This is a genomic window from Streptomyces sp. NPDC058239 (assembly GCF_042882185.1).
Taxonomy (GTDB): domain Bacteria; phylum Actinomycetota; class Actinomycetes; order Streptomycetales; family Streptomycetaceae; genus Streptomyces.
This window is the reverse complement of sequence record NZ_JBHVWS010000073.1, coordinates 1-41,384: the sequence shown is the minus strand read 5'-3', so window position 1 is coordinate 41,384 and position 41,384 is coordinate 1. Positions and strand designations below refer to the sequence as shown.

The window sequence follows — 41,384 nt, the reverse complement described above, 5'->3', positions numbered from 1 at the left end:
TCGATATGAACGCAAGCCCGAGCACTTCCTCGCCTTCGTCGGCATAGCCTCAACCCTCATCTGCCACCGCCGACTCACCAAGTGAAACGACTTCTAAGGGCCGGTAAAGAATCAACACGTTGCTTCACGGCCTCCCTGTCGTTGGTGTGGTATGCGCATACCGAGCGAGGTTCGTGACCAACTCGCCCTGAGATTTGGAGTGTTGTTCCCTCATCTGAATGAGCGGCAGCAGCGGCTGGCGCTGGCCGCCGAGGCCCGGCTGCTGGGGCACAGCGGGGTCCGGGCCGTCGCGCGTGCCGCAGGGGTGAGCGAGACGACGGTGCGGAAGGGTGTCTTCGAGTGGGAGGGCGGTGAGGACCCACTGCCCGATGGCCGGGTCCGCCGGGACGGCGGCGGTCGCAAGAGCGCCGAGAAGCTTGACCGGCTGCTCGCTCCCGCGTTGCCGGCGCTGGTCGATCCGGATGAGCGGGGCGATCCGGTCGCCGCTGCGGTGGACGACCAAGTCGCTGCGGTCTTTGGCCGGGGAGCGCCCGCGGCAGGGCAATGCCGCGTCTGCCCCGACCGTGGGCAGGCTGCTGCGGGAGAACGGTTTCAGTCTGCAGGCCAATGCCAAGACCCTTGAGGGCGCTCAGCACTCCGACCGGGACGCGCAGTTCCGGTACATCAACGACCAGGTCAAGGACCATCAGGCGGAGGGCGAGCCGGTGGTCAGTGTGGACACGAAGAAGAAGGAAGTCGTCGGAGAGTTCAAGAATGCGGGACGTGAATGGCGGCCGGCAGGTGAGCCAGCGCGGGTTGACGTCCATGACTTCCCCGGTGATGCGCTGGGTAAAGCCCTGCCCTACGGCATCTACGACCTGGCGGCAAACACCGGCTGGGTGAACGTCGGTACGGATCACGACACCGCAGCCTTCGCAGTCGAATCGATCCGCCGCTGGTGGAACGGGCAAGGGCGCCTCGACTACCCGCAGGCCGGGCGGCTGCTGATCACCGCCGATGCCGGCGGCTCCAACGGATACCGCACCCGGGCCTTCAAGACCGAGCTGGCCGCGTTCGCCGCCCGGACCGGCCTGGCCGTCACGGTCTGCCACATTCCGCCGGGCGCATCGAAGTGGAACAAGGTGGAGCATCGGCTGTTCTCCGCGATCACCATGAACTGGCGCGGTAGACCGCTGAACAGCCACGAGGTCGTCGTGCACAACGTGTTGATTCTTTACGGGCCCTCAGCCGAACCCGGACCGTCTGGCAGTGCCAGCCCGTCCCGACGTTGTCAGGGCGACTTGCGGCTTACCGTCCGACTCGGCATACACCGGGCCGAACTGCCCCCAGCTTCAACCGGATTGCTGCGACAACCCGGCGGCGAAGGTCTCTCACCTCACTCGATTCCATGGCGCCTCGTAGCGCACCCACCCGCTACGAGAAGCGTGCCTGCATCTACCCCGGCACCGTCACACTCGCAGCCCTCGCTGTCTGGCTCCGAACATGATCCGAGGAACAGTTCCTAATCCGCAAGAAAGGCAAGGACGGTCTCTGCCAGTTCCGGCGCCGTGATCGCGGTCGTATGGTCTCCGGGAACCAGGGCATGTGTGCCGCGGGGCAAAGTCCGGGCCAGATCACTGGCGGAGCCGCTGCGGTCGTCGTCGTCACCCACCACCACGAGTGTGGGCACCTGGATCTGTGTCAAGGCGTCGAAGGAAGTGCCAACGACAGAGTCCAGTACGAGCGACAGCGCCAGGGGGTCACCACCTGTGGTGACCAGCCATTGCTCCGCCTTCCATTCGGGCGTACCGGGCTCGAACGTGCCGAGATGGGTGAAGACGTGCCGCAGGAACGCGGCCACTCCGCCACCTCGGCCGGTCACCTCGCGCAGACCTTGCCCCGCGACGATGGCCCGGCCGGGTGAAGCGCCCCGGACCAGCATCCTCACCACGGTACGTGCCCCTAAGGAGTATCCACCGAGGTCGTAGCCAGCGAGCCCCAGATGCGTGATCAGCGCGAAGGCATCGTCGGTCAGGATGTCGGCAGGGTAGTTCGCAGCATCGCGCGGGGCGGCGCTTTCTCCATGTCCCCGAAGATCCGGCATGAATACCTTACGGCCGCTGTCGGCCAGGGCGGCCGCGATACGGGTCCGCACCCATTGGTGACTGCCGGACGAAAAGAAGCCGTGTAAAAGGATCAACGGCCGCCCGGCGCCCAGTTCCCGATAGACAAGCCTGGCTCCGTCCTTGCCGGGGAAGTGACGCACCGGAAGATCGGCCATGTTGCTGAGCCTACTCCAGTCGGCCATGCGGAGCGGGGGCGAACGGCGTCACTCCGTCGGCCGCCAGGGCGTGTCGGATCACGGCCTGATACGCAGACATGAACTCACCGATCGTGAGCGGAAACCACTTGCCCGAGCACGCCTGCGCCGCAGTCCGGTGGTCTTCGCGCAGGCGGGGGTGATCCGACGTACGGCCGGGGGCGGCAACGTACGCGAGGGTGGTCCCCGCACTCAGTAGACGCCTTCGATGACGGTTTCGCCGTCGAAAGTGTCGAGCGGAGCCGGGGAGGATACGGAGTCACCGATCTGCCCGGGGCGACCCTGCACGCGGATCACCGTGTCGCGCTCCATGTTGTTGGGCAGGAACATGCCCTTACTGACATGGTTCATCACGATTTGCCCTCGCTCACCGTACTCAACTGGCCGGCGACTCACGGGGTCGACGACATTGAAGGTCACTACGGGACTGCGCGGGTCGTAGACGATGTCCTGGTCAGCGCTGAGTCCGGGCCGTTCCGTGGCGCTCTCCAGGATCATGAGGCTTCCGTATCTGCTGATCATGCGTACGTTCGGGAAGTGTTCGTGGCGCAGCATGAACCGTTCGTCGACGGTCATGTGCGCCCCTCCCCAGAAGATCAGCTGCGCCTTGGCGTTGATGAGTTCGACAAGGTGCGGCCGGCGGGTGCACGCGCGCAGTACTGGTGGGGTGGTCACCACCAGCCCGATCTGCTGGGTGACCAGGATGTGCTCCGCCTGCTCCAGGATGTGTTCGAGGTATGCCTCGACCTGGTCCGGCTGATTGCGTGCGACGAGCTTCTTGACCCAGCGCGGGTCCATGTCGATGGAGAATTTAATGGTGTTCTGGCGTTCGGCGATGTAGTCGTACATGCAGCCGATCTTGTGCGGTCCGGTGGGTGTGAGTACGAGGATGTTGGCCGGTGGCCGCCCTGCGAACTGAGGTCCGTCCAGCATCCGGTTCACGGCGGTAGAGATCCAGTCGGGCATCAGGATCGCCCGCTTCGGCGCGCCGGTGGTTCCTCCGCTTTCGAACACCCGTGGGGCGGGAGGGTTGGGTCCGTAGCCCCGTGGGACGAGGTCTTCGACGGGCACGGTGCGCAGTTCGTCCACCACATTCGGGAAGCGCTGCAGGTCGTCGAAGGTCTGTACTTCGACGATCGGGTCGAAGTCGAGTTGCTGCATGCGCCGTAGCCAGAACGGTGACCCGGTCTCTTCACTGAAGTGCCATCGGATCGCGGTGCGCAGGTAGGCGTGGGGGTCGTCGGGGTCAAGGGAGGGGTCCAGGATGCTCCACCACTGGTCCTCGACGGTTGCAGTCATGGGTGCTCTCCGTTCAGGACGTCGTCGGTGTGCTCGCCCAGTCTTGGGCCTGCCCAACGGATGCTGCCGGGGGTTTCGGACAGGCGGAACGCCACGTTCGGCATGCATACGGTGTCGAGTTCGCTGTCGGGTACGTGGACTGTGGCCTGGCGGGCCTGGAAGTGGGGGTCGTCGAGTACGTCATCGACTTCGTAGATCGGGGCGACGGCGGCCCCGGCCTCTTCGAAGGCGTCGATGACCTCGTCTCGTCGGAAGCGCCCGATCCACTGTCCGATTGCATTGTCCAGAAGGTCGCGGTGTGAAACTCTGCCCCGGCCGGAGGCGAACCATGGCTCGTCGGTGAGTTCGGGCCGGCCTACCAGGCGAACGACTCGCTCGGCGACGGACTGGGCCGGGGCGGAAACGGCCACCCATCGGCCGTCGGCGCATCGGTAGACGTTGCGGGGTGCGTTGTTGTCCGAACTGCTACCCACGCGCCTGGGTTTGACGCCGAGCTTTTCGTAGGCGGTTACCTGTGCGCCCATCGCTGCGATCATTGCCTCGGTGATGGCGACGTCTGCCACCTGACCCCGGCCTATGCGTCTGCGGGCATGCAGGGCGATGAGTGTGGCGCAGGCGGCCTGCATTCCTGCCAGTGCGTCTGCCAGTGGGAAGGATGGGAGCAGAGGAGGGCCGTCTCTTTCGCCGGACATGGCTGCGAGGCCGCTCATGGCTTCTGCCAGTGTTCCGAATCCGGGCCTGCGCGCGTAGGGGCCGTCCTGGCCGAAGCCGGTCACCCGTGTCACTACGAGCTGTTGGTTGGTTTCCTGCAGTTTGGTGGGAGAAAATCCCCATCGTTCCAGAGTTCCGGGACGGAAGTTCTCGATGAGTACGTCGGCGCCGGCGACCAGATCGATGAATGTGTCGTGATTTCCGGGGTCTTTCAGGTCGAGTACCACACTTTTTTTGTTGCGGTTGACGACTTTCCACAACAAAGGTACGCCGTCGTATTGGTGGCCGTATCTACGAAGTGGGTCCCCGGACGGCTGCTCGATCTTGATCACTTCCGCGCCGAAGTCTCCCAGAATCGCCGCGGCGAACGGGGCAGCCAGCAAAGTCCCCACGTCGATGACCTTCACATCGGCAAGGGGTGCCGACGATCCCTCCGGCATCATCTTCTCCTCCGGCATCGGCAGATCACTGGGCACTTCTACTTCTATCGATCATTCGCCGACGGCGTGAAGTGACCTTTGGTACACCCACAGTTCTGCACGAAGGTTCACTTCACGTCGGACAGGAAAATCGCTATATCTGATACCGCAGCATTCTGTCTGACGAACTTCAGCCAGTCCGAGCGGCGAGGGAAAACTGACGTGTCCTTCAGCACAAGGCATCTCGACCGTGCACGGGCCGAGTCGTTCGGCGCCGCAGCAGAAGACTACGATCTCTACCGCCCAGATTATCCGGCCGCCCTGTTCGACGACCTGGCGCGCCTGTGTGACTCTGACGTCCTCGACGTGGGCTGCGGCACCGGCAAGGCCGCCGCGGCCCTCTCGGCCCGGGGACTACTCGTATGCGGGATCGAGCCTGACGAGCGCATGGCCCGGGTTGCCCGAGGCAAGGGCCTCACCGTGGAGACCACGAAGTTCGAGACGTGGAGCCCGAACCGGCAATTCGGCCTGATCGTCAGCGCGGACGCGTGGCATTGGCTGCATCCGAAGGCCGGCGCGAGGAAGGCCGCGGAGATCTTGCGTGCCGGCGGGTACGTTGCCCGTTTCTGGAGTTTCCACGTGCTGGACGATGCAGTCCTCGAGGATCTTGAAGAGGTCTACAGAATGTGTGCTCCGGGGGTGCTCCCGGGCGGTGGCAGGCAGAAAAGTACGGAAGGTGTCCGTGATCCGCTTGCGGATGATGAGCGATTCGTTCCGGTGGCCCAGCGCACCTACCGCTGGGGCCTCACTATGGACGCGGACGCGTGGATCGGACTGATCGGCACGTTCAGCGACCATCTCAGAATGGCGCCCTCGGCCAGAGCCGCGCTTTTCGCCGGGGTGCGCGAGGTGATCGAGAACCGCGGAGGCACTGTCCGCACCAGCTCGGGAACCTTCCTGCAATTGGCTCGACGCTTGTGAGTCCGGCAGCAGCAAAGGAGACAGCGTGTTAGCGGTCGAGACCACCTCAGGGACGGTACGTGGATTCCTCGATCGCGGTACTCCGAACTGGCGCGGGATACCGTACGGGCGGGTACCTGGCCGGTTTCGTCCGGCGCTGCCGGAGACAGCCGGGGGCACGATCGACGCCGTCCGATGGGGTGCCGTCAGCTGGCAGGTTCCCATGTCCGTGACACCGCAGCGATGGAGCCCGCTGTACCCGGACGCCGAGCAGCACGAGGACTGTCTCAACCTCAACATCTGGTCGGCACGCCCGGACCGTCGTGACAGGCAGCCGGTGCTGGTGTGGTTCCATCCTGGCCGGCACATGGTCGGCGGCACCATGCGGACCGTGGATCCATGGGCCTATGCGGCCCGGCACGGTCTGGTCGTTGTGACTGCCAATTACCGGCTGGGACCGTGGGGATGGCTGTCGCTGGCCGGCCTCGACCCCGACTATGACTGCAGCACGAATCTCGCGGTACGCGACCAGCTGCTGATGCTGCGCTGGGTCCGTGACAACATCGCCTCCTTTGGGGGAGATCCCGACAATGTGACGATCTTCGGCCTGTCCACCGGCGGAACCGATGTAGCGACACTGCTGAGCGTCCCTTCGGCCGAGGGTCTGTTCCACAAGGCCGCGATCTACAGCGGCAACGCCGAGCTGGCGCAGTCGGCCGACGACGCGGCCGGTCTGGCGGAGCGCTTTCTGGCTGCCGCCGGCAGTCTCACGGACTGCGCGCGCGGCCTGGCGGAACTGTCGAACGTGGCGCTGCGATACACCCATTCGCAGACACTGCGCGCCGGGCAGATGCGCTACCAGGCGGTGGTCGACGGTGATGTGCTCCTTCAGCCCTTGTTGCAGGCAATCGGCGAGCGCGCGGTCCCGGTCCCTGTGCTGGTCTCGGTCACGTCGGAGGAAGCAGGGATCCTGGAGATCGTCGAGGGCGGTGCGGCCGTGGACGCCAAGTACGCCCGGCTGGTGGAGGAGGCGGGCACCGCGGACCGGGGGAAGAAGGTCAGCCTCTTGTCCGACGAACTCTATGTCCGCCCGGCCGAACGGCTGCTGTCCGCTCTGAACAGGCAAGGGTCCGGTGTCGCCGGAGCTGCGAGTACCGCCGCATGCTGGGCTCAGGTTTTTGATTACCATCCGACCACGTCGCATTTGGCCGGCTACTCCGAGATCGCCCACCGGGCCGTGCATGCTGCCGACACAGCGGCGTTGTTCTGCGATCCCGCTGGAGCGGACGGCACCGAGACCGACCGTGTGATCGGGGCCCAGGAGCAGAGCGGGCTGGTGGGTCTGGCTCGCGACGGTGATCCCGGGTGGCCGGCCTATACGTCGCACAGGCCACTCGCACGGTGGATCGGGCCGCACTCATCAGGCTTCCCGGATCTGCGGCCACTTCCGCTGTCGGCAGACACGGAGGTTCCGCTATGAGCTCCGGCACCCACAGACTTCCGTTGCTGGGCGCGTTGAACGCCCGTGACCTCGGCGGTCTGACCACCACGGCAGATGAAGTCACCCGATATGCGCGGCTGATACGGTCGGGCAGCCTGCAGGATCTGACCGCTGGCGACGTCGAGCACCTCACACTGAAGTTAGGTGTCCGGGAGGTCATCGACCTGCGCAGCACCGTCGAGGTCCGGCGCGAAGGCCCGGGGCCGTTGGCACGGGCGGCCGGCGTGACGGTCCATAACCTGTCGCTGCTCGCGGAGTCTGCGCCGGACCAGGATCGAGTGGATGTCGAGCGTGCGATGCCATGGCATCGCACGACTGAGGACGGGCGGCCCAAGGCTGCGGGGACGACCGGTCACTACCTCCGGTACTGCTCCGAGCGCCCGGACTCGGTGGTGGCCGCGCTGCGAATCATTGCTCACAGCGCGGGAGCGACTGTGGTGCACTGTGCGATGGGAAAGGACCGGACGGGTGTGGTGTGCGCGTTGGCCCTCGATGCGGTCGGGGTGAGCAGAGAAGCCATCGTCGCGGACTACATGAGGTCAGGTGAGCAGATGGCGGAGGTAGTGGAGCGCCTGCGCGACAACCCGTCGTATGCCGCGGATATCAGCGCCCGGCCGTTCGCCAGCCTCCTGCCGCGTCCTTCATTCATGCACGACCTGCTGGCCGCGTTCGACGAACGATTCGGCGGCATCCGGCAGTGGCTGGCGCTGCAGGGCTGGACAGCGGACGATCAACGGGCTCTGTCCAGCAGCCTGATCGGCTAACTTGACTCTGCCGGGGATCTTGGTGATTCCCGGTGCGCGAGCTTGATCGGCGGGCATGCTCGGGGCTGTTTCGTAGACCGATACAGCTGCCGAGGTGTCCGTTGTCGCTCCGTCCCCGTTCCGGTGAGCAGGTCCCGCCTCTGACCCGTGCAGATCGCACGGGCGAGCAATCCGGCCGGTACGACGGCGATGTGGGTCAGAGACCGGCTGGACGGGCTGTGGTGCGACGAGGACTTCGCGAGCTGGTACCCGCGCGACGGGCGTCCCGGGCTCTCGCCCGCCCAACTGGCCACCGTCTGCGTGCTGCAGTTCCTGCCCGGCCTGTCGGACCGGCAGGCAGCGGAGGCGGTCCGCTGCCGGATGATTTCCATGGTGCGCGACCTGACCCGGCTGGATCTGGTCACCGAGGCGGTCCGTGCCGCGCTTGAAGAAGTGGCCTGCACGGCCGGGTATCTGCTGGTCGGCCTGGTCGACGAGGGCTGGGGGCGCCGCTACGGCCGGCCAGTCCGTCTGGGTAAGAACCCCACCCGGCCCAAGACCAGGATCCTCGCCGCCGGCGACGACGCCTGCCGACTGCTGGAGCGGCAGCGCCCGGTCGGGGACGGAGGGAACCTCTTCACCGAGACCGCCGACCGCCTTCCAGACCTTCCTGGACCAGCAAGCGATTCCCCGATCGAAGTCCTGGCGCACCCTCGGCACCTGACCTCGACCCTCCAAGATCCCCGACAGAGTCAAGCTCAGGGCCTGTACTGCGGACCAGGGTCGGTCGAGGCGCGGCGTCCGGTGCGGTGCATCGCAAGGCGTCGGAGCGTTCTGGGTGGGGTCGGCCCTGCTCGAACGGAGTTGAGAGCTTGGGGAAGGAGCTGTTCGGACGTTTCGGCAACGCCGCGAGGTGCCGTGCCGGACGCCGCGACCCCGGCCGTGATCCGCCGGACCGGCGCCAGGCGTGCGACCGCCACACCCCGGTGGCGGTCAAGCCGCCGGCCAGCGGCCGGCTGGGCGGGGCAGTCCCAGGCGGGAGCGCAGTGTGGGACCCGATGTTCGCGGATGCTTCTGCCGTACCGCGCGGGCCGTCCGCAGCACCGTTTCGTATCCTGCGTCGACGGACGGGAGGAGGACGAACCCGTCCGCCGGACCGGCTTCGACCTCGTGGAGCAGGTCGTCCACCGCGGTGTCGGCCTCGCGTTCCAGGAGCAGCCGCACATGGTTCTTTTGTCGTCCCGCTGCCCGGCACCCGTCCTCCAGTGCGCGTGCCGTGTCCGCCACGTCGTCGGCGGACTCCGACCGCAGGATCGCCACGTCGGCGGATCTTCCGGCAGAGGCGGCGTCCTCCGCACTGGTGATGTGGCGTACGAGGACGGGATGTCCCTGGGGAGGGCGAGCGATGTTCAGGGGGCCGGTCACGGTGAAGTGCTCGCCTCGGTGATCGAGAGTGTGCAGTCGGTCGGGCACGAAGTACACACCCGATTCCTGGTCCCGGGGGAAGGCGTCGTCCTGGAAGCTGTCCCAGAGTCCGGCCATGACCAGAGCAAACTCATCGGCCCGGGCACGCTGGGAGGGGATGTCGGCGGGCGGTCCTCCGTGGTGGTTGGCGGCGTCCGCTTGTTCTGCGGGCGGCGCGATCGCCCATCCTGCGCGGCCACTGCCGAACTGGTCGATCGTGGCGAGCAGTCGTGCGACATGGTAGGGCGCCAAGTACTCGGTGGAGACGGTGAGTACGAGTCCGATGTCCTCGGTGGCCACGGTGAGCGCCGCGGCGAGGGTGCCGGCTTCGAGGCTGCCCGGTCCGTGGGGGCCGATGGACTGCCGGTCGGGGAGCATCAGTGCGTCGAGGCCGCTGTCCTGTGCGGCGCGGGTCCGGTCGCGCAGGTGGGTGAAGCCACTGCTCGTGTCGGGGCCGGTGGTCAGTGTGGTGAACAGGTGGAGTGTCATTTCGCTCCTACCCGCGATGCGGTGGTCAGGCCGAGGTTGTCTCGGAGGGTGCCGTCGGTGTAGGCCGTTCGCACCAGTCCTCGACGGCGGAGTTCGGGCACGACCTGGTCGACGAAGTCGTCCAGTGCTCCCGGCAGGTAGGGGAAGTCGACGATGAATCCGTCCGCCGCCGCCTGGGTGAACATGGTCTCCATGTGATCGGCGAGTTGCTCGGGGGTGCCGGCGACGATGTCGCCGGCCGTGCGCAGACTGAGCTGGCGCAGGGTCAGGTTCTCCCGTCTGGCCAGATCGATCCAGCGTTGCGCGGTGCTGTGCGAATGGTTGGAAACCGGCAGGTCAGGGAGAGGGCCGTCCAGCGGATAGCCCGTGAGGTCGACGTCCCCGAGCTGATCCTGCAGGGCTCGCAGCGCCACGATGTCCGGCATCAGCTCCTGCAGTTCCTGCAGCCGTTCTCTGGCGGCTGCCTCGGTACCGGCGACGATCGGTTGCAGACCCACCCAGATCTGGATCGACTCGGGGGCGCGGCCGTAGGCGGCCGCGCGGGACTTGAGATCGGCGTAGAACTCCTGCGCGTCCGCCAACCGCGTGTGCCGGGTGAAGAGCACCTCGCCGTGGCGTGCGGCGAAGTCCCGGCCGACCGGCGATGCACCCGCCTGGAAGATCACAGGACGCCCCTGGGGTGGGGAGGGCACGTCGAGCGGGCCGCGGACGGTGAAGAAACGCCCTGTGTGGTCGATCGGATCGTGCCCCCGGGTCCACAGCGCGTTCGTCACCGAGATGAACTCGTCCGCCCGGACATAGCGCAGATCGTGTTCCATGTGCTCGTCGAAGCCGAAGTTGCGCGACTCCCAGGGCGCTGCCGACGTCACCACGTTCCAGCCCGCGCGGCCGCCGCTGATGTGGTCGAGGGAGGCGAACTTACGGGCGATGTCGTAGGGATCGTTGTAGGTGGTGGTCGCCGTCGCCGCGAGTCCGATGTGGTCGGTGGCAACGGCGAACGCCGACAGCAGCGCGAGGGGCTCGAAGTGCTCGTTGCGCGCGGTCCGGCTCAGGTGTTCCACGTCAGTGCCCCACAGCGCCACGACGTCGGGGACGAACAGGCAGTCGAACACGCCACGCTCCAGCGTGCGCGCGTTACGGCAGTGGAAGCCGAAGTCGAGCTGCGCGTCGGCTCGGGCCAGCGGGTGCCGCCAGGCGGCGATGTGGCCACCCGGGCCGTCGATGATTGCTCCCAGCCGCAGCACTCTGGGCTGATGTCCCATGTTGTCTCCCGCAGGTGTTGAACGGCAGGATCACTGCGACAGGACTGCCGGCAGTGGGTTGCTCGCCGACTCCGATCCGATGCGCTCGCCGGGGGTGAATCGCACCGGCATCTGCAGGTAGCCGTGGATCTGGCCGACCGTGGGGTATCGATCGGCCGCGCCTTCGACGATGCGGTAGTCCGGCATCCGGGCCAGGACCTGGCCGACCACGACCTCGAAATCCATGCGGGCGATATGACGCCCGATACACCGGTGGATACCGATACCGAACGCCGCCTGTCTGCCGGCGTCCCGGTCCAGGTCGATGGTTTCCGGGTGCGGGAAGATCTTGGTGTCCATGTTGGCCGCGGCCCATGACAGCAGGAGCCGCTCGCCCTTGCCGACGGGGCAGCCGTCCACGGTGGTGTCAGCCATCGCCGTGCGGCCCGCCCCCATGACGGGGGTGAAGTAGCGGAGGAACTCGTCGCATGCCCCGGGAATCCGCTCGGGCGAGTCGATGAGCAGCCTCCGGGCCTCCTGGTTGCGGTCCAAGTAGGCCAGGGTCGAGGCGATCAGGGCGGTCGTGGTGTCGACCCCGCCGGGGATGACGGCACCGCAGACGTCGACGATTTCCTGGTCGGAGAGGTTCTTCCCGGCGATCTCGACCTGCGTCAGGAAACTGAGGAAGTCGTCTTGCGGGTGTGCGCGGCGCTTCGGGATCATCGCGCGCACTTCTTCGATCAGCCGGCCGAAGTCGGCCTCGACGCGGTCGAACTCGGGTGTCCCCGGGTGTGTGTAGACCAGGGCGTGCAGGACATCGGCGTAGACACGCCAGTCGTCCATCGGCAGACCCACCAGCTCCAGAGTGATCAACGCGGGCACCGGGTTCGAGACGTCCAGGACCAGGTCGATCTCGCCGCTCTCGATGAACTTGTCGATGCACCAGGTGGTGTACTGCTCGATGCGCGGACGCAGGAGCCGCGCCGCCGGCGGAGAGAAGAAGGTGTTGAGCGCCTTCCGCCACTCCGTGTATTCGGGTGGGTCGATCTCGAGTGGCAGGCCGCGGAACGACGACGCGGGAACGACGGTTCCTTGCGGTCGGCCGGGCGTGTTCGGCAGTTCGTGCGCCGAGGAGAACAGCTCGGGCTGGTGCGCGATCCGCGACACCTGCTCGAACCCGGCGATCAGCCAGAAGCCCCCGTGCTTCCGGCTGTACGACACCGGAGCGTGGGAACTCATCGCGATGTTCGCGGCCCAAGGGTCCGCGGCGTATTCCGCCGAGTGGTGATCAAAATCCGTGTCGGCCCATTCTTCGGACATCACCCATCCTCTTCATTCGGCACGCCGGGACCCTGGTTCGGTTCTACCTGATCGACACCGGCAGATGAATGAGACCTTCGTACACCAGCGGGCGCGTGTACGAAGGTCCACTTCTGGTGCTTCCACACGGGTGGGTAAATTGCGCCGGGACTGCGGTATCCGCTTGCCTATTGTGAGGAAGTGACGCCATGAAGGTCGGCTCATCCGACGTGAAAGAAGACGTCGCGAAATTCTACAACGGCAGCGGAACCGTCCGCGTGGCAGGAAAGATACGGGACCACTGGGGTGGCAACCTGCACAACGGGTACTGGCACGACGCCACCGACGACGCACCCCCGGACGTGGCGACGGACAGGCTCACGGATCTGATGATCGAGCGCCTGGCCCCCCGGCCCGGGCAGCGTGTGCTCGACATCGGCTGTGGGATCGGGAAGCCGGCGACCCGCCTGCTCCGGGCTCATCCGGTGAAGGTGGTCGGCATCACGATCAGCGAATCCCAGGTCGACCAGGCGCGGGCCGGAGCCGCCGCGAACGGCCTCGTGGACCGTGCGACGTTCGGGCACGCGGACGCGATGCGGATGCCTTTCCCGGATGCCTCCTTCGACGCCGCCTGGGCTTTGGAATCGTTGTTCCACGTACCCGACCGAGGCCGTGCGCTGGCGGAAGCGGCACGCGTGCTGCGGCCGGGCGGCCGGCTGGCGATCGCGGACTTCGTACTGCGGGCTCCCCTCAGCGACACGGCCCGGCAGGCCGTGGAGCGCATCAGCACCACATTCGGAGTGCACTCCGTCTCCACTCTGGACGACTATCTCGACCAGTTGTCCTCGCACGGGTTCACCGACATCGATGTACGCGACATCAGCGACAACGTTGCGCGCACGGGAACCCTGCTCGCAGACGCGTGGGAGTCCGTGCGCGACCAGTTGGTGGAAAACGGCAACGCCGAGAAGGTGGACGCCATGATCACGGCGACCCGTGATTTCTCCAACACCCCGGAATTCGGCTACATCCTCCTTGCCGCACGACGCGCCTGACGCCGAGCAGGGGGGCTCTGCCACATTCCTTGTGGCCGAGCCCCCCGCCCGCTTGTCAGATACCGCGACTGCGCTGCATCGCGCCGAAGCTGCCGTACGGATAGCCCGCAGGCCTAGGCGCGCTCGCTTCGGTGAGGCGCTCCATCTCGTCGTCCGACAACGTGATCGACCTCGCCTGGAGGTTGTCGGTGAGCTGCCGGGAGTTCCGTACCCCCAGGACGACACCGCTCACGCCCGGCCGCGCAGCCACCCAGGCCAGCGCCACAGCGGCAGTCGTGGTGTTCCTCGCCGCCGCGATTTCGCCGAGGATCTTCAGGAGCTGCCAGGTTCCTTCCCGGGTGGCGTGCCCGCGGTACAGAGCGTCGACGTAGGCGTCGTGCATCTTGCCGCGCTCGGCCCGGTCGGCGAACCTCGCAGGGCCTGACGGTGTCGCGTCGGGCGCGTACTTGCCGCTCAACAGCCCGCCGGACAACGGCGACCAGGCCAGCAGCCCCAGGCCGTTGGCGCGGCCTGCCTCAACGATCTCCCACTCGATCTCCCGGCACAGCAGGCTGTACTGCGCCTGATACGTGATCGGTCTGGCCAGCGCCCTGGTGTCGGCGAGGTCAACGCTCTTCTGCAGCTGCCAGCCCGTGTAGTTGGACAGGCCGGCGTAGCGGACCTTGCCCGCGCGTACCGCGTCGTCGAGGAATCGCATGGTTTCCTCGAGCGGCGTCAGCGGATCCCAGGTGTGCGCCTGGTACAGCGTGATGCAGTCGACGCCGAGGCGGCGCAGGGACGTCTCGAGCGCCCGGGTCAGATTGTGCCGGGTGTTGCCCCACCGGTTGAGGGTCGCGGTGGTCGTGTAGCCGCCGCCTTTCGTCGACAACAGCATCCGCTCGCGCACATGAGCCCTCTGGTTGTGCAACCAGCGGCCGATGATGGCCTCGGCCCTGCCGTCGGTATAGGCGTCCGCGGTGTCGATCAGCAGTCCGCCGGCTTCGACGAAGGCGTCCAGCACCTTCATCGCCTCGGCCTCGTCAGTGCTGCCACCGAATGTCGCGGTGCCCAGCGCGTAGATCGAAGTCCCCAGCCCGCTGGCGCCGAGAGGAACGTATTTCATGCGTGTGTCCTCGCTGACCTGAAGGACCGCCGATACGCCGCCCAGTGGGCGGCGGCGTCGCGAAGCTCGCCGGTCATACGGTTCGGGTGGTGCTCTGCAACGTACCGCCAGTACCTGGCCAACACTCCGGAGAATACGTCGAGTTCGTGGTCTCCCGCGGTCCGCCAGGCAAGGACGCGAGCGGCCCAGTGCTCCGCCGACCGCGGCGTGTGCCGGGCGTAGATCATCCACACGACCCAGCAGGCCGGATCGATCCACGCGGCGCCCACCGTGGCGGTGGCCCAGTCGACCAGGCGCACGGAGCCGGTCGGTGTCACGAGCATGTTCGTGTGGTGCCAGTCGGTGTGCAGCAGGCTGTCCCCGTGCAGCAGTCGGGCGGCCTCCGCATCGTCCAGGTGCTGGGCCCACCGTTGCTCTGCCCGGGGAACGGGGACAGGGCCGCCGTGGAGCGCGCCGAGTTCCGTCATCGCCTCGGCCACCCGTTGCAGGTCGTGGGATCCGCCGTGGTACTCGGCGCTGCGGCCTTCCAGATGCTCGAAGCCGAGGACGTCCCAGCCGTCGGTCACGACACGCCACAGAACGCGTGGTCCGAGCGGGACCACGAAAGGGTTGACCGCTGCTTCACAGTCTTGGGCGAGCGCGGCCGGATGGTCCGTGCGCAGGCCTTTGACGAAGAAGCGTCCACGGCTGGTCCGCACGGTCGCCGCGACGTGGCTGCTGTATCCGTCCAGCGCCGGCTCCACCCGTTCGACGGGACCGGTGTGCGACTCGACAGCGGCGATGACAGTCGCGGGCATCTCATCCCAACTGCCGCGCAGTGACACGGCGCTGGGTGACAGCCGGGCCAGATCAGCGGCCAGGGGATCGCCTGTCATGCCGCTATTCCGAGTCCAGCGCGATGGCCAGCGCCGGGCACGTGAAGGCTGCCCGCTGCACCTCGTCGGTGTCGTCTTCGCTCGTGTCGTGCTCCAGCACGAAGGCGATTCCGTCGTCGTCCTGATCGAACCACTCGGGCGCGGCCAGAACACACTGACCGGACCCGATACATTTGTCTCTGTCCAGATGGATGCGCATGAAGCTTCTCCCCGCGTCGATAGTCACCACTTCACCGGAAGTGCCTTCACCCCGTAGATGGCCAGGTCCAGGGTGTACGGCAGTTGGTCCATCGCGACCGCGAGTTCGAGTGTCGGGATGCGCCGGTAGAGCGTGCCATAGATCACCTGCAGCAGTACCCGTGAAAGTTGCTGACCGAGGCACTGGTGAACGCCGAACCCGAAGGCGAGATGGTGCCGCGCGTCCCGGTGCAGATCGAGTACATCGGGGTCGCCGTCGAAGGCCCGCGGATCGTGGTTCGCCGTGTCGGTCGCGACGATGATGCCTTCGCCCGCCCGGATGCGGACACCGCCGACCTCCAGGTCCTCCTTCGCCGTCCGGCGCCGGCCCAGATGGGCGACGCTGAGGTAGCGCAGCAGTTCCTCGACGGCGCCTGCGATGAACGCGGGATCCTGTGACTCCCTCACCAGGGCGAGCTGATCGGGGTGGGTCAACAGGGCCATGGTCCCGAGCGTGGTCATGTGCGCGGTCGCGCCGTGCCCGGCAGCCATCAGCAGCAGCGCCGTGGCCACGATCTCCTCATCGGGCAGTTCGCCGGCGCGCACCAGGTGCCCGATCACTCCGTCACCGGGGTCAATGTGTGCCTGCTGCACGAGAGAGCCCAGCAGCGCGCGCATGTCCTCGACGACCTTGGCGTGGACCTCGGGCGGTGAGCCGGGCACCGCCATGATCCTGCCGAGCGCGGCAAACCGCTCACCCTCGCGGTGGTGGACGCCCAGGACTTCGCAGATGGCCTTGGACGACATCGGAACGGCCAGGTCGGCGAAGAGGTCGGCGCCGTTTCCGTTGGCCAGCATCGCATCGATGAGTTCATCGACGGTCCGCTGGAACACGGGACGCAGGCTCTCCATTCTCCGATTGGAGAAGTCCGCGGTCACCATGCGCCGCAGGTACGCGTGCTCGGGGTCGTCAACGGTCGGCATGGACCGGTTACGGCTGTGGAACGCCTTCGCCTGAGGCGCCGCGAATGTATATCCCGGCAGGCTCTGGTCGGAGCTGGCCCTTGGATCGGTCAGCACCGCCCGCGCTTCGGCGTACCCGGTCACCAGCCAGGGCGAGCTGCCGTCCCAGATCCGTACGCGGGACACCGGGGCGGTGCGAGAGACTTCCCGGAGCTTCGGCGGCAGGTCGAACGGGCACCCTGGCGTCCGTTCCATCGGATAGAACTGTTCCTCGAGCGAGGTCGGCATGGCCCCAGTTCTACCGAGCCGGCGAAAATACGTACATTGAACCTTGGTACATAATAGATTTCTCGTACGAAGGTTCACTTACCCGCGAAGTGAACTGCACGTAGAAAGACACCCGGTCCGTCGGGTTGCACAATCATATTGCGGTACAGGGTGCTGCGGGCCGACCATCCGCCAAAATCGGTCGAACAAGCATATTCCTCCGACGCGGACACAGCCATATCACCTCCTGGAGAACTGCGCCATTCCCCTTCGGATCGACGGCCACCGGGAAACGGTGACCACGTCACACAGCGGAGAGAATATGAGTGAAACAGCTCCCGAACCGACTGCCGCCGCAACCGAGGTGCGCCGCTACCCGTTCGGCGAGACCTTACGTCTCGATCTGCACCCGCTCTTCGCGCAGTTGAGGAGAGAAGAGCCGGTTTCGCGCGTGCAGCTCCCCTTCGGGGGCCAGGGCTGGCTTGTGACCCGCTACGAGGACGCCAGGCTGGTGTTCACCGATCCGAGGTTCAGCCGCGCCGGCACGGCCGATCGCGAGGACGTACCGCGCATCATGCCGCAGCCATTGAGCGCCAACGAGATCGCGAGCATGGACCCGCCCGACCACACCAGGCTGCGCAAGCTGGTCGCCAAGGCGTTCACCAGCCGCCGGGTCGAGCAGCTGCGTCCGCGCGCGCAGCAAATAGTCGATGAGCGGCTGTCCGCCATCGAGAAGGCCGGCCCTGTCGCGGATCTGGTGCGGGATCTCGCGCTGCCGCTGCCCGTCACGGTGATCTGCGAAATGCTCGGTGTGCCACCGCAGGACCAGCATCGTTTCCAGGACTTCTCCCACGCCGTGCTGTCCGTGTCCCCCGAATCCATCCATCTGTTCAAAGAGGCATTGTCCGCACTGGAGGCGTACCTTGCCGAGGTGGTGGAAGAGCGCCGAACTCAGCCCACCGACGATCTCCTGGGCGCGTTGGTGGCCGCACGCGACAACGAGGACCGGCTGAGCGAGGAGGAATTGGTCAAACTGGGTGTCGCGCTACTGATCGCAGGTCACCAGACGACGGCCAACCAGATCGCCAACTTTCTCTACGTGCTGCTCACCGAGCCGCGGCACTGGATGCTGCTGCACCAACGGCCGGATCTGGTGCCCGGTGCCATCGAGGAATTGCTGCGCTACATCCCGCTCGGCCTCGGTGGCGGATTCGCAAGGATCGCCACCGAGGACGTCCGGGTGGGCGATGTCACCGTACGGACCGGCGAGTCGGTCATCGTGAGCAGCCAGGCCGCCAATCGCGACGAGGCGGTCTTCGACAACTCGGAGGAACTCGACCTCACCAGGGCGCACAACCCGCACATGGCCTTCGGGTACGGGATACATCACTGCCTCGGCGCACACCTGGCACGGCTGGAGCTGCAGATCGTACTCGGCTCGGTCCTGCGAAGGTTCCCCACCCTGCGTCTCGCCGTGCCGGCCGATGAGGTGCCGTGGAAGACAGGGCTGTCCGTGCGCGGTCCCGAAGCCCTGCCGGTGAGCTGGTAGCGGCATCGTGTCATTCCCGGCACGGGCCGCTGCTGGGACTCAACACGCGGGCGGGCGGCTGGACGGCGACAGAGCGGACGCCCGGCGCCGGGCGTCCGCTCTGTTGCGGGATCGTCCATGATCCTCCGACAGGCCCTAATCGCCCAGGACACGCACCTCCGCCCGCGTCACCGAGGTGCGGATCGGCAGGTCGAACTCGCCTCCCGCGGTGGCGGGGTGGTCACGCAGATACCGGTGGATGCGGTCCAGGAGGTCCGCACGCTCCGCGTCCGGCAGCGCGAGGATGGGAGAGAGGGTCTCGAACCTCGCCGCCATTGACTCAGCGGTGCAGCGCTGTGCGTGCCGGAAGTCAGCGTGCTTCAAGTCGCTGAACAGCGCGTGCGGCCGCACGCGCTCAGAGGGAGACGCCGCGTTCTCCCATCCGAGGATCCGCGCCAGCCCGGCGATCAGGTCGGCGCGCTCGTCGTCGTCATTCCACAGCGCGGCGAACACTCCGCCGGGCCGCAGCACCCTCGCGATCTCCGGGAAGGCCTGCTCCTGATCGAACCAGTGGAAAGCGTTGCCGGCGACCACCGCGTCGACCGACGCGTCGGGAAGCGGGATGTCCTCCGCCGCTCCCCCGTACACCTCGGTGCCGGGGTGACTACGGACCAGTTCGGCCCGCATCCGCTCATCGGGCTCCACGGCGATCGCCTTGGCCCCCAGGACCCTCAGCCCCTTGGTCAACTGCCCGGTGCCCGCTCCGAGGTCAAGGACCGTCAACTGTCCCCGGCCCGCGACCGGCTCGAGCGCCCACTCGATGGCCTCCAGCGGATAGTCGGGGCGATGAGCGGCATAACCAGCCGCATTTGACCCAAAAGACGTACCTTGCTGCACTTCGCCCGAATCACTCATGAAACATCCCGTTCGCCACATCACGCTTTTCACGTGTCCGCATGTCGATTCACTCGATGCTACGCCCTCAACCCCTACCGAAGGGCAAGATTCGAGTGAAGTGAACCTTGGTACACAATTCTCACCCTGTACGAAGGTCCACTTACCCACCGAGCGAATTTTGAGCAAAAATCATCCGACGCCTGTCGGCATTCAGCCACAGAATCAGGGCGCCATTACAGCATCCGCCTCGGGGGTGTAGCGAAAATCGCCGGTACACATCATTCCACAGGGCACTCAAAGCAATCCCGCTCATTATTCCTGAGCTACCTCTACGTTCCGGGGCACCAACCCAAGAGAATAGAACGTGCATATTCATCCGACGCTGACGCAGTCGTACTCGACCTCGAAGACGGCGTACCGGACTCGAAGAAGAAGTACGCCCGCGAGGTGGTGTCCGAAATCGTCGCGGGCACCGTTGCCAAGCCGACCTTCGTACGGGTCAACGCCGTGGCGAGCGGACTCTGCACTGACGACGTACGCGCGGTCGCCGGGCCATCGCTGCAAGGACTGCGACTGCCGAAGGTCAGCGGCGCCGGCGATCTGTCCCATGTACTGGGGCTGCTCGCCGAAGTCGGCCACCCGGCCCGCATCCATCTCCTGATCGAATCCGCCGCCGCACTGGAAAAGGCCCATCCACTCGCCACCGCCTCCCCGGCCGTCACGATGCTGGGGCTGGGCGAATCGGACCTGCGGGTGGACATCGGCTGTGACCTGAACGGCCGCACGATGGACGCCGCCCGCATCCGCGTGATCATGGCCTCACGCGCGGCGGGACTGCCGAGTCCGTGCCAGAGCGTCTACGCCGAGGTCCGCGACCCCGAAGGTCTGCGCGAGAGCTGCACGCACGGCAAACAGCTCGGCTTCCTGGGTCGCATGGCCATTCACCCCGACCAACTGCCGATCATCCACCAGGTGTACCGGCCCGCGCCCGACGAGATCGCCGAGGCCGTCGACATCTGTGAGGCCGCCGACCGCGCCGGTGCGCAGGACGCCTCGGTCGTCGTGTCGAACCGCCAGCGGCTGATCGCACCACCGATCGTCGCGAACGCACGACGTGTACTCGACCTGGCCCGCGCGCTCGATCTCCTCCCGGACATGCCATGACCGAACCCACAGCCACCACCGAGCACCTGCTCGCCGCACTGACCAGCGGCCTCAGAATCGTCGATCTGTCGCAACCGCTCGAGAACGGCATGCCCTGCTCACCCAACCATCCTGGGTTCCGCATGGCACTGGCGCGCCGGCACGGCGACGTGGTCCGCGCCGACGGCGGATCATCGGCCAGCGAGATCATCACCACCGGTGGCCATGTCGGCACACACATCGACGCCCTCGCCCACGTCTCCCAGGACGGCCGTCTGCACGGCGGCTGGGACAGCGCCGAAGCCCAACGCGGCGGTGTCTTCTCCGTGCACGGCATCCACAGCGTCGAGCCGATGGTCTGCCGGGCAACCTTCCTCGACATCGCGGCGCTGCACGACACGGACTGCCTGCCCGCAGGCCACGGCATCACCGCAGAGGAGCTCACCGCCGCTGCCAAGCGCGCCGACGTCGAACCGGGCCCGGGTGAGGTCTGCCTGATCAACACCGGCTGGGGCCGCTGGTGGACCGACCCGCAGACCTACCTGGGGTTCACCACCGGCGTGCCCGGTGTGACGCCCGACGCCGCGCACTGGCTGGTGGCCAAAGGCGTACGCGCGGCCGGCACCGACACCACCGCCTTCGAGCAGATCGTGCCCGGACGAGGCCACACCATAATGCCGGTGCACCGGATCATGCTCGTCGACGGCGGGGTCCACATCGTGGAGAACATGCGGTTCGACCACATCGCCGGTGGTGGCGCGGCGGAATTCGGCTTCGTACTGGCGCCGCTGCCCATCGTCGGCGGCACCGGATCCCCCGTTCGCCCACTGGCACTCCTAGGCAGGTGAGCTAGACATGCCCTCCGACAACGACTTCGACCTGTTCTCCCCGCCCGCCGCAGAAGACCCCTTCACCGTCTACGACGACATCCGCGGCCGCTGCCCGGTCGTACACAGCGAGAAGCATGGCGGCTACTGGATCGCGACGAGCTACCAAGCGGTCGACGACGTGGCCAAGAACCCCGAACTGTTCTCCTCGGTCTCCATCAGCGTGCCCAAGAACGCCTTCGGCGACGACCTGGCCGAACGGCCGCCGATCACCCTCGACCCGCCCCGGCACGCCCCGTTCCGGCGAACGCTGTTGCCGGCCTTCAGCCCGCGACAGATCAGAATGCTGGAACCGTCGGTCCGCGAACACGCCCGTGAACTGCTGGCGCACATGGTGGGCCGGGACCACTGCGACGCCGCCGCCGAGTACGCGAAGAAGATCCCTTCGCGTTTCATGGCCCGGATGATCGGCTGCGACGACGACCGCCAGGACGAGTTCGCCGAACGCATGCGCGCTCTCCTGGAAGCCAACGAGATGGACGAGATCCAGGCCGCGATGGCCTTCACGCAACCGTTCCTCGACGAACTCATCGAGCAGCGGCGCCGGGATCCCGGCGATGACCTGGTGAGCTGCGTACTGTCCGCCGAGATCGACGGCCGCCCCCTGACCGGTCCCGAGCTCATCGGCTCCCTGGTGCTGATCATCACCGCAGGCATCGACACCACCTGGAGCGCCCTCGGCAGCAGCCTGTGGCACCTGGCCCGCCATCCCGAGGACAGGAAGCGGCTCGTGGCCGATCCCGGCCTGATCCCCACCGCGGTCGAGGAATTCCTGCGCGCCTTCTCCCCCGTCCAGATCGCCCGTGTCGTCACCCGGGACACCGAATTCCATGGTGCTCAGCTCGCCGAAGGTGACTCGGTCCTGCTCGGAATACCGTCGGCCAACCGGGACACAGAAGAGTTTCCTGGTGCCGGCAGAGTCGACATCGGACGGGAGGTGAACCGTCATCTGGCCTTCGGCGTCGGCATCCATCGGTGCATCGGATCCTCGATGGCCCGCATGGAGATGCGCATCGCTCTTGAGGAATGGCTCCGAGCGATACCGGAGTTCACCCTCGCCCCGGGCGACGCCGTGAAGTGGTCGACCGGGCACGTATGGGGACCACGCCGGCTGGACCTGATACTCGGCAGCTCCGAGGGACAGTCGTCTTGATGACCGGGAGCCCGTGCGAGGTTCCCGACCGGGCCGGTGCCGGACGCCGGGCGAGAGCCGTTGCGCCCCGGACGCTGTGCTGAGGAGTGATGATCATGCAACCGATCCGCAGCTGGCTCTACGTTCCCGCCGACCGGCCTGATCTGCTCGGAAAAGCCATGGCAGGACAGGCCGATGCCATCGTGCTGGATCTCGAGGACGCGGTGCCCGCCGGCTCCAAGCGAACCGCCCGCGACCGCGTGGCCGCCGCACTGACACAGGACTGGCCGAAGCCGATCTGGGTTCGGATCAACTCCCTGGAATCTCCCTGGGGCAAGGACGACCTCGCCGCCCTGGCAGGAACCACCGCGGCCGGTCTGCGACTTCCCAAAGCCGAAGACCCTGACATGGTGCGCAGAGCGGCGCTCGAATCAGGCCTGGCCGTACACGCGCTCATCGAGTCGGCGCTGGGCGTGGAGAACGCGTACCGGATCGCCACTGCTCACCCCGGCGTCGCCCTCCTGTCTCTCGGTGAGGCCGACCTCATGGCGGATTCCCGGCTCAGTGAGATCAGCGCCCTGGACTGGTCCCGGCAACGCCTGGTCAACGCCGCCCGCGCGGCCGGTCTGCCCAGCCCTCCGCTCTCCGCCTGGACCGACGTGGCCGACGTGGCAGGCCTCAGCGCCGACACCCTGGCGGCCGGCAGGCGCGGCTTCTTCGGCCGATCGGTGCTGCACCCCAAGCAGGTGGGCGTGGTCAACCGGATCTTCACCCCGGACCCGGACGAGGTAGCTGCGGCGCGAGCACGACTCGACGGCCAAGCGGGACGTGACGCCGCCGCATGGCTCGACGATCAAGGCCGGTTCGTGGACGCCGCGCTCCTGGCCAACGCACGATGGCTGGTCGATCTCGCCGACGCGCTCAACCGCAGAGAGGCCGGAACATGACCCACACGCCCGCGCGCCGACTGGCGCAGCTGGCCCATTCCGTCTCCCGCACCGGGCTGCCCCATGAGTTCCGCGAGGAGATGGCTGGACGGGTACTGGATCTCATCGGCAACAGTCTCGCTGCCGTACCGACCGACGTCGCCGCAGCGGTATCCGCCATGACCGTGTCCTGGGGCGGCGCACCGCAGGCCACGGCAATAGCGGCCGGCAAAAGACTGCCGGCCCCGGCGGCCGCTCTGGTCAACGGCACGCTGGCGCACAGCATGGACTTCGATGACACCCACCTGCCCTCCGTGCTCCACCCCTCGGCATCGGTGGTTCCTGCCGTGCTCGCTGTCGCCGAAACCGTGGGCGCGTCCGGCCCCGCGCTCCTCGACGCCGCCATGATCGGCATCGAGGTCACCTGTCGACTCGGCCTTGCCGGGTACGAACCGAAAGCGAATAACTCGATCTTCTTCGACCGTGGTCTGCACGCCACCGCGATCTGCGGCACTGTCGGCGCGGCCGTCGCCGCCGGAATGCTGTACGGGCTCGGCGAGGAGCAACTGACCTCGGTCATCGGCATCGCCTGCAGCATGGGCTCCGGGATCATTGAGGCCAACCGCACCGGCGGTACCGTCAAGCGCATGCACTGCGGTTGGGCTGCGCACGCGGGAGTCGTCGCCGCGGATCTCGCCCGGCACGGACTCACCGGGCCAGAGACCGCCTTGGAAGGAAGGTTCGGATTCCTCGCCGCGTTCTGTGGCGATCGGGCCGACGCCGCTCAACTGACCGACGGCCTGGGGACCCGTTGGGAGGCAAGGCGCCTGTTCATCAAGCCGTATCCGTGCAACCACTTCACCCATGCGGGCATAGACGCCGGCCTGAGGCTGCGCGCAGCCGGCATCGACCCGGACTCGGTCAGAGCCCTGACGCTCGGGGTGCCGGCCCCGGTCGTGCACACGATCGGGGAACCACACGCGGCGAAAATCCGGCCGCAGTCCGGATATCACGGGGCGTTCAGTGGTCCCTTCACGATCGCTGCAGCTCTGCTGGGCGGAGGCGGCCTCGGCGTCGGCCATGCGGACTTCACCGACGCCTCCGTGCGGTCGGCGAGCCGACTGGCCCTGGCCGCGAAGGTTCGAGTGATCGAGGATGACCGTTGCACCAGCATCTTTCCTCACCAGTTCCCCGCGGTGTTGACCGCTGAGATGTGCGATGGCACCAAGCGGGTCGAGCGAGTGGATGTGAACCGCGGCGGCCCCGAGAACCCCCTCACGCCCGCGGAGCTGACCACCAAGTTCCGTATCAACGCCGAACGAACCCTTTCCGCAGAACAGACCGAACGTATTGCTGACTTGACGAAGGCACTGCCGTTCACGTCAGACCTCACCCCATTGACCGAAGCTCTACGCGGTGACTCCTCCCCGTCATGATGAGGGGAAGGAGTCACAGACCGTGATGCCGAGGAGGCAGCGACCGTTCCGCGCCGCCTCTCTGCCGGACGAGTCCACGGGTCGGGCCCGAGAACCGAAGAGCAAATGTGTCGGACCGTGCCGGCCCAACAAATGGTTGTCGCTCACAGCCGGATCAGTTGTTTGCTCCCCCCTCCACGCCCTTGCTTAGATGCCCGAACATCCGCGGCGAGGGAGAGGTTTGGGCTTCATGGCGAGACGACCCCTGGGCCGGCGATTCGGCTGGTTGTGGGCGGCATACGCGGTGAGCGCCTATGGGTCCGGCCTGAGTTTCGGCGCGCTACCGCTGATCGCCGTACTGACGTTGAACGCCAGCGAGTGGCAAGTTTCCATGCTGTCCGCGGTGGGTCCGACTGTGGGCGCCCTGATCGCGGTCCCCCTCGCACCCTGGGTGGAGTTTCGCCGCAAGCAGCCCGTCATGATCGCGATGGACGTGACCCGATTCGCCGTCATCACCACCGTGCCGATCTTCTATGCCCTCGGCTGGCTCAGCTTCGCCCAGTTGCTCGTCGTCTCGGCCTTGATCGCCGCGACCAAGATCGCTTTCAACGCGGCGAGCGGCGCCTATCTCCAGTCCATCGTCCGGCCGGACGATCTCCTCTTGGCCAACACGCGGTTCGAGTCCACGAACTGGAGCTCCATCGCCATCGGGCCACCGCTCGGCGGAGCGGCGATTGGCTTCTTCGGACCGGTTGTCACCATCATGGCCGACGCACTGAGCTACCTGCTCTCCGTACTCTGTCTCGCCGCCATCCGGGATCGGGAGGAGGTTCGGCCCAGTACTGGGAAGAGGCGACTGCGGGCCAACGACCTGCTCGACGGTTGGCGCCACATCATGGGTCATCCCGGGTTGCGGGCACTCTGCCTCAACAACATGATCGTCGCGGGCCTCGTCATGGCCACCGAGCCTCTGCTGGCCGTCCTTCTGCTGCGCGACCTCGGGTTCTCACCCTGGCAGTACGGGCTCGCTTTCGCCGCCCCTTGCGTCGGTGGCCTCATCGGCTCCCGACTGGCCCCTGGTGTCGTCGCCCGTTTCGGCCAGTACCGCGTGCTGCGCACCGCGGGGACGCTGCGCGTGATCTGGCTGGTCGGACTCGCCTTCATCAGCCCCGGTGTCGTCGGCCTTGTGACCGTCATAGCGGTCGAGTTGGCGATCATCATCAGCATGAGTCTGTACACCCCGGTGGTCGCCACCTATCGGCTTGAGCACACTCCCAATGAACGTGTCGCCCGGACCATCTCGGCGTGGGCGATCGCTCAGCAGGCGGGAATCGCAGTCTTCACCGCGCTCGGGGGGCTGCTCGCAACGGTCACAGGCTCACGCACCGCCCTGGCGGTCATCGGTCTGGTCATCCTCGCCAGTCCGCTGCTGCTTCCGCGCAGGGTGGTTCCGGAACAGGTGGACAACCGCGAGCAGGACCCTCATGTGGATGGTCTGACACACCGGTCCTAGCGACCACAGAGCCGTGGCCCGTCAACCGGTCCGTGACGGGCCACGGTTGATCTGTGGCGGGAGCCCCGGGTGGGGTCAGAACATGGTGTTGCCATTGGCGGAGGCAACGGGGATGTCCTGGTGGACGTCCCAGTGCTCGATGATCTTGTACTCTCCGCTGGTCTGCTTGGTGACGCGGAAGATGCCCATGATGGACTGGCCGCGCTCCTCCGGGGTGAGGCGGTAGCGGAAGTGGACGGCGACGTAGTCCTTCTCCGCGATGACGCTCTCCAGTTCCGCGATGGTGTTCGGGAACATTTCGAAGAACTGCGCGAATTGCTCGCGCAGCCCGGCTGTACCGCTCGGCGAGGCCGGGTTGTGCTGGTAGAACTCCGGCGTCAGGTATCCGACGGCTTCGGGATTCTGGTCGACGAGCAGGTCGTTGAAGTAGTTGGTGACGACCTCCTGGCTGAAGGCTGTCTGCTGGCAGGGACCGCTCGGCTGGTTCGTGGCCGGGTTGCTGACGGTGCCGAACATGTCATTGCCGTTGACCGTGGTGGCCGGCACGTCCTGGACGGTGTCCCAGTACTCGGCGATCGCTCCCGTCTCATCGAACCGGAGGATGGTCATCACTGCCGTGCCGCGAGTGCCGGGCTCATGGATGGGGTTGGCGTGCACCAGGACCAGGTTGCCCTGTGCGATCACCCGGGTGACGGTGTACGTCTGGTCGGGGTAGAGCTGGCGTGACTCCCGGACGAAGTTCTTGAGACCTGCCCGGCCGTCGGCGATGACGGGGCTGTGCTGGATCAGGTTCGCGCGGACGTGCCGGTCCGCGACCGTGAGGTTGCCTTCTTCGAAGAGCTGGGTGAGAACACGGACCGCGACTCTCTTGTTGTTCTCCAGGGTGGCCAGGCTCGTGTGCTGGGAGCCGACGGATATCAGCCCGCCGGCAGCCTGGCTGGTGGCGGCGGAAGCGGGAGCGAATCCAGCCATGGTCACGACGCTCACCACGGCGAGGGCAGCGGTGACAGTCTTACGAGCGAGCGCGTTTCTGCTGATCATGACGTGTTGTCCAAACTGTGCAGTGAAGCAACGGGTGGAACGCATGTCGTGGGATCCGGCCCGAATGAAGGCATGGAGAAACTTGACGGCTCCCCCCGTCCCCCATCGTGATCCCGCCAAGTTGGGTGCATCGAAGACTAGTCGGCGTTTTGACCGGAAGGAGCAATTCACCCAGAAGCGGTCCACAGGATCCTGAGCACTGCGCCCTCACAGGGCAAAGCCGGTTCCTCAGCGGACCTCCAAGCCGACCGGATGCTTCGCCCCGGACCGCTTGTCCTCGTCGCCGCTTCCGAAGGGCGCGCCAGTGGTCGATGCCGACCGGATGACGGTGACGGCCTGGTGCCCCGCCGCTCATCGGCCGGATCGCAGCCGGCCGGCTCCATCACTCAGGCAAGTACAAGAGGCACGGGATGAACGCGCGGATCCCGCCGCTCCGTCCAGCCGACCGCTGTGGTCCTCATTTGCCTTGACCGCGCCGTCCACGACGCAAGGGCCGCGCGAACCCACAGCAAAAGCTGTCCGCCGGTCAGCGGGCGATTCATTACGGGATCAGCGGAATAGCCAAGTCGCCCTGGGCCTTGAGTTGGAATTTCTTGGCTCGGACCGGTTTCGATGAGGACGGGAGAGGCTGGTCCGCGCCGAAACACGGAGAAGGATCCTCGTCCGGGACAGTGAACGAAGGTGCAATTTACGCAAGCCGAAAGAATTTGATAGAGAAGGGAAACCCAGCGTGTAATCGTGTGCCCAAAATGAGGCGAGGAAACCGATGGACCGACGGGAACGCGTGAAGCTCTACGACCAGGTGGCAGAGTCGTACGATCGAACCAGGCCGGACTACCCCGAAGACGTGATTGATGAGATTCTGGGAGGTTCTTCCGGGAGTTTGTCGGTGCTCGACGTCGGATGCGGGACCGGAATCGCCGCACGGCAGATGCGGAAACGGGGCGCCCAAGTCCTGGGCGTCGATATGAGCCCCGGCATGAGCAAAGTCGCAGAACAGCACGGGATCGCCACTGAAGTGGTGCCGTTCGAGACATGGGACTCTCAAGGCCGTACGTTCGATCGAGTCACATCCGGGCAGGCCTGGCACTGGATGGACCCGGTCAACGGCGCCACAAGAGCCGGCGCCGTCCTCAAGCCCGGTGGCCGGCTCTGCCTCTTCTGGAATCTCGGCTTCCACTCTGACGATCTGGCAGATGCCCTGGCGGCAGCCTATCGAAGGGCGTTGCCCCCCGATTCTCCCCAGCTGACCATCGGCTACGCCGTGAGCAGGTCGACTGCCTTGCCCGCGGATTTAAGCGCCCCGGCCGACTTCGGCGTGGTGACGGGATCTCCTCATGCATTCCGGCACATGACAGAGGAGCCGTTCAGATCGTTTCCGTGGCAGCACACGTACACGAGGGATGAGTGGCTGGACGAACTCTGTTCGCATACCGACCACGTGGCCCTGGCAGCCGATGTGCGGCAGAACCTGTTCGAGGAGATCGGCACTACCATCGACCGCTTCGGCGGCTCGTTCACCATGACTTTCATCACCTACTTGGTCTGCGCCACAGCTTCCGGACCGCGTTGACGTCGTTCACACAGGTGCCGATCGGCAGGCCGAGGGCCCGGCTGTCGCGCGGGGTTCCACGTATCCGACGGAGCCTCAGACGGCCCTGGAAAGCGGCCACCCTCGTGAAAAGCGCGAGGCTGATTGTTCGCTCCTGTCGAGGCAAGCCATCGAATCAACGATGCTGCGCTGAACTGCTGTTATCAGCCACTTCGCTGGGATCGCCTCGAAAGCTCTGCCCTGCACTCTGCCGCCACCTGAGGGTCCCGCCTGACCCGCCTCATGGCCATAAGTTCAATTTACGCCGGGTGGGTTCCCCGCCTAGACATAGTCGTCCGAGAGTACTGCCGGTGTCCGGCCCCATTCCGGCCGAGCGGCCACGGAATTGAGAGGGAGCACCTCATGCCTGGTACAACCGCCGAGGCGGACCGGCTCAGCGACCTGGTGGCTGCCGCTGATCTCGCCACGCCAATGGCGATACGGGTAGCGGCCACCATACGGATCGCTGACTGGATCCGCGATGGCCTGCGGGACGTTCCGAGCCTGGTGGAGGCGACAGGCGCGGACCCGCGGGCGCTGGAACTGCTGTTGAACCACCTGGTGACCATCGGCGTGCTGGTCCGGGAGGAATCCGGCTATGGTCTGTCCGCGCTCGGGGAGGGGCTGTGCAGCGATCACCCGTCCGGCCTGTGCCACCGGTTCGATCTGAACGGCTCCGGTCATTCGGCGCTGGGAGTGACCGAGCTTCTGCACACCGTCCGGACCGGGGAATCCGCTTACCTGCGCCGCTTCGGCCAATCCTTCTACGACAAGTGCGCCGCTGATCGCGACTTCGCGAACTCGTTCCACGCGATGATGAGCAGGACGCACGGCGGCGCCACCCGGAGTGTGGCATCCGAGTACGACTGGGGCGCGTTGACCACGGTCGCAGACGTCGGCGGCGGCGACGGTACTTTGCTGATCGAACTTCTTCGAGCCCACCCCACGCTACGGGGAACGGTCGTCGACATGGCGGCGGCCGTCGAAGCCGCGCGGAAGAACATCCGGGCGGCCGGACTGGAGGGGCGAGCGGAGGCCGTCGAGGCGAGCTTCTTCGAGAAGGTTCCGTCCGCCTTCGGGGGCTACATCCTCTCCAGTGTGCTGCCGGACTGGCCTGACCCGGACGCCGTACGCATCCTGCGGACGTGCGCTCGGGCAGCAGCCCCGCATGGACGTGTTCTCGTCCTCAAAGCTGCGGAGAAGAGGGAAGCCGAACCGACGAGCACGGCACAGGCTCTTCGTCTGTACGCGCTGCAGGGCGGCCGGGAGAGATCTCTGGCAGAACTCGACGGCCTGGCCACCGCCGCGGGGCTGCACCTGGGCGCCGTGACGGATATCGGTGATCGCTCGATTGTCGAACTGCGCCCAGCCGCCGAGCAGCCGGCTGGATAGGAGGCGATATGTCTGATCACGGTGTCGGGACCTCGCTGGACACATCAGCCCGGGGAACGAGGGCCGGCGACGACCCGCTCCGGGCCGGAGGCCTGGCAGAGCGGGCCGCGGAGTTCCAGGAACACGGCTTCACCTGCGTCCGGGGCCTGCTCGACAACGACGAGATCATCCAGTACCGGGAGGCAGCGGTCGCCGCCGGCGAACGCTACGGAAGACAGTCCGGGCCCGGAAGCGGATATCTGGTCTCCACCAACAACCGATGGCAGGAGAAGGAGAACCTGAGCGGCCTGGCGCTGCACCCGCGGATCACCGCTGCCGCCGAGAAACTGGCCGGCATGCCGCTGCGTATCTGGGAGGGTCAGGTACTCATCAAACGGCCCGGCGAGAGCGGGCCGACCATGTGGCATGACGACCTGACCTTTGCCCCGGTCAGCGCACCACTGGACTCCCGTGTGACTCTCAACGCCTGGATAGCTCTGGTCGATGTGCCGGTCGAAAGAGGGTGCCTGACCTTCCTGCCCGGTTCACACCGCCGTTCCGCCCCGGATCGCGTCGATCTCGCCAAGGCCCTTGAGGATCCGGAATCGTACCTGTTCGTCAACTGGCCGCAACTGGAGCGAAGTCCCCGGGTGACCGTCCCGCTGAGGGCCGGCGACGTGACCTTCCACCACAACCGGATCGGGCATGCCTCCGGCGCCAACTCGACCGACAGCACACGCATTTCCTTCTTCGTCACCTTCACCGACGCCGAAGCAACCTACCGGCCGGTTCCTGGGGGCACCGAACTGAACCTGGAGCCCGGCAGCCCGTTGCCCGACGACCTCTATCCTCGCGTGAACCCACGTCCCGTACACGGCTGCTAGCCGTCCCCGGTCCCGGATGCCGATCGGCGCGGCAGTCCGACAGCAACTGACTGGGCTCGAGCCACCTCGGTCCCTGATCCGGGATCCGTTTCCGACGCCGGTCCGTACGCAAGCGTCGCCCCGCTCCGCAGCTCGGCAGGGCAGACCCGTCACGCCGCCACACTCAAGGAGGCACCGCAGTATGACCGAGATCACCGTCAACCCCGCCGCCGGACGCATCGGAGCGGAGATCGGCGGCGTGGACATCTCCCGCCCACTCGACGCCGAAACCATCGAATCGATCCTCAAGGCACTGGACGAGTGGAAGGTCGTGATCTTCCGCAACCAGCAGCTCGACCACGCGACACAGATCGCCTTCGGCCGTCAATTCGGCGAGCTCACCTACGGACACCCTCACCACGAGCCGCCCGACGGCGCACCTGAGATCTACACGATCCAGCACCGCCGCTTCGAGAAGCAGCTCGGGGGCAACTCGACGAAGAAGGACCGTTCCTACGCCTACGCCGGGAACAACAGCTGGCACACCGACCTCACCCCGTTCATCAACCCACCGGCCGGAGCGATCCTCCGCGCCGAGGAACTGCCGAGCTACGGCGGCGACACCCAGTACACGAACCTGGTAGCCGCCTACCAGGGGCTGTCGGAACCCTTCAAGCGGTTCGTCGACACCCTGCGCGCCGACCACCGATACGGTGCGAACTGGAACGGAATGCCTCGGCCCAGCGTCGCCGGATTCGACCGACGCATCAAGGAGAACCCCCTCATCTCGCATCACCCCGTCGTGCGGGTCCACCCCCGCACCGGGGAGAAGGCCCTCTACGTGAACCCGATCTACACCGACCACATCGTCGGTGTGTCCCCCATCGAGAGCCGGCTCATCCTCAGCTACCTCTTCGACGAGATCGCCAGGCCCGAGTACACGGTGCGGTTCCGCTGGGCGCCGGGGACCGTCATCTTCTGGGACAACCGGGCCACCTGCCACATCCCCCCGCGGGACATCGACCACCTCGATGTGGCACGCAAGCTGCACCGCGTCACTCTGGTGGGTGAAGTCCCGGTCGGCCCGGACGGATGCGAGTCGGAACGAATCGAGGGGCCGCGCCTCGGGCCCGAGCCCGTCTTCGGCACCACCTTCTTCAAGAGGCCGGAACCAGTGGCCTGAGCCGCAGCCCGAACCGTCCTGATGACCGTGCGGCCGACGCCGACAGCGCCGACCGCACGGTCATCACGCTGCGATCACCGAGACTCCTCCTCGGGGACGAGTCCGCTCCACGTTCCCCCGGTCGGTTTCCCGACAGACCGGTACAGCCGGCGTATCGAAACCCACCGCGCTCACCGCGCGTCAGCGGGACGGGAACGATTCCGACGCACTCGCCGCAGCGCCCCGCGTCCGTGCGCCGCAGAGATGAACAGGTCTGTCAGCTTCTCTGCCTGTCGCTCAGCGCCTCCGCTGCCAAGTCACCCTCAGAGTTGGTCTGGCAACCACCACGGGGCGGGGTGCAGCCCTCGGGTGCACAGACCCCTCTCACCGGTAGAACCACATTCCCTCGGCTGCATGGCTGAACAAAATCGTCTCCGATGCACAGCCCGGCCGAGTACACCCACTGGACAACACAACCGCACCAAAGGAATTCGTACGAAAGCGAAGACACGAGGTGTTCGTGTTCGCTGCCGCGGGTCTCTCCCGGTCCGCTCTGGGCCGGAGAGGACATACTCTCGGGGCTACCTGTCTGTGAGATGGTCCCGGAGTTCCTTTGTCACCCGGTGCGCGTGGTTGTTGAGGAAGAAGTGTCCGCCGCTGAAGCGGGTGAGCTCGAAGGTCCCGGTCGTGTGGTTTGCCCAGGCTTCTGCTTCGTCGAGGGTGACTTGAGGGTCTTGGTCTCCGGTCAGCACCACGACTGGGCAGTGGAGTCTCGGTACGGGTTGGTAGCGATACGTCTCGGCTGCCTTGTAGTCGCTGCGGATCGACGGCAGGACCATCCGCAGCACCTCGTCGTCATCCAGAATCTGGGTGGCGGTGCCGCTCAGCCTCTTCACGTTGGCGATCAGCCCGTCGTCGTCAAGCAGGTGCACCGTCTCGGTCCGGTGCCGCGAGGGCGCGCGGCGGCCCGAGGCGAACAGGCTGAGCGGGACGGTTCCGGAACGCTCCAGGCGGACCGCGACCTCGAAGGCCAGTGTGGCGCCCATGCTGTGGCCGAATAGGGCCAGGGGCCTGTCGAGCCACGGGGCGAGACGCTGGACGACGAGATCGGCCAGTGTTCTCAGGTCCGGGACGCAGGGCTCGGCGCGACGGTCCTGCCGGCCCGGGTACTGGATGGCCAGCACGTCAATCTCGGGCGACAGTGTCCGGGACACGGGGAAGTAGTAGCTCGCCGACCCGCCTGCATGCGGGAAGCACACCAGACGGGTCGTCGCCTCCGGGGCCGGGTGGAAGCGCCTCACCCATGCACCGTTGTCGGTCGCGATCGATGCCCAGGTCACGTGGAGCCCTTCTGTCTGTCTCGGTGGCCCTGGCGGCAGACGTGCGGCGTCTGCCGCCGTACGCCCTACGCCCTATGCGTCCCAGGTGACGGGCAGCGCCTTCAGTCCTTTGAGCAGCATCCCGCTCGTGTAGGTGAGCTCGCTGACCGGTACGTCCAGCCGCAGTCCGGGAAGCTCACGCAGCAGCGAGGTGTAGGCCACCTCCAGTTCCAGGCGGGCGAGTTGCGCGCCGAGGCAGCGGTGCGCACCGTATCCGAACGCCACGTGGGCGTCGGCATTGGACCGCTTGAGGTCGAACCGGTCGGGTACGGGGAAGGTCCGGGCGTCCAGATTGGCAGCGGTGGGGCTGACCAGGATTGCGCTGTGGGCGGGGATGGTGAGGCCGCCCAAGTCGACCTCGTCGGTCGTGACCAGGTGAAGGCCCTCGTGGGGGTCCGTGCTCGGGCTCAGCACCACATACCGCAGTACTTCATCGATGATGTCGGGTACCAGAGACGGGTCGGTGCGCACCGCTGCGAACTGGTCCGAGTGGTCGAGCAGCGCCACCAGGCCCTTTCCGATCATGTTGGCAGTGGTCTCGTGTCCGGCGACCAGTACGCCGAAGACGATCTGGACCACTTCCTCCTCGCTCAGCCGGCCTTCTACGTCGCGAGCGGTGACCAGGTCCCGCAGCAGGCTGCCCTCCGGGCAGCGGTGGACGTCGGCGGCCAGGCCGGTGAGGTAGGCGACCAGCTCCCGTCGGGCTTGCATCGCCTGCTCCGGCGGGTAGGCGTTGGTCGAGGTGATCTGTTCCGACCAGGGGCGGAAGAGGTGCCGGTCCTCGTAAGGCACGCCCAGAATCTCGCAGATCACGGCGATCGGCAGGGGGAAGCAGACGGCGGCGTTTATGTCCGCGGGTGGCCCGGTGTCACGTACTCCGGCAATCAGTTCTGCGGTGATCTCCTCGACGCGTGGCCGGAGCGCGCGGATCCGGCGGAGGCTGAATGCGCCGGTCGCGGCCTGGCGCAGCCGGGTGTGCTCCGGCGGGTCGAGATCATGCATTCCAGGTCGGGCGAAGACCGCCGCTCGGCCGGTGCCCGCACCACGTCGGTGGGCCTCGGCCCTGCTGAACCGGGAGTCGGACAGTACGGCCCGTACCTCCGCCATGCCGGTGACGAGCCAGGCCTTCCCGCCGTCCTGGGTCGTGACCTCCCGGACGGGAGCCTGTCGCCAGAACTCCCGGACCGACGACGGCACAAAGTATTCCTCTTCGCTGTGGGCACCTGGTTCTACCTGACGGGCTTCGGCCACCACGTCGCTCCTCCCGATCCGTTGCTTCCTCGGACTGCGCTCATGGCCGTCTCCGTCGGGCGGAAGATTGTTTGGGGTCATCCGCGGATAGAGCTCGGCGAGGGATCCCACTCGTCCGGGAGACAGACACAGCGATCGTGCCCGCACCAGGAGTGACGTACCAGTGGTCGAAGGTGCAATGACCATGTTTGACGGTGGCCTCATCAGGCCGGCGGGTCAGGCAGGGCGCACGGTCGGCTGCGTGCGCCCTGCCTGGTGATCACTGCGGGGCCGGCTGCAGTGTCCGCGGGCGGTCGCTGGGGATCAGGGCGGCCAGGAGAGAGGCGACGACGGTGACGCCGGCAGCGGCGAGGAGTCCTGCGCGGTAGCCGCTGGAGAGCACGGCTTCGGGGGTTCCGGTGGCGTGCTCGCTGACCGAGGCGACGATGGTGACGAAGACGGCGACACCGATGGAACTGCCGACCTGCCGAGTCGTCGTGGCCACTCCGGAGATCAGGCCGGCACTGTCCTTCGGTGCTCCGGCAGTGGCTGTGATCGTCAGGCACGGCAGGGTGAGTCCCATGCCCAGGCACAGCAGTTCCATCGGCCAGAAGACCGCGCTGAAGTAGTCGCTGTGCACGGGCACGCGGGCGATCCAGATGACTCCCGCCGCGTACACCAGCAGTCCGATGACGAGCAGTAGACGCGCACCGGTGCGTTTCACCAGACGGGCGGTCAGGATGGCGACGATGAATGTGGTCAGGCCGCCCGGAAGTTCGGCCAGACCCGCCTTCTGCGGACCGTAGCCGAGCACGTTCTGGATGTAGAGGACGACGATGAGGACCTGGGCGCTCATGGCCGTGGAGGCAACGAGGGACACGAGGTTACCGATGGATATTCCTCGTGACCGGAAGATTTCGAGCGGCACGAGCGGCTGTCGCGTCCGCGACTCGATCAGTACGAAGGCTACGAGGAAGAGGATGGCGACGGAGAACGAGATGATCGTGTGTGTCGACCGCCAGGCATGGTCCTGGAGCCCGATGGTGGCGTACACGGCGGCCGTCACTCCGCTCACCACGCACAGGGCACCGGGGAGGTCCAGTGACGGAGCCTTGGCGCGCACGGCCGCTCGTCGCAGCAGCTGACGGGTGCCGAAGGCCAGCAGCACGCAGCCCACCGGCAGGCAGATGAAGAGTGTCGAACGCCAGCCCCAGTGCTCGGTGAGCACACCGCCCAACACCGCGCCGCTGACACCGCCGATGATGCTGGCAGCGCCCCAGATGGAGATCGCCCGGTTTCGCTGGTGCTTGTCGTGGAAGGCGGCGATGATCAGGCCCAGCGAGGACGGCAGCAGGATCGCGCCACTGACTCCGTGAGCCGCCCGCGCCGTGATCAACTGCCAGTCGTTCTGGGCGAATCCGCCCAGAATGCCGCCGAAGGTAAAGAGCCACAGCCCGGCCAGGAATACCTCGCGCCGGCCGAACAGGTCGCTGAGACGACCGCTGAGCAGCAGTAATCCGGCGAACGCCAAGTTGTACGAGTTGACGACCCATTGCAGTCCGCTCACCTCAAGGCTGAGACTGCGCTGAATCGTCGGAAGCGCGATGCTGACGACTGCGTTGTCGAACTGCACCATGGCGTGCGCAACACAGGCTATCGCCGCGACGTACCACAGCGGTCCCCGGACCACGCTGCTTTGTGCACTCATTTCAGGTTTTTCGTCTGTCCATTTCAGATTCGACACCACGCCGGTCCCCTTCCGAAGCTGGCTTTTCCACTGTCCCCACGTCTCCACCGCGAGACCGCTCCTCTACCGCCCCCGGTCATCACCGGGCATCCACCGGGTTGAGAATGATCGCGCGCTCCGGGCAATTGGCCACACAGCGGCGTGCAGCCGGCTCCAACTGCTTGGGTATCTCCCCGGTCGACAGCAGTTCGCCATAGCCGAGCTCATTGCAGTCGAACAACTCTGGGGCGAGATCCATACAGCGCAAATGTCCCTGGCACTTTTCGGTGTTCAGCTCGATGTACACCCAGCCCCCACTTCGGCCAAATAATTAGCAGCCGCATACGATGTCTCCACCCCGACCCACCACTGATCGCCCAAACACGAACGACTCGTTTTATGCGACACGGCATACGGCTGTCTATTGAACCTTCGTACGAGAAGATTCTCGCCGCCCACCGGCATCCGTGTACCAAGGTTCACTTCACATACCAGAAGCGATTTTATAGAACACTTTAGCCAGGGCGTAGTACGCAGACTCATTCGCCACATTCGGCAGATGTCGATCTGTGGTCGGCCCGATCCGCCGGTGGTTGGGTCTCGACTGCACCACCGAAACGCTGCTCGCGCGGGGCCACCCGCGCGCCCGCTGACCGACTCCTGCGCTCGCTCTGTTGCGCGCGGTGACCATTGAAAGGGGATGCGGATGTCGCTGCGCCTCGAAGGTGACATCGCGGTGGTCGGGCTGTCCTGCCGGTTTCCCGGTGCGGACGGACCCGGCTCCCTGTGGTCACTGCTGACGGCCTCCACCGCCGTCGAGGCTCCGCTGCCCGACGGTCGCTGGGAGGCCCATGCGCTCGAGGGACTGGCGGAGTCCGAGGCCCAGATCATCCGGCGCGGAGCATTCCTGGAAGACGTCTCCGGCTTCGATGCCGGATTCTTCCGAATACCGGCGCGGGAAGCCGCGATGATGGACCCCCAGCAGCGTCTCATGCTGGAGCTGAGCTGGGAGGCGCTGGAGGACGCCAAGATCCCCGGACGGTCGGTGGCGGGAAGCCGGACCGGCGTATTCGTCGGGGTCGCCACGGACGACTACAGCACGCTGGTTCGGGCCCTGGGGGCCGAGGCGATCACCGCCCACACCTTCACCGGTTCGCAGCGCTCCCTCGTGGCAAACCGCGTGTCGTACTTCCTGGAGGCCAAAGGGCCCAGCCTCATCGTCGACGCCGGCCAGTCCTCGTCGCTGGTCGCGGTGCACCTCGCCGCGGAAAGCCTGCGCCGCGGCGAATCCGACATCGCCGTCGCCGGTGGCGTCTGCCTTCGGCTCACTCCGCACCATGCCCTCGCGGCCAACCGGATCGGGGCGCTGTCGCCGGACGGGCGGTGCCACGTGTTCGACGCGCGCGCGAACGGCTTCGCCCAGGGCGAGGGAGGCGGCGCTGTCGTATTGAAACCGCTGGCGTCCGCACTTTCGGACGGCGACGACATCTACTGTGTGATCCGCGGCAGTTCCGTCACCAACGACGGCGGGGGCGTCCAGTTGGTGACCCCGACGGTGGAGGGACAGGCGGACGTGATCCGGGCCGCCTATCGGCGGGCCGACGTGGATCCGTCGGAAGTCGCGTACGTCGAGTTGCACGGAACGGGAACGCCGGCGGGAGATCCCGTGGAGGCCGCCGCGCTCGGCGCTGTGATCGGCGCGACACGGGCGGCAGGCGATCCGCTGCGGGTCGGTTCGATCAAGTCGAACTTCGGCCACCTGGAGGCGGCGGCCGGTATCGCCGGATTCATCAAGGCCGCACTGTGTGCCCGGGAGAGGACTCTCGTTCCCACAGCTGGATTCCGCACGCCGAACCCGCGGATCGCGCTGGAGGAGCTCAATCTCCGTGTGCAGACCGTGGTCGAAGCGGCGCCGGAGGAGGCAGTGTTCGGAGTCAGTTCCTTCGGGGTGGGCGGAACGAACTGCCACATCGCGGTCTCGACGCCGCCGACACGTCAGGCGCAGGACGAGCGGCATCCCCCGGTCGGTCCGGCGCCGGTGCCGGTGGTGCTCTCAGCCGCGGCCCCGGGCGCATTGCGTGAGCAGGCGGCACGGCTCTCCGCTGCTCTGGACGGGAGTCCGGACCTTCTCGACGAAGCGTGGTCGCTGATCACCACACGGTCGGAGTTCGACCACCGCGCTGTCGTTCTCGGATCGGGTCGCACAGCCCTCGGTCCGGTCCGCGACGGGCTGGCCGCCGTCGCGTCCGGGGCGCCTTCGGCGGCGGCGGTGACGGGACAGGTGCTCGGCACGGCAGGCCCGGTGTTCGTCTTCCCGGGTCAGGGATCGCAGTGGGCCGGCATGGCGGCCGAACTGCTCGAACGCTCCGCCGTCTTCTCCGAATCGATCACCCGGTGCGAGGACGCGCTGGCGCCGTTCGTGGACTGGTCACTCACCGAGGTGCTGCGCGCCGGGCGTCCCGCCGACCTGGAACGGGTCGATGTGGTGCAGCCTGTGCTGTGGGCGGTGATGGTGGCGCTGTCCGACGTGTGGGCGGCGCTGGGGGTCCGGCCTGCGGCAGTAGTCGGCCACTCCCAGGGCGAGATCGCCGCCGCGACAGTGGCGGGCATGCTGTCCCGCGCCGACGGGGCCCGGGTGGTGGCGTTGCGCAGCCAGATCATCGCCCGTCACCTCGCGGGCAAGGGAGGGATGGTCTCTGTCCCCCTGCCGGCCGACGAGCTGCGGGACCTCCTCACCGAGTATCCCGAGGTCGGGCTGGCAGCATTGAACGGTCCGCGGTCCACCGTCATCAGCGGTCCCACCGAACCGCTCGAACGGTTGCTCGCCGGCCTGGAGGGCAACCAGGTGCGGGTGCGACGGGTACCGGTGGACTACGCCTCGCATTCCGCCCATGTCGATGCCATCACCGAGGAGCTGCTCGACGCACTCGCGCCGATCACGCCGCAGGCGGGCGAGGTCGCCTTCCACTCCACGGTGACCGGCGGCGAGTTGGCGGGCACCGACCTGACCCCGGAGTACTGGTGCCGCAATCTGCGCCTCCCGGTACGGTTCCAACCGACCGTCGAGAACCTGTTCGACAGCCATGCCGTATTCATCGAGCCCAGCCCTCATCCGGTGCTCACCATGCACGTCCAGGATGCCGCCGGCCGGTCGGGCACGGAGATCGCCGCGATCGGGACGTTGCGCCGTGGCGACGGCTCGCTGGGGCGGCTGACGACCTCGGCCGCGGAAGCCTGGGTCGCGGGGACAACCGTCGACTGGACCGCGTTGTTCCACGACACAGACGCACGCCGGGTGCCGTTGCCGACCTATCCGTTCCAGCGCGTCCGGCACTGGCTGGATACGGGAGACACGTCGGCCTCCGGTGCGGAGTCCGCGCTGACGCTGAGGCTGCGGCAGGAAAGCGATGCGGACCTTCGGGCAGTCCTGCTCGACCTGGTGCTCGGGCACGCCGCTGTCGTACTCGGCCTGGACGGTCCGGAGGCGGTCGAGAAGGCAGTACCTTTCCGGGAGCAGCGGCTGACGTCGGTCTCCGGCGCGGAGATGTGTGTGGGACTGGCCAGGGCGACCGGTTTGGCTCTGCCCGCTACCGCGGTGTTCGACTACCCGACGCCGATCGCGTTGGCCGAACATCTGGAGCAGCGCGTGCGAGGCGCTGCCGTTCCCGAGAGGGAGCGCACCGCCAGGCCGACCACCCACGACGACGATCCTGTGGTGGTCGTCGGGCTGGCATGCCGCCTTCCTGGTGGCGTCTCGACCCCGGAGCAGCTGTGGCAGCTGTTGATCGCCGAGCGTGACGTGGTCGGGGCTTTCCCCGCGGACCGCGGATGGGACTTGAGCCGGTTCACCGGGTCGGCCACCTCCCGGGGCGGGTTCCTCTATGACGTGGCCGACTTCGACGCCGCGTTCTTCGGGATCTCCCCGCGTGAGGCGCAGGCGATGGATCCGCAGCAGCGGCTGGTGCTGGAGACCTCATGGGAGGCGATGGAACGGGCCGGGATCGATCCCCGGAGTTTGCGTGGCAGCGACACCGGTGTCTTCATCGGCGCGATGGCTCAGGACTACGGGCCGCGGCTGCACGAACCGTCGGACGGGACCGACGGATACCGGCTGACCGGTGCCACAACCAGTGTCGCGTCGGGCAGGGTGGCGTATGCCCTTGGTCTGGAGGGCCCTGCCGTCACGGTCGACACAGCGTGCTCGTCGTCTCTGGTCGCCGTGCACCTGGCCGCGGATGCGGTGCGTCGCGGTGAGTGCGGGATCGCGCTCGCGGGCGGTGTCACGGTCATGTCGACTCCTGGCATCTTCGTCGAGTTCAGCCGTCAGGGCGGGCTTTCCCCTGACGGGCGCTGCAAGGCCTTCTCCGACGACGCCGACGGAACCGGCTGGGGCGAAGGCGTCGGCCTGCTCCTCCTGGAACGCCTCTCCGACGCCCGGAGCAAGGGTCATCCTGTACTGGCTGTGGTACGTGGCTCGGCGGTGAACCAGGACGGGGCGTCGAACGGACTCACCGCACCCAACGGACCCTCACAGCAACGCGTCATCCGCCAGGCCCTCGCCAACGCAGGCCTCAAACCCTCCGACATCGACGCCGTCGAAGCCCACGGCACCGGAACCCGACTCGGCGACCCCATCGAAGCCCAAGCCCTCGCCGCCACATACGGCCAAAACCGCGAACACCCCCTCTGGCTCGGCTCCATCAAATCCAACATCGG

At 66.8% G+C, this 41,384-nt stretch carries 32 protein-coding genes and 1 pseudogene; 17 read left to right on the top strand and 16 right to left on the bottom strand.

All coding sequences use genetic code 11. The features are described 5' to 3' along the window. Positions 1 to 151 precede the first annotated feature (151 nt). Positions 152 to 1,205, top strand: a pseudogene (locus ACFVYE_RS42300) (ISAzo13 family transposase); the annotation flags it as partial. A gap of 296 nt (positions 1,206 to 1,501) precedes the next feature. Here the strand turns inward: ACFVYE_RS42300 and ACFVYE_RS42295 are convergent. From ACFVYE_RS42295 to ACFVYE_RS42285, 3 genes are all read right to left on the bottom strand, one after another. Then, positions 1,502 to 2,260 (bottom strand): alpha/beta fold hydrolase, encoded by a 759-nt coding sequence (locus tag ACFVYE_RS42295; RefSeq protein ID WP_383974481.1) that lies wholly within the window; start codon positions 2,258 to 2,260, stop codon positions 1,502 to 1,504. A 231-nt stretch (positions 2,261 to 2,491) separates the two neighbouring features. Further along, positions 2,492 to 3,598 carry a phenazine antibiotic biosynthesis protein gene (locus ACFVYE_RS42290; protein WP_383974478.1) on the bottom strand — a complete coding sequence of 369 codons (1,107 nt, stop codon included), beginning with the start codon at positions 3,596 to 3,598 and terminating at the stop codon, positions 2,492 to 2,494. Then, positions 3,595 to 4,767, bottom strand: a complete 1,173-nt coding sequence (locus tag ACFVYE_RS42285; protein ID WP_389608744.1) for a CaiB/BaiF CoA transferase family protein — start codon at positions 4,765 to 4,767, stop codon at positions 3,595 to 3,597. The genes ACFVYE_RS42290 and ACFVYE_RS42285 overlap by 4 nt, the downstream gene beginning before the upstream one ends. 183 nt (positions 4,768 to 4,950) lie before the next feature. On the opposite strand from ACFVYE_RS42285, the gene ACFVYE_RS42280 reads away from it, so the two are divergent. The 3 genes from ACFVYE_RS42280 to ACFVYE_RS42270 are packed head-to-tail and all read left to right on the top strand — an operon-like array spanning position 4,951 to position 7,953. Further along, positions 4,951 to 5,709 (top strand): class I SAM-dependent methyltransferase, encoded by a 759-nt coding sequence (locus ACFVYE_RS42280; protein ID WP_389608742.1) that lies wholly within the window; start codon positions 4,951 to 4,953, stop codon positions 5,707 to 5,709. A gap of 25 nt (positions 5,710 to 5,734) precedes the next feature. Beyond that, positions 5,735 to 7,168 carry a carboxylesterase family protein gene (locus ACFVYE_RS42275; RefSeq protein ID WP_389608741.1) on the top strand — a complete coding sequence of 478 codons (1,434 nt, stop codon included), beginning with the start codon at positions 5,735 to 5,737 and terminating at the stop codon, positions 7,166 to 7,168. After that, on the top strand, positions 7,165 to 7,953 hold the full coding sequence (locus ACFVYE_RS42270; protein ID WP_383974469.1) for a tyrosine-protein phosphatase: 789 nt from the start codon (positions 7,165 to 7,167) through the stop codon (positions 7,951 to 7,953). Before ACFVYE_RS42275 ends, ACFVYE_RS42270 begins: the two co-directional genes overlap by 4 nt. Before the next feature lie 972 nt (positions 7,954 to 8,925). Here ACFVYE_RS42270 and ACFVYE_RS42265 read toward each other — a convergent pair. From ACFVYE_RS42265 to ACFVYE_RS42255, 3 genes are read right to left on the bottom strand one after another with little or no spacing between them, the layout of a single operon-like run. Next, a complete protein-coding gene (locus ACFVYE_RS42265) occupies positions 8,926 to 9,885 on the bottom strand; it encodes an LLM class flavin-dependent oxidoreductase (RefSeq protein ID WP_389608740.1) in 960 nt (319 codons plus the stop codon). Continuing rightward, positions 9,882 to 11,147, bottom strand: a complete 1,266-nt coding sequence (locus ACFVYE_RS42260) for an LLM class flavin-dependent oxidoreductase (protein WP_383974461.1) — start codon at positions 11,145 to 11,147, stop codon at positions 9,882 to 9,884. Before ACFVYE_RS42260 ends, ACFVYE_RS42265 begins: the two co-directional genes overlap by 4 nt. A gap of 30 nt (positions 11,148 to 11,177) precedes the next feature. After that, positions 11,178 to 12,446, bottom strand: a complete 1,269-nt coding sequence (locus ACFVYE_RS42255; RefSeq protein WP_383974458.1) for a cytochrome P450 — start codon at positions 12,444 to 12,446, stop codon at positions 11,178 to 11,180. 188 nt (positions 12,447 to 12,634) lie between these two features. Between ACFVYE_RS42255 and ACFVYE_RS42250 the strand changes: the two genes are divergently transcribed. Beyond that, positions 12,635 to 13,480, top strand: coding sequence for a methyltransferase domain-containing protein (locus ACFVYE_RS42250; RefSeq protein ID WP_389608739.1), 846 nt, complete (start codon positions 12,635 to 12,637; stop codon positions 13,478 to 13,480). A gap of 55 nt (positions 13,481 to 13,535) precedes the next feature. Here the strand turns inward: ACFVYE_RS42250 and ACFVYE_RS42245 are convergent, their stop codons facing one another. The 4 genes from ACFVYE_RS42245 to ACFVYE_RS42230 are packed head-to-tail and all read right to left on the bottom strand — an operon-like array spanning position 13,536 to position 16,885. Next, positions 13,536 to 14,582, bottom strand: coding sequence for an aldo/keto reductase (locus tag ACFVYE_RS42245; protein ID WP_389608738.1), 1,047 nt, complete (start codon positions 14,580 to 14,582; stop codon positions 13,536 to 13,538). Further along, the gene (locus ACFVYE_RS42240; protein WP_389608737.1) at positions 14,579 to 15,457 is read right to left on the bottom strand and encodes an aminoglycoside phosphotransferase; all 879 of its coding nucleotides are present in this window, start codon (positions 15,455 to 15,457) and stop codon (positions 14,579 to 14,581) included. The genes ACFVYE_RS42245 and ACFVYE_RS42240 overlap by 4 nt, the downstream gene beginning before the upstream one ends. Positions 15,458 to 15,461: 4 nt before the next feature. Continuing rightward, a complete protein-coding gene (locus ACFVYE_RS42235) occupies positions 15,462 to 15,656 on the bottom strand; it encodes a ferredoxin (RefSeq protein WP_389608736.1) in 195 nt (64 codons plus the stop codon). Between the two features lie 23 nt (positions 15,657 to 15,679). Continuing rightward, the gene (locus ACFVYE_RS42230) at positions 15,680 to 16,885 is read right to left on the bottom strand and encodes a cytochrome P450 (protein WP_389608735.1); all 1,206 of its coding nucleotides are present in this window, start codon (positions 16,883 to 16,885) and stop codon (positions 15,680 to 15,682) included. A gap of 301 nt (positions 16,886 to 17,186) precedes the next feature. Between ACFVYE_RS42230 and ACFVYE_RS42225 the strand changes: the two genes are divergently transcribed. Beyond that, the gene (locus ACFVYE_RS42225) at positions 17,187 to 18,413 is read left to right on the top strand and encodes a cytochrome P450 (RefSeq protein ID WP_383974441.1); all 1,227 of its coding nucleotides are present in this window, start codon (positions 17,187 to 17,189) and stop codon (positions 18,411 to 18,413) included. A gap of 135 nt (positions 18,414 to 18,548) precedes the next feature. Here the strand turns inward: ACFVYE_RS42225 and ACFVYE_RS42220 are convergent, their stop codons facing one another. Further along, positions 18,549 to 19,307 carry a class I SAM-dependent methyltransferase gene (locus tag ACFVYE_RS42220; protein ID WP_383972777.1) on the bottom strand — a complete coding sequence of 253 codons (759 nt, stop codon included), beginning with the start codon at positions 19,305 to 19,307 and terminating at the stop codon, positions 18,549 to 18,551. A 246-nt stretch (positions 19,308 to 19,553) separates the two neighbouring features. Here ACFVYE_RS42220 and ACFVYE_RS42215 point away from each other — a divergent pair, with 246 nt between their 5' ends. From ACFVYE_RS42215 to ACFVYE_RS42190, 6 genes are all read left to right on the top strand, one after another. Further along, positions 19,554 to 20,453, top strand: a complete 900-nt coding sequence (locus ACFVYE_RS42215) for an HpcH/HpaI aldolase/citrate lyase family protein (RefSeq protein ID WP_389608743.1) — start codon at positions 19,554 to 19,556, stop codon at positions 20,451 to 20,453. Further along, positions 20,450 to 21,280, top strand: coding sequence for a cyclase family protein (locus ACFVYE_RS42210; protein ID WP_383972779.1), 831 nt, complete (start codon positions 20,450 to 20,452; stop codon positions 21,278 to 21,280). Before ACFVYE_RS42215 ends, ACFVYE_RS42210 begins: the two co-directional genes overlap by 4 nt. Before the next feature lie 7 nt (positions 21,281 to 21,287). Further along, positions 21,288 to 22,472, top strand: coding sequence for a cytochrome P450 (locus tag ACFVYE_RS42205; protein ID WP_389608734.1), 1,185 nt, complete (start codon positions 21,288 to 21,290; stop codon positions 22,470 to 22,472). Positions 22,473 to 22,567: 95 nt separating this feature from the next. After that, positions 22,568 to 23,398, top strand: a complete 831-nt coding sequence (locus ACFVYE_RS42200) for an HpcH/HpaI aldolase/citrate lyase family protein (RefSeq protein WP_383972784.1) — start codon at positions 22,568 to 22,570, stop codon at positions 23,396 to 23,398. Then, on the top strand, positions 23,395 to 24,813 hold the full coding sequence (locus ACFVYE_RS42195; protein WP_383972786.1) for an MmgE/PrpD family protein: 1,419 nt from the start codon (positions 23,395 to 23,397) through the stop codon (positions 24,811 to 24,813). The genes ACFVYE_RS42200 and ACFVYE_RS42195 overlap by 4 nt, the downstream gene beginning before the upstream one ends. 229 nt (positions 24,814 to 25,042) lie before the next feature. After that, entirely contained in the window at positions 25,043 to 26,305 is a 1,263-nt protein-coding gene (locus ACFVYE_RS42190; RefSeq protein WP_383972788.1) for an MFS transporter, read from the top strand. 75 nt (positions 26,306 to 26,380) lie between these two features. Here the strand turns inward: ACFVYE_RS42190 and ACFVYE_RS42185 are convergent, their stop codons facing one another. Next, positions 26,381 to 27,346 (bottom strand): nuclear transport factor 2 family protein, encoded by a 966-nt coding sequence (locus tag ACFVYE_RS42185; protein WP_383972790.1) that lies wholly within the window; start codon positions 27,344 to 27,346, stop codon positions 26,381 to 26,383. Positions 27,347 to 28,130: 784 nt separating this feature from the next. On the opposite strand from ACFVYE_RS42185, the gene ACFVYE_RS42180 reads away from it, so the two are divergent. The 4 genes from ACFVYE_RS42180 to ACFVYE_RS42165 all read left to right on the top strand — a co-directional run bounded on the left by ACFVYE_RS42180 (position 28,131) and on the right by ACFVYE_RS42165 (position 32,354). Continuing rightward, positions 28,131 to 28,919, top strand: a complete 789-nt coding sequence (locus tag ACFVYE_RS42180; protein ID WP_383972792.1) for a class I SAM-dependent methyltransferase — start codon at positions 28,131 to 28,133, stop codon at positions 28,917 to 28,919. Between the two features lie 381 nt (positions 28,920 to 29,300). Further along, a complete protein-coding gene (locus ACFVYE_RS42175; RefSeq protein WP_383972794.1) occupies positions 29,301 to 30,329 on the top strand; it encodes a methyltransferase in 1,029 nt (342 codons plus the stop codon). A gap of 8 nt (positions 30,330 to 30,337) precedes the next feature. Continuing rightward, the gene (locus tag ACFVYE_RS42170; RefSeq protein ID WP_383972796.1) at positions 30,338 to 31,192 is read left to right on the top strand and encodes a phytanoyl-CoA dioxygenase family protein; all 855 of its coding nucleotides are present in this window, start codon (positions 30,338 to 30,340) and stop codon (positions 31,190 to 31,192) included. A 181-nt stretch (positions 31,193 to 31,373) separates the two neighbouring features. Then, positions 31,374 to 32,354: a TauD/TfdA dioxygenase family protein gene (locus tag ACFVYE_RS42165; RefSeq protein ID WP_383972798.1), complete on the top strand. Its 981-nt coding sequence runs from the start codon at positions 31,374 to 31,376 to the stop codon at positions 32,352 to 32,354. Between the two features lie 560 nt (positions 32,355 to 32,914). On the opposite strand, the gene ACFVYE_RS42160 is transcribed toward ACFVYE_RS42165, so the two are convergent. The 4 genes from ACFVYE_RS42160 to ACFVYE_RS42145 all read right to left on the bottom strand — a co-directional run bounded on the left by ACFVYE_RS42160 (position 32,915) and on the right by ACFVYE_RS42145 (position 36,975). Then, complete coding sequence (locus ACFVYE_RS42160; protein WP_389608733.1) at positions 32,915 to 33,673, bottom strand: thioesterase II family protein; 759 nt, start codon at positions 33,671 to 33,673, stop codon at positions 32,915 to 32,917. Positions 33,674 to 33,745: 72 nt separating this feature from the next. After that, entirely contained in the window at positions 33,746 to 34,909 is a 1,164-nt protein-coding gene (locus ACFVYE_RS42155) for a cytochrome P450 (RefSeq protein ID WP_389608732.1), read from the bottom strand. A gap of 313 nt (positions 34,910 to 35,222) precedes the next feature. After that, a complete protein-coding gene (locus ACFVYE_RS42150) occupies positions 35,223 to 36,650 on the bottom strand; it encodes an MFS transporter (RefSeq protein WP_389608731.1) in 1,428 nt (475 codons plus the stop codon). Positions 36,651 to 36,768: 118 nt separating this feature from the next. Beyond that, entirely contained in the window at positions 36,769 to 36,975 is a 207-nt protein-coding gene (locus ACFVYE_RS42145; protein ID WP_389608730.1) for a ferredoxin, read from the bottom strand. 399 nt (positions 36,976 to 37,374) lie between these two features. Between ACFVYE_RS42145 and ACFVYE_RS42140 the strand changes: the two genes are divergently transcribed. Continuing rightward, positions 37,375 to 41,384 (top strand): type I polyketide synthase (locus ACFVYE_RS42140; RefSeq protein ID WP_389608729.1); only part of this gene is annotated, 4,010 nt, incomplete at its 3' end.

Excerpts from the sequence above, each read along its gene's own strand:
- ACFVYE_RS42175 (WP_383972794.1), top strand. The coding sequence starts at position 29,301 with ATGCCTGGTACAACCGCCGAGGCGGACCGGCTCAGCGACCTGGTGGCT.
- ACFVYE_RS42230 (WP_389608735.1), bottom strand. The coding sequence starts at position 16,885 with ATGCCGACCTCGCTCGAGGAACAGTTCTATCCGATGGAACGGACGCCA.
- ACFVYE_RS42250 (WP_389608739.1), top strand. The coding sequence starts at position 12,635 with ATGAAGGTCGGCTCATCCGACGTGAAAGAAGACGTCGCGAAATTCTAC.
- ACFVYE_RS42150 (WP_389608731.1), bottom strand. The coding sequence starts at position 36,650 with ATGAGTGCACAAAGCAGCGTGGTCCGGGGACCGCTGTGGTACGTCGCG.
- ACFVYE_RS42190 (WP_383972788.1), top strand. The coding sequence starts at position 25,043 with ATGGCGAGACGACCCCTGGGCCGGCGATTCGGCTGGTTGTGGGCGGCA.
- ACFVYE_RS42270 (WP_383974469.1), top strand. The coding sequence starts at position 7,165 with ATGAGCTCCGGCACCCACAGACTTCCGTTGCTGGGCGCGTTGAACGCC.
- ACFVYE_RS42225 (WP_383974441.1), top strand. The coding sequence starts at position 17,187 with ATGAGTGAAACAGCTCCCGAACCGACTGCCGCCGCAACCGAGGTGCGC.
- ACFVYE_RS42185 (WP_383972790.1), bottom strand. The coding sequence starts at position 27,346 with ATGATCAGCAGAAACGCGCTCGCTCGTAAGACTGTCACCGCTGCCCTC.
- ACFVYE_RS42245 (WP_389608738.1), bottom strand. The coding sequence starts at position 14,582 with ATGAAATACGTTCCTCTCGGCGCCAGCGGGCTGGGGACTTCGATCTAC.
- ACFVYE_RS42295 (WP_383974481.1), bottom strand. The coding sequence starts at position 2,260 with ATGGCCGATCTTCCGGTGCGTCACTTCCCCGGCAAGGACGGAGCCAGG.
- ACFVYE_RS42285 (WP_389608744.1), bottom strand. The coding sequence starts at position 4,767 with ATGCCGGAGGAGAAGATGATGCCGGAGGGATCGTCGGCACCCCTTGCC.
- ACFVYE_RS42170 (WP_383972796.1), top strand. The coding sequence starts at position 30,338 with ATGTCTGATCACGGTGTCGGGACCTCGCTGGACACATCAGCCCGGGGA.
- ACFVYE_RS42205 (WP_389608734.1), top strand. The coding sequence starts at position 21,288 with ATGCCCTCCGACAACGACTTCGACCTGTTCTCCCCGCCCGCCGCAGAA.
- ACFVYE_RS42240 (WP_389608737.1), bottom strand. The coding sequence starts at position 15,457 with ATGACAGGCGATCCCCTGGCCGCTGATCTGGCCCGGCTGTCACCCAGC.
- ACFVYE_RS42220 (WP_383972777.1), bottom strand. The coding sequence starts at position 19,307 with ATGAGTGATTCGGGCGAAGTGCAGCAAGGTACGTCTTTTGGGTCAAAT.
- ACFVYE_RS42195 (WP_383972786.1), top strand. The coding sequence starts at position 23,395 with ATGACCCACACGCCCGCGCGCCGACTGGCGCAGCTGGCCCATTCCGTC.
- ACFVYE_RS42235 (WP_389608736.1), bottom strand. The coding sequence starts at position 15,656 with ATGCGCATCCATCTGGACAGAGACAAATGTATCGGGTCCGGTCAGTGT.
- ACFVYE_RS42290 (WP_383974478.1), bottom strand. The coding sequence starts at position 3,598 with ATGACTGCAACCGTCGAGGACCAGTGGTGGAGCATCCTGGACCCCTCC.
- ACFVYE_RS42260 (WP_383974461.1), bottom strand. The coding sequence starts at position 11,147 with ATGGGACATCAGCCCAGAGTGCTGCGGCTGGGAGCAATCATCGACGGC.
- ACFVYE_RS42165 (WP_383972798.1), top strand. The coding sequence starts at position 31,374 with ATGACCGAGATCACCGTCAACCCCGCCGCCGGACGCATCGGAGCGGAG.
- ACFVYE_RS42200 (WP_383972784.1), top strand. The coding sequence starts at position 22,568 with ATGCAACCGATCCGCAGCTGGCTCTACGTTCCCGCCGACCGGCCTGAT.
- ACFVYE_RS42255 (WP_383974458.1), bottom strand. The coding sequence starts at position 12,446 with ATGTCCGAAGAATGGGCCGACACGGATTTTGATCACCACTCGGCGGAA.
- ACFVYE_RS42210 (WP_383972779.1), top strand. The coding sequence starts at position 20,450 with ATGACCGAACCCACAGCCACCACCGAGCACCTGCTCGCCGCACTGACC.
- ACFVYE_RS42265 (WP_389608740.1), bottom strand. The coding sequence starts at position 9,885 with ATGACACTCCACCTGTTCACCACACTGACCACCGGCCCCGACACGAGC.